The following is a 52830-nucleotide window of genomic DNA, read 5'->3' as shown; positions in this document are numbered from 1 at the left end:
CAGTCCGCCTACGGGGGTGGTGTGATCGCTGCCGATGTGGTGCTCTCCGGCTTCTTCGGATCCGTGGGCATCGGCCGCAGCCAGCAGCCCACCGCCGCGATGCAGGCGCGGGTGCGGGCATTGATGGAGGAGCTGGGGCTGGCCGCTCTCGCCCGTCGACCCTATGCCCAGCTTTCTGATGGTCAGCGCCGCCGCCTGCTGCTGGCCCGGGCCCTTGTGCACGACCCTGAACTGCTGGTTCTGGATGAACCCACCAACGGCCTTGATCTCCAGGCGAAGCACCAGTTGCTGGCGATCCTGCGGAAGCTGGCCGGCTCCGGCACCACCCTGCTGCTGGCCACCCACCAGATCGAGGCGATCATTCCCGAGATCAGCCGCGCCGTGCTGCTGTCCCAGGGCCAGGTGGTGGGCGATGGTCCCACCGCCGAACTGCTCCAGGATGGCCCCCTCAGCAGCCTGTTCGGCACCCCCCTGCAGGTGCTGATGGCGAACGGCTATCGCCAGGTGCTGCCGGCCCAGGCAGTGGGACCCGCCGGGTGCACCCACGTACATTGACCACCGACTCCACGGCCAGCCATGCGCCCCTTGCCGCTGAACTTCGGACCCGGCAGCGACCTTCGCCGCAGCCTTGAGCAGTTGGCGATCGCCCAGCAGGCTCCCGGATTCGTGCTCGGTGTGGTGGGCAACCTCTCCAGGGCGGCCTTCCAGTGCCCCGGTGGTGGCGAGCCCACGGTGCTCCTCGGCGACCTGGAGATCATCACCCTCCAGGGCACCCTGTCTCCCCAGGGTGTCCACCTGCACCTGAGCCTCTCCGATTCCGACTGCCAGGTCTGGGGGGGGCACCTCGAGCCCGGCACCCTGGTGCTGAAGGGGGCCGAGCTGCTGGTGGGTTTTCTGGAGGCTCCCCTTCCATCGGCACCGCTTCCTGTTTCGGCCACCACCCCCCAGCACAAGCACCCCCGAGTCGAGGTGGCTGTTCTGAGTGGATGCCCCTGGTCGGCCAGCGCCCTGCGGATCCTGCGCACCCTTGGAATCCCCCATCAGGTGCACTGGGTCAACGGCGATGCCCAGCGCCGGGAGCTGGAGCTGCGCAGCGGCAGCAGCTCCCTGCCGCAACTGTTCATCGACGGGGAACCGATCGGCGGCTATGACCAGCTGGCCGAGCGACATGGCCGTGGAGAGCTGGCACAGTTGCGCTGACACCGATCAGGAGCCAGCCGGCGAGGCCAGCAGGGTGCGAAACCCCTGGAGTCGTGTTTCCACCAGCTCTTCACTGCGCTCCCAGAGGCTTTCGAAGGAGAAGAACGCCACCCCGAGACCCCGTTGTCTTGCCGCCTGAGCCTGGGCAAAAATTCGCTCCATCGGCACTGGAGACTGGCGTTGACCGGCCATGATCCCGATTGCCGTGGGCAGCAGGGTGCGGCTCTCCTCCAGCTCAGGGCGGTTCAGTTCGGAGGCGAAACTCTCCAGGTCTGGCCGGTAGACCTGCACCACCACTTCATCAATCAGCCCCCGCCGCACCCAGACCAGCCAGTTCTGCAGTTGAAGCTTGAAGGCAAAGTCGTGGTAATTGGGTGAAATCGAAACCAGAACCTGGGGCTTCTGGCTGCGGATCACCTGTCGCAGTTCAGCCAGAAAGGCGGTGATCCGGTCGGCCCGCCACTGGACCCAGGCGGGGTTCGTTGCCTCGGCCGGTGGCGGCTTCTTCGTTTCGAGGCGGACCTGCTCCACGGTGAATGGGTCATAGCCGAAGGCGTTCGGCAAGCTGAAGTGGTCATCGAACTGAAGGCCATCGGCGTCGTACCCCGAGACAACCTCCAGCACGAGCTCGCTCAGGAAGGTCTTCACTTCCGGGTGGAAGGGATTCAGCCAGGCCACCTCTCCTGCCGCGCTGATCGAGGTGGTGCCGCCTGTGCGGGTTCGGGACAACCAATCCGGATGCAGCCTTGCGATCTCCGACCCAGGCGGCACCATGAAGCCGAATTCGAACCAGGGGATCACCCGTAGACCCCTGGCATGGCCCTGGCTGACCAGCTCTTCCAGCAGGTCCTGGCCCTGCAGCCCCCGGAAGGTGAATGACTGAAAGCCCCGGCGTTGCATCGCCACACTCGGGTAGTACGTCATGCCGCTGTTCCACATCACCGGATAGATCGTGTTGAAGCCCGATCGGCTCAGTTGATCGAGGGCGATTCCGAGCCGCTGGCGATCCCGCAGGATGGGCATGTCGTTGGCGGTCATCCAAACGCCGCGAACCTCCACCGCTCTGGGCTCGGCCACGCCTGGCAGCCAGAACGCCGAAAGCTGCACGAGCAGGACAGTGAGCAGAAGCAGTAACGGCAGCTGCAAGGGTTGATGTTTCATCGGTTGATCCCGGTGTCGCTTCCCGGCAGGGGGACTCCACCCATCGTGCCCTCGGAGGCCTAGCTTTTTGCCCATGCCGATCATTCGTGCGGAGGGCCTCTCCAAGACCTATCGGGTCGCTGACAAGCAGCCTGGGCTGCTGGGCACCCTGCGCCATTTCGTCGCCCGTCGCCATCGCGATGTGGTGGCGGTGAGCGGGGTGAGCTTCACGATCGAGCCTGGCGAGATCGTGGGATTTCTGGGCCCCAACGGCGCCGGCAAGACCACCACCCTGAAGATGCTCAGCGGCCTGATCCACCCCAGTGCCGGCACGGTGGAGGTGGCCGGCTGTGTCCCCTTTCGTCGCCAGGGTCGCTTTCTGCATCAGATCTCCCTGGTGATGGGCCAGAAGCAGCAGCTGATCTGGGACCTGCCACCACTCGATTCATTGCGGGTCAATGCCGCCGTCTACGGCATCGATGACGCCGAGGCCCAGCGCCGCATCGCCGAGCTGGCTGAGATGCTCGAGCTCGGCGTCGAGCTCACCCGCCCGGTGCGCAAGCTCTCGCTCGGGGAACGGATGAAGGCGGAGCTGCTGGCGGCCCTGCTGCATCGTCCGTCGGTGTTGTTTCTGGATGAACCCACCCTGGGGCTGGATGTGAATGCCCAGGCCCGGGTGCGCCGCTTCCTCGCGGACATCAACCGCCGCACCGGCACCACCGTGTTGCTCACCAGCCATTACATGGGCGATATCACCGCCCTCTGCCCTCGGGTGCTGTTGATCCACCAGGGTCAGCTCTTCTTCGACGGCCGTCTTGATGCGCTCACCGAGCGGCTCACCCCCTGCCGTGAGGTGCGGCTTGAGCTGGCCGAACCGCCACAGGCCGCCGCCTTCGCCTCCTTCGGTGCACTTGAATCCCTGGAGGGACGCAAGGTGCGTCTGCTGATCCCCCAGGAGCAGCTCACCGATGCCGTCGCCCGTCTGCTGGCCAGATTTACGGTGCTGGACCTGGAAGTGAGCGAACCGCCGATTGAAGAGTTGATCGGCCGGTTGTTCCAGCTGGGAGTCGTGGGATGAGCCGTCACCATCTCCCGCTCCGCTCCATTCGGCATGTCCTGCGTCTCACTCGGGTGCTGCTCTCCAGCCAGTACGCCCTGATGCTGGAGTTCCGAGCCGAGATCGTGCTCTGGGCTCTCTCCGGGGTGTCGCCCTTGATCATGCTCGGCCTCTGGAGCGGCTCCGGTGTGGTGCCGATCGCGGGTTTCACCTCCCAGCGGTTGGTGCACTATTTTCTGGCCGCCTTCGTGGTCCGTCAGTTCACGATCGTCTGGGTCATCCATGCTTTCGAGGAAGACGCTCTGCAGGGTCGCCTGTCGCCGGCCTTGCTTCAGCCGCTGCACCCTTTCTGGCGCTACCTGGCGGCCCATGTCTCCGAGCAGGTCACCAGGCTGCCGTTCGTGCTGGCGATTGTGGGGATGGTGGCCCTGCTGCATCAGGCGGCCCTGTGGTGGCCGCCGCCAGCCGCTTTGCTGCTGGCGTTTCTGGCCACCCAGCTGGCCTTCCTGGTGCGTTTCGCCATCCAGAGTGCCCTCACCATGCTCTGTTTCTGGAGCGAGCGGGCCGCGGCCCTGGAGCGCCTGCTGTTGATTCCCTATCTCTTTCTCTCCGGCCTGGTGGCTCCCCTTGAGGCTTTCCCCGAGCCGATTCGCGATTTCGCCCTGCACACCCCTTTCCCCTGGATGGTCTGGTTCCCGGCCCAGCTGCTCAGCGGCGGTGCCGTACCCGTGCTCCAGGGCTTCGGTGTTCTGGCCGGCTGGGGACTGGTGTTCGTGCCGATCGCCGCCCTGCTCTGGCGTGCCGGCCTGCGTCGCTATTCGGCGATGGGAGCCTGATGGCCGCCTCCCTCGTCGTCCGGGCACGTCGCTACCTGCTGATTCTGGGGCGATTCTGGACGGCCTCCCTGGCGGCGGAGCTGGAGTATCAGGCCAACGTGGTGATCGAGCTGCTGGCGGTGATCGCCAACCTGGCAGGCAGCCTTTTCACCCTCTCGCTCTTTTACGGCCACGGCCACGATCTGGGGGGCTGGAGCTGGGACGCCGCCCTGGTGGTGCTCGGCCTTTACACCCTGCTGGATGGACTGACCACCACCCTGCTGCAGCCCAACCTCAGCACGATCGTCACCCACGTGCGCACCGGCACCCTGGATTTCGTGCTGCTCAAGCCCGTCGACAGCCAGTTCTGGCTCTCGACTCGCACCATCTCCCCCTGGGGTCTGCCGGGACTGATCGCCGGGGCGGTGCTGGCGATGGTGGCCGCCGTGCGTGCCGGTGCCCCCCTTGATCCACTCAGCCTGAGCACCGCCGCCCTGTTGCTGATCGCCAGTGCCCTGATCCTCTACAGCCTCTGGTTCGTGCTGGCGGCCACCAGCATCTGGTTCGTCAAGGTCTGGAACGCCACCGAGGTGTTGCGCTCAGCCCTGGTGGCCGGTCGCTATCCAGTCAGCGCCTACCCTGCCGGCCTGCGGCTGTTTTTCACGGTGGTGTTGCCGGTGGCATTCCTCACCACCGTGCCCGCCGAAGCCATCCTGGGGCGCGCTTCGCTGGCTTGGCTTCTGCTCAGCCTGGCGGTGGCGGCCCTCAGCCTGCTGATCAGCCGCCGCTTCTGGAGCTTCGCCCTGCGGTTCTACACATCGGCGTCGAGCTGAGCCGGACGGGCAGGGCAGATTTCGATCACGCCATTCTTCTCGAGATAAGCGATCACCTGAGCCACGGATTCCTCCAGGCTCTGCCGTCCGGTCGGCACCTCGAGCTCGGCTGCTTCCGGAGCTTCATAGGGGCTGGAGATGCCTGTGAAATCCTTGATCAGTCCGGCACGGGCCTTGGCATAGAGGCCCTTGGGGTCGCGGCCCTCACAGACATCGAGATCGGCGGAGCAGTGAATTTCGATGAAATCCTCCGGCTCCACCAGGGAGCGGGCCTTGCGGCGATCAGCCCGAAACGGGGAGACGAAAGCGGTGAGCACGATCACGCCCGCATCGAGAAACAGCTTGGCCACTTCGCCGATCCGGCGGATGTTCTCCTCCCGGTCGGCATCGGAGAAGCCGAGGTCGTGGCACAGCCCGTGGCGCACGTTGTCGCCATCGAGCACATAGGTGGCCAGGCCGCGGGCGAAAAGCTCGGCGTTGAGGGCATTGGCAAGGGTGCTCTTGCCGCTGCCGGACAGGCCCGTGAGCCAGAGGATGGCGCTGCGGTGGCCCCGTTGTCCGGCCCGGCTGGCCCGGTCGATCGAGGCCTGATGCCAGACGATGTTGGTTGCGGCTCCGGAGTTGGAGGCGGCTCCGGTGGGAAGGGCGGTCATCAGAGGGGGAAAAAGGGATCGATGCCTGCCATCGCGGCAGCCGCTGCCTGGCAGAGGTCCTGGTGGGCAGCACCATGGCTGGCGATCAGGCAACCGGCCTGCCTGGAGTCGCCGGTGTTGTAAAGCAAGGGGCGGCCATCCGCATGGGTGAAGAATCCCCCCGCTGCCAGCAGCACCGCTTCCGGTGCGGCCATGTCCCAGTCCTTCGGTGCGGTGCGCCCTGACAGGGAGATGTAGAGATCGGTTTCGCCGCGCAGGATGGCGCCGATCTTGCCGCCGACGCTGCCGCGGGCGATGCCGTCTGCCACCCCCAGGCTGCTCAGCAACTGATCGAGGCGATCGTCGCGGTGGCTGCGGCTGGTGACCGGGATCAGCTCAGCCATGGCCCGGCGTGGGCTGAAGCGCACCGGTCGGCGATCGCCCGACGGGGATTCACACCAGGCCTTTGAGGATTCCCCGTCCACCAGCCCGAACCAGAGCTCGTCGAGCTCCGGCAGCACCACAACGCCGATCACCGGACGCTGCTGATGGATCAGGGCCAGGTGAACCGCATACTCGCCGGTGCCCTGTAGAAAATCCTTGGTTCCATCCAGCGGATCGAGGATCCAGAGCCAGTCGGCACAGATCGGCTCACCCTCGGTCCACTGGCAGGCCGTTTCCTCGCTCAGCAGGGTCCAGGCGGCGGCGGGGAAGGCTCGGCCGAGGCCGGCAAGCAGGTGATCGTTCACCGCCAGATCAGCAGCTGAAACAGGACCTTTGGGATCATTCTCGACAGAGAGCACGGCCGGATAGCCGAAGGGGGGCTGTTGGCCGCGGGCGTAGGCCCGCAGAATCGCCGCAGCTTCCCAGGCCAGCTGCCGCACGACGGCCAGGACCGCTTCGATCTCGAGGCCGGCCGGCAGCAGATCAGCCGGCTTCACGCAACACCTCCACCACGCTACGGAAGGCGAACCATTCCGGGATGTCCTCACCACCGCGCAGCATCTTGCGGAACTGGGTACCGCTCAGTTTGCGGATGTGCAGGCCGCGTGCTTCGGCATGCTCGGCGGTGACATAGCCCTCCTCCTCGGTGTACACGAGGTTGAGCGACGGCACCGTTTCCATCCCCAGCTCACTGGCGTGGTCGCGAGCGAAATCCTGGGCCTGGTAAGGGCCATAGAAATCATCTCCAGTGAGAGACGATTTGCAGCCGGCCATGTCTCGGCCGATGATGAAGTGTGTGCAGCCGTAGTTCTTGCGAATGATCATGTGCTGGAGGGCCTCTCGCGGGCCGGCCATGTGCATCGCATAAGGGAGGTACGCCCAGCGGATGCGCGGATTGGCCACTTCAGCGGCCAGGCGCTCGTAGGTCTGGAAGCGGACGGGTCCGGCGATGTCATCTTCCTGGGTGGGTCCGCAGGTGGGATGAACCAGCACCACCGCTTCGGAGCTCACGTTGGTGGCGTGGAGGGCGCGGGTGAACAGTTCGTAGTGGGCCCGGTGGATCGGGTTGCGGCACTGGAACGCCACCACGTCCTGGTTGTCGGGCAGATCGGCTCTCACCTGGGCCGGGGTCCGGCAGGGGAAGGGGCGACTGGGCAGCTCGAGGCCCTGTAAGGCGCCGCCGAGATAGAAGCGGCCTCGCTCCGAGCAGATCATCCGCACGGCGGGATGTTCGATCGAGGTTGTGCCATAGCAGCCTGCCGCCTCCCGCACCTTGTCGGGCTCCCAGCGACTCTCCACGGTCAGCACCGCCAGATCCTGGCCCTTGTAGGTGAGCAGCAGCCGATCGCCGATGGCGATGCTCCCGTCGTCGGTGTCCATCACGATCGGCAGACCGAACAACAGGCCGGAGCTGGTGCGGTGCCCGGCCACCACAGCTTCGTAGTCGTCTTCGTGCATGAAGCCGAGCAGGGGGGAGAAACCCCCCACCATCAGCAGTTCCACATCGCAGGCATTGCGGTCGGAGCACTCCAGCGGTCGATCGACCGCGGCCTTGACGGCATCGCGCTGGCCTGAGGGAACCTGCAGATCAACCAGCCTGCCTCCGTGGGCGGCAATCAGACCGCGCCTGGACCGATCGGCAATGGGAGGGTCGGAGAGCATCAAGTCCTGGCAGGGGAAAGGCGCCATTCAGCTCAATGGCCAGGTGATGCTACGGCGATGGATGGAGATATTCAATCCAGCCGAGCGCATTTTTGTAGTGGGTCCTCTCTGTTCTGGATCCGTCGCAGCCAGTCCAGGTGGGCAAGGCTCCACGCCACCGTGGCGGCCAGGCCTGCCTCAAACGGATGGCGTGGCCGCCAGCCGAGTTCCCGCTGGATCCTGCCGGCGTCGATGGCATAGCGGCGGTCGTGGCCGGGCCGGTCGGTGACCGGCGTGATCAGGCGGGAGTGGGGCAGGCCAGCTGGCTGGAGCTCGTCCATCAAGCCGCAGATCGCTTCCACCACCTGGGTGTTGCTGCGTTCAGCATGGCCGCCGACGCAATAGCTTTCGCCAACGGCTCCCTGGCATGCCGCCAGCAGCAGGGCCTCGACATGGTCGTCGACATACAGCCAGTCACGCACATTGGCCCCATCGCCATAGAGCGGGATCGGCTGCCCAGAGGCTGCTTTGAGGATCACCACGGGGATCAGTTTCTCCGGGAACTGCCACGGCCCGTAGTTGTTGCTGCAGTTGGTGAGCACCACCGGCAGGCCGTAGGTGTGGTGCCAGGCCTTCACCAGGTGATCACTGGCGGCCTTGCTGGCGGAATAGGGCGAGCGTGGGTCGTAGGCGGAGGCCTCCGAAAACAGCCCATCCGGCCCGAGCGAACCGAAGACCTCATCGGTGCTGATGTGATGCAAGCGGAACTGGTTCCTGCGTTCCCCTGAGAGCCCCTCCCAGTGGGAACGCACCGCCTGGAGCAGATGAAACGTGCCTTGCACGTTGCTGGCGATGAAGGCGCCGGGCCCCTCGATCGAACGATCCACGTGGCTTTCGGCCGCCAGATGGAGGATCAGATCAGGATCGGCCAGGCTCACCGCCTCCTTCACTGCAGCGGCATCGGTGAGATCTACGGCCAGCAATCGATGCCGGCCTTCCCCGGCCTCTCCCAGCTGAGACAAGGTGGCCTCGATGCTGGTGAGATCACTGGCGTAGCCCATCTTGTCGAGATTGAACACCGTGACACTGGATGCCTGCAGCAGCCGGCGCACCACGGCGCCACCGATGAAGCCGGCGCCCCCCGTGACCAGAATCCGGCTTCGGCCGGCCAGAAGGGTGGTCAGATCCATTGGTTCATTCAGTGGCAATGTCATCGCAGGAGGTGGTGGGAGGACGCTCTAGGCAGCGACCTGGTGATCGCTGGCAGCAGCGGTGATCTGCTCCAGCACCTCCGCCAGGGCGTCGCCCCAGTGGTGAGGTTGCTGATCGAGCGCTGCGCGGCTGGTCACGCAGTCGAGCAGGGAATAGCTCGGGCGCTTCGCTGGTGTGGGGTAGTCGGTGCCACTCAGGGGCCTCACCTCAGCGGCTTGTTCCAGCAGCCCGGCTGATGTCCCCAGAGATCCGATAGCGATCGCGAAGTCATACCAGCTGGCGGCACCGGCATCACTCCAGTGCAGCCAGCCCCCCACCTCCCGGTGGATCACAGCCCAGCAGGCGGCCGCCAGGCCGATCGTGCTGGTGGGACAGCCCACCTGATCGGCGACAACGCCAAGGGGCTGGCCCGCGGCCGCCTGGCGGCGGTGCAGCTCAAGCATCGTCCGGCAGAAATTCTTCCCGACCGGCCCGTACACCCAGCTGGTGCGCAGGATCGTGGCGCGCTCAGGTCCGAGTCGGTCGATCACAGCCCTTTCCCCCGCGGCCTTGCTGCGGCCATACGCCCCGAGAGGATTGGTGGGCTGCTCGGGGCGATAGGGATGGCCCTGGGCGCCATCGAAGACGAAGTCGGTGCTGATCTGCAGCAGGCGGCCTCCGCTCTGGGCAAGGGACTGGGCAAAGGCCTCGGGGGCGAGGGCATTCACCGCATGGGCCCGTTCCGGTTCGCTTTCGGCCTGATCCACCGCCGTGTAGGCGCCGGCATTGAGCACCCAGTCGGGCCTGTGCTGGTCGACGAATCGACGACAGGCATCGGAATCGGCCAAGTCGAGCTGATCCCGGCCGGTGGCGATCAACTGCCAGTTTCCGGGGGCAGCCCTCAGCAGCGCCTGGCCAAGCTGGCCATCTTTGCCGGTGACCACCACCTTCATGGAAACAGCTCGGCGGCGGCGAATCCAGCTGCATTAGCATCTTTCTCCGATTGAATCGGGCTGGCCAGATCCAGGGCTGCCAGGGGCCAGTCAATCGCCAGGGTTGCGTCGTTCCAGAGGATCGAGCGCTCGCAGCTGCGGTTCCAGAGGCCACTGGCCTTGTAGAGAACTTCGGCTGATTCACTCAGGGCGAGGAAGCCGTGGGCAAAGCCGGGCGGCACCCAGAGGATGCGCCGATTCTCCGCACTCAGGCGTTCCCCGATCGATTGCCCGAAGCTGGGTGAGGAGCGACGAAGATCAACGATCACATCATGGATTTCACCAGCAACGCAGCGCACCAGTTTTCCCTGCGGTGCCGGCGGAAGCTGGTAGTGGAGCCCCCGCAGAACGCCACGGCGGGAGAGGGAGTGATTGTCCTGGAGGAAAATTGGCGCCTCCGCTTCGCTGACGCCAAGGGCTGCCGCGAAAGCCCTGGCATTCCAGCTTTCGAAAAAGAATCCCCGTTGATCGCTGAATAGGCTCGGGGTGAGCAGCAGGGGGCCTTCGATCGAAAACGACTGAACCTCCATCACTGGATTCCTGCTGCCACCGAGTGATCGATCAATTCCGCTGATCGTTCCGCCAGCAGGCGGAGCAGGTAATGGCCGTAGCCACTCTTCTTGAGCGGCTGGGACAGCCTCTCCAGTTGTTGGTCGTCGATCCAGCCCTGACGCCAGGCCACCTCTTCCGGGCAACCAACCTTCAGACCCTGACGATGCTCAAGGGTGCGGATGTAACTGGCAGCGTCATGGAGTGAATCCGGGGTTCCGGTATCCAGCCAGGCCATGCCGCGGCCCATCAGCTCCACGTGAAGCAACCCTTCACTGAGGAATTGTTGATTCAGATCCGTGATTTCGAGTTCGCCGCGGGCCGAGGGGATCACCTGTCTGGCCCGCTCGACGACGGTTTCGTCATAGAAATAAAGGCCGGTGACGGCATAGTGGGACCTGGGTCTGGCGGGCTTCTCTTCAAGGCTCAGCACCTTCCCATTGCCAGAAAATTCAACGACTCCGTACCGCTGAGGGTCGCTGACTCTGTAGGCGAACACAGTGGCTCCTATGTCTTTGGCATTTGAGGCCTGCAGTTGCTGGGCCAGCTCATGGCCATGGAAGAGGTTGTCCCCCAGCACCAGGGCGGCCGAGGCCTGATTCAGAAACGATTCACCGATCAGAAAGGACTGGGCCAGTCCATCCGGGCTGGGCTGGATGGCGTACTGAATCTCAATGCCCCAGCAGCTTCCATCGCCAAGCAGGCGCTCGAAGGCCTCTCGATCCACTGGCGTGGTGATGATCAGAACCTCGCGAATCCCGGCCAGCATCAAGGTGCAGAGCGGGTAGTAGATCATCGGCTTGTCATACACCGGCATCAGCTGCTTGCTGACGGCGGTGGTGAGCGGGGCAAGCCTCGTTCCACTTCCCCCCGCCAGGATCAATCCCTTGCGCCTGCTGGTCGGTCCGGGTTGCAGCCCCATCGCAGCAATCGATCAAGCTTGGTTGGCGATGACCTTAAGCTATGCCCATGGCAGCTCGTCTGGCGATCGGTCCGGTGGATGTGGATCCCAGCGTTCGTGAACGGGTCGACACCGAAACCCTGCAGCGGCTGGTGGCTCGCCATCGCAGGGGCGACTGGGGTCAGGTGGATGCTCGCGATGCCCGCGCCAATGTGCGCGCCGCCTACCTGCAGCAGGGCCGCTTGCGCAGTGTCTACCGGGTCGGTCGGGATCTGCTGGTCTGGGTGATCACCACCAACCTCGGCTCCGACAGTCTTCACACCCTGGTGCTGATCCCGCAAGACGACTGACCGGCTGCTTCGCCCCATGCTTTCGCCTTCTCCGTTCCATCCCTTGACGAGCTCCCAACCGATCCAGAGCGTCTCCGGCAAAGCCGCAGCAGCAGCTCTGAAGCCTTCTTCAGGGCAGGATCCTCTCGCCCGGATCGTTGGCCAGTTCGATCTGGACGGACAGATCCTCTCGATCGAGACGCTCGGCAACGGCAATGTGAATGACACCTACCGCGTCAGGCTGCAGGCTGCCCAAGCGTCGTCCTATGTGCTGCAGCGGCTCAACACCCAGGTCTTCCCCGAGCCCAGGCTCGTCATCGGCAACATGCTGGCCTTCAGTGAGCATGTGGTCGCTCAGCTGCAGAAGGGCTGCCCCCTTCTAGGCGGTCGCCGTTGGGAGGTGCCCATTCTGGTGCCCTCCCGTGTATCCGGTCGGCACTGGGTGGAGCTGGATGGCTGTTTCTGGCGAATGATCAGCTTCCTCGAAGCAGCCACCTGCCTTGAAACCGTCTCTGATTGTGCCCAGGCCAGGGAGGTGGGCCATGGACTGGGCCTTTTCCACGCCTTGATCAGTGACCTGCCGGTTACGGCCCTGGCCGACACCCTGGTGGGATTTCATATCACCCCCGAGTACCTGGAGCAGTTTCACCAGGTCCTGGGTCGTCATCGGATGCCGCTCTGTCCGGACCTGGCGTACTGCCTGTCCTTCGTGCAGGAACGGGAAGGTTCTGTGACAGTGCTGGAAGACGCCAAGGCGGCAAACATCCTTCCCCTTCGTCCAATCCATGGGGATCCGAAGATCAACAACGTGATGCTGGATGGCCAGACCGGCCATGCCATGGCGCTGGTTGATCTCGATACGATCAAGCCAGGCCTTGTTCATTACGACATTGGTGATTGCCTGCGCTCCTGTTGCAACCCGCTAGGAGAAGAAACCACTGACTGGCAGTCGGTTCATTTTGACTGCCTGCTCTGCGAAGCGGTACTCCAGGGTTATGGAGCTGTAGCAAAAAGCTTTCTGACCGACTCGGACTACGACTATCTGTTTGCAGCGATTCGGTTGATTGCATTTGAGCTGGGTCTTCGCTTTCTCACTGACTATCTCGCCGGCGATCAGTATTTCAAAACCACCCATCCGCGCCACAATCTCGATCGCGCTCTGGTCCAGTTCCGGCTCACCGAGAGCATCGAAGCCCAGGAGGCTGTGATCAGCTCGATCATCGAGGCGATGCGATGAGCAGCGCTGCGGGCAGGCTGAGGCCATTCGAGGCTGATGCTGCTCTGCAGGCCTTCACCCTGCAGTTCGACCTGGGGCGCCGGGGCGCTCAGCTGGACATTCACTACCAGCTTCTCGGCCCGATCGAGGCGTTGGTTCTGCCGGCTGTGGCGTCGCCGCCGAGGCGCCTGGATGATCTCTGGCAACAGACCTGCTTCGAGTGTTTTGTTGCGATCGAAGCTCAGCCTGCCTACTGGGAGATGAACCTCTCTCCCTCAGGTGACTGGAATCTGTATCGCCTCTCCGCCTATCGCCAGGAACTGGAGCCGGAGAAGGCCTGCCATGCGTTGACCCCTTCAAGCCTCAGGTCTGACAACGCCTACTCGCTTGATGTCAGCCTTGATCTGGCTCCTTTCATCCCCGGTGATCAGACTCTTGAGATCGCAGTGGCGGCTGTCATCATGCAGCGCAGCGGCGAGCTGAGTCACTGGTCGCTGGCCCATCCAGCTCCGGCTCCCGATTTCCACCACCGCAATGGTTTTCTGCTGCGGCTTTGAAGCGATTGGATCAGGATTTCCCCTGTCAGCTGGCACCCAGGCCGAGCAACACAGCCCGGGCGGCATTGATGGCCTGCATGGTCCCGTGCTGACCGCCACGGTCAGGGTGGTGCTCTGCGGCCGCCTGTTTCCAGGCGCGGCTCACGTCAGTGGCGCTCAATCGCCCGGCCAGGGCCAGTCCCAGATGCTGGCGGGCCTTGAGGGCCTCCAGGTCCGGGCTTCTTCCAAGGGGTGAGCGGTCTGAGGCACCCAGGCCCGTCCCCCGCCGCTTGCGGCCCTTGCTGCCTGGTTTCGCAGCCGCTGAGCTGACGCCGAATCCAACCGATGGCCGCTCCGGAGCACCCGCTTCGGCGGAATCGTCAGGGGGTTGGGCAGGCGGCCGCTGCAAGACCAGTTGATCGGGGCGGGTCTGAAGTGCTTGGGGCATCGGCCGTAGCGCGGGGAAAGGAGTTGCTTCTCCAGCAATCGGGGGGAAACAGCCAGTGGAAAGGCCCCGGGTGAACCACCACCCAGGGCCCTTGCCCGAAGGCACCATCACCGTGAAATGCTGGTCCACTGTCAGTATGAATGCTGGCCTACCCCCAGCTGTCGGTGCTTTCTCGCTTTCCACGCCTGCTGGTCGGTTCAGCCTGGCTTGCCATGGGCCTGGCCACTGTTCTTCCGGTTGGCTCCGCCCGCGCCGCTGAGTCGGCCAAGCGGGTCACTCCAGAAGCCCTCGCTGCCGCCCTGACGCGCCTCGATGGCCTGGCCGGATCGATGCAGCGCAGCACCGGCGTGCCGGGCATGGCGATCGCGGTGGTGCACAACGATCAACTGGTGTTTCTGCGCGGCTATGGCGTGCGCACGGCCGGGCAGGCAGGCGTGATCGATCCCGACACGATGTTCCAGTTGGCCTCCCTCTCCAAGCCAGTGGCCAGCACCGTGGTGGCGGCTCTGGTGGGGGATGGGGTGGTGGGCTGGGACGACCCCGTGCAGCGCAGCCTGCCTGAGGCCCGCATCGGTTCTGCCGGCACGGCGCCGGATGTGACCCTGCGCGATCTGCTCTCGCACCGCAGCGGCCTGCCCGACCATGCCGGCGACGACCTGGAGGATCTCGGCTTCGATCGCACCACGATCCTGTCGCGCTTGCGCTTTCTGCCCACGGCCAATCGCTTCCGCGCCGCTTACGCCTACACCAACTTCGGCTTCACCGCCGCAGCGGAGGCGGCGGCCCGTGCCAGCGGCAACGCCTGGGAGGTGCTCTCCCGTGAGCGGCTCTACAAGCCCCTGGGCATGACGCGCACCACCTCAAGCCATGCCGCGTTGATCGCCGAGCCCAACCGCGCCCGGCTGCACGTGCCCACTCCCCAGGGCTGGGTGGCGCGCTTCGATCGCGATGCCGATGCGGAATCTCCCGCCGGCGGGGTGAGCGCCTCGGCGCGTGACATGGGCAGCTGGCTGCGGTTGCAGCTCAACAGCGGCCGCTTCGAAGCCAAGCCCGTGCTCCAGGCTGCTGCCCTGGCCGAAACCCATCGCCCGCAGGTGATCAGCATTCCGCCGGTGGATCCCGCCACGGATGCGGCCAGCCTCTATGGCCTCGGCTGGAATGTGGGCCGGCACGGGGCTGGGCTGGTGCAGCTTTCCCACTCCGGCGCCTTCTTCCTCGGTGCCGCCACCGCCGTGTATCTGCTGCCGGCCGAGCGGCTCGGCATCGTGGTGCTCACCAACGGTCAACCGGTGGGGCTGCCGGAAGCGGTGGCGCTCAGCTTTCTGGATCTGGCGGTGGAAGGAGAGGTCAGCCGTGACTACCTCCCGCTGCTGCAGGGGGTCTTCAAGGGCATGCTCGAGCAGGACTACCCCGCTGTGGTGGCTCCCGCCGTGGCTGAACCATCCCTGCCCCTGGAGCGCTACGAGGGCCGTTACGCCAACGCCTACTTCGGGCCGCTCGAGATCCGCCGCCGCGGTGACGCGCTCGAACTGCTGATCGGTCCAGAGCCCCAGCGCTTCGCGCTCACGCCGGTGAGCGGCAACACCTTCTCGTACCAGCCGCGCGGCGAGAACGCCTTCGGCCCGGCGGCGGTCAGTTTTGAAGCCGGGGCCGGCGGAACGCTCACACGCGTGCGCGTCGGCAATCTCGATCGCAACGGGCTGGGCCTGTTCACGCGGCGCTGAAGCTCCACTGTTGACCCATGGCGTTCGCCGGCGTGTGCCTGAGTGGAGGGGGTCAGCGGCTGGCTTCCGCTCAGAGCGCGCCGGCCAGCAACTGGCGGATCAGAACCGGATCCACGTCGTTGCGGATCACCACCTGGCCGATGCCGGTGGGCAGCACGAAGCGCAGCTGGCCCTGGTTCACCTTCTTGTCGCTCTGCAGGGTCTGCAGGGCCGCCTCCACATCCAGCGGTGGCAGGGCCAGCGGCAGGCCGGCCTTGGCGATCACCGCCCGCTGGCGCTCCTGGTCGGCTGGCTGCCACAGGCCCATGGCCAGAGCCAGGCGCCCGACAGCCTCCATGCCCAGCGCCACCGCCTCGCCGTGGATCACGGTGCCGTAGCCGCAGAGGGTTTCCACCACATGGCCCAGGGTGTGGCCATAGTTGAGGATCGCCCGCAGGCCGCCCTCCCGTTCATCGGCCGCCACCACCCGGGCCTTGGCCGCCGCTGAGCGCTGCAGCAGGCGCTGCAGCCGGGCCGGGCCGATCGCTTCGAGGCTGGAGAGATCCGCCGCCGCTTCCAGATCGGCGAACAGGATCGGATCACCGATCACCCCGTACTTGATCACTTCCGCCATGCCGGCGCGGAACTCCCGCTCCGGCAGCGTGTCAAGTGTGGTGGGATCCACCAGCACCAGCTCCGGTTGATGAAAGGCGCCGATCAGGTTCTTGCCGCCGGGATGGTTCACGCCGGTCTTGCCGCCGATCGCCGCATCTACCATCGCCAGCAGCGTGGTGGGCACCTGCACCACCGGAATCCCCCGCAGCCAGGTGGCGGCGGCGAAGCCGGCCATGTCGCCCACCACGCCGCCACCGAGGGCCACCAGCAGCGACCGCCGCTCCAGCCGCTGCGCGAAGGCTGCGTCATGGATCTGGGCCACGGTGGCGGGGGTCTTGTGCTCTTCTCCTGCGGCGATCACCAGGCGGGTGGAGCGGAAACCCTGCCGCTGCAGGCTGGCCAGTGCCCGCTCGCCGTAGTGGCGATCCACTTCCGGGTTGGTGACCAGCAGCACCTGGGTGCCGGCCGCGAAGCCCCGTTCCTCCAGCAGGGCGCCCAGCGCCTCCAGTGCCCCGTCGCCGATCCGCACCGTGTAGGGGTTGCTGGCCAGGGCCACCTCGATCGTGCTCAACGGCGGCTGTTCCACGGCGGCCTGGCCGGCGGGGTGCTCGGGTCTGTAGCTGGTGGGCTGGCTGGGTGTCATCGCAATCACCCGTGCACGGGAGTGGGTCGGATCGAGCTGAAGGTAAGGCGCGGCTCTCTGCGGCCGTGCTCAGGTGTCGCTGTTCAGCAGGCTCAGCAGGGCACTGCCGTAGCGCTCCAGCTTGGCAGCGCCGATGCCGCTGATCGCCGCCAGTTCTGCGATCTGGTGCGGCCGCCGCGCGGCCAACTCCACCAGGGTGCGGTCATGGAACACCACGTAGGGAGGCACCGCCTGCTCGCGCGCCTGCTCCCGCCGCCAGTCCTTGAGCCGTTGCAGCAGCTCAGGATCGGCGTTCTGCCCGTCTGCTCCTGCCCCGGCAGCGCCTGCGGCCCCGCCCATTGCGCCGCTGCGCGCCCTTGAGCGCCTCTCCTGGCGCGGCGGCGGCAGCGGCAGCTCGAGGCGCTGCTCGCCACGCAGCAACGGCCGCACCAGCTCCTCGGCCCCCCAGCGCAGCCCTCCGTGCCCATCGGGCACCGGCTCCAGCAGGCCGCCAGCGGTGAGTTGGCGCAGCAGGGTGCGCCACTGGCCGCGGTCGAGCTCCTTGCCGATGCCGTACACACTCAGTTCGTGGTGCCCCAGGGCCCGCAGGCGCGCCGTGTCGGCCCCCAGCAGCACATCCACCACATGGGCGGCGCCGAAGCGCTGACCGGTGCGGTACACCGCCGAGAGGGCCTTCTGGGCCTGGATCGTCACATCGGTGTGCTCCTGGGGCTCCAGGCAGCGGTCGCAGTTGCCGCAGGGCTGCTCCAGGCTTTCGCCGAAATGGGCCAGCAGCACCTGACGGCGGCAGCCGGGCGCCTCGCTGAAGCCGATCAGGGCCTCCAGTTTTCCGTGCTCGATCCGCTTCTGGGCCGGCTCGGCCTCGGAATCGTCGATGAAACGCCGCAGCTGCGGCAGATCGCCGGCGCCGTGAACCATCCAGGCGGTGGCCGCCAGGCCGTCACGGCCGGCCCGGCCGGTTTCCTGGTAATAGGCCTCCAGGCTCTTGGGCAGATCCACGTGGGCCACGAAGCGCACGTCCGGCTTGTCGATGCCCATGCCGAAGGCGATCGTGGCCACCACGATCACGCCGCTGTCCCGCCGGAAACGGCTCAGGGCGGCGCTGCGCTGCTGCGCCTCCAGACCGGCGTGATAGGCGATGGCGTCATGGCCGGCGGCACGCAGGTCGGCGGCGAAGCGATCCACCCGGGCGCGGGAGCGGGCGTACACGATGCCGGCATCGCCGCGGTGCGCTTCGAGGAAGGTCAGCAGCTGGGCCTTGGCGTCGTCTTTGTCGTGCAGCAGATAGCGGATGTTGGGGCGATCGAAGCTGGCGGTGAACACCCGCCCCTGCTCCAGCGCCAGCCGCGCCACGATCTCGTCGCGGGTGCGCGGGTCGGCGGTGGCGGTGAGCGCCAGCCGCGGCACCTGGGGAAAGCGGGCCGCCAGTTCCGCCAGCTGCAGGTATTCCGGCCGGAAATCATGCCCCCACTGCGACACGCAATGGGCTTCGTCGATGGCGAACAGGGCCAGGGGGCGCTCCGCCAGCTGATCGAGCAGATCGCCGGCCAGCAGCCGCTCCGGCGACACATACAGCAGATCCAGGCTCTGGGCCTGCAGGGCGCGCCAGATCGCGCTGCTCTCCTGGGCTGCCAGCGCCGAATGCAACGCCGCCGCCCGCACCCCCGATTGCCGCAGGGCTTCCACCTGGTCTTCCATCAGGGCGATCAGCGGCGAGATCACCACTGCCAGCCCAGGGCGGCACAGCGCCGGGATCTGATAGCAAAGCGATTTACCGCCGCCGGTGGGCATCAGCACCAGGGCTGAGCCGCCGTCGATCACATGCTCCACGATCGCCTGCTGCGGGCCGCGGAAGGCGGAGTAGCCGAACACCCGACGAAGCAGGTCGAGTGGATCAGGCCATGGCTTGTCAGCGGTCACGGTCAACGGGTGCGTCGGCCTGGGCTCGAGCTGCTGCGGCCCCCCCACAATGGCCTGATGCTGAGAGCTTCCAATTCCTCCCCGAGCCGCACTGCCTGGGGGTTTCTGCTGCCTGCCCTCACCCTGCTGGGGGTTTCGGTGCTGCTGCCGGCGATCATGGCTCTGGTGATCAGCTTCACAGAAACGGGCCTTGACATGGCGGAGCCGCTGCGGTTCGTCGGGCTTGCCAACATCCGGCGACTTCTGGCCGATCCGATGTTCTTCCAGGTTCTCGGCACCACCTTCCTCTATCTCATCGGTGTCGTGCCGCCGATCGTGCTCGGTTCGCTGGCCCTGGCCGTGCTGGTGAACCGGAGCCTGCCCGGTATCCATTGGTTGCGGGCGGCCTTCTACACGCCGGTGCTGGTTTCGATCGTGGTGGCGGCGATCGCCTTCCGCTGGCTCTATGCGGAGAACGGGCTGATCAACGGCTGGCTCTCGGCGCTGCTGGGCCCCTCCTTCCTGCCGATCGGCTTCCTCACCAATCCCCTTCTGGCCCTGCCCGCCGTGATGCTCGTGACGCTCTGGAAGGGGCTCGGTTATTACATGGTGATTTTTCTGGCCGGTCTGCAGGGCATTTCTCCCGAGCTCTATGAGGCTGCAGCCCTCGATGGCAGCGTGGGGTGGCGGCGTCATCTCGACATCACCCTGCCCCTGCTGCGTCCCTATCTCACCTTGGTGGCCGTGATCTCGTCGATCGCGGCCACCAAGGTGTTCGAGGAGGTGTTCCTGATGACCCAGGGTGGTCCCGCCGAGTCGACCCGCACCCTCGTCTATTACGTCTACGACCAGGCCTTCTCCGAGCTTGACATCAGTTATGCCTGCACGGTGGGTCTGGCGTTGTTCCTGATCGTGCTGTTGTTCTCCCTGGTGCGCTTCCTGGCGGCCGGCGAGCGCGGCCTGGGCTGAAGGGCCCCGCCGGTGAGCCGGGCAGGGAGAATGTCAAGCTTCTCTGCTGCCCCTGGTGTTGATTGGCATGGGGTTGGATCGGGCGATCGGCGGCAGCATCGGCGTTGTGGGAGGTGGCCAGCTGGCCTTGATGCTGGCTGAGGCGGCCAGCCAGGCCAACGTGCAGCTGCACGTGCAGACCCCCCTGGCCGATGATCCGGCCACCAGGCTCGCCACCAGCGTGGTGCTCGCTCCCCTCGATGACCTGGCTGCCACCCGGGAGCTGGCGCAGCGCAGCGAAGCAATCAGCTTTGAGAACGAGTGGGTGGATCTTGATGCCCTCAAGGTCCTCGAGACCGAAGGGGTCGTGTTTCTGCCGAAGATCGAGGCGCTCAGGCCGCTGGTGTGCAAACGGGCTCAGCGGGAGTTGCTCTATCGGCTCAACCTGCCCTCCCCTCAGTGGATTGCCCTTGAGGAACTGTTGCCGCCGCCCCTTCTGCCGAGTGGATCTCCGCTGGTCGGGGTGGCCTCTCCTGGGCCAGCCACCCAGCCGGCCAGCAGCCTTCCCGATGGCTTCAGCTTTCCTGTGATGGCGAAAGCCTCCACCGGCGGCTACGACGGGCGGGGAACGCGGCTGATTCACGACCAGGAGGAGCTGAACGACCTGTTGGAGAGGGTCAGACCGACCGACTGGTTGCTGGAGGAATTCGTTCGTTTCGAGCAGGAGCTGGCGATGGTGGCCTGTCGGGACCGCCATGGTTCAGTTGCCTGCTTCCCCCTGGTTCAGACCCATCAGCACCAGCAGATCTGCGACTGGGTCATCGCCCCCGCCGCCGTCAGCCAGGCGGTGGAAGCCAGGGCCCGCAATGTGGCTGCTTCGTTGCTCACCTCCCTCGACTACGTCGGGGTGCTCTCGATCGAGTTTTTCTTCGGGCCCGCCGGCCTGCAGATCAATGAGCTCGCCCCCCGTACCCACAACTCCGGCCACTACACGATCGAAGCGACCCACACCAGTCAGTTCGCCCAGCAACTGAGGATCGTCTGCGGGCAGCCGCTCGGTGAAACCGGCCTGAAGCGACCCGGTGCCCTGATGGTGAATCTGCTCGGCTACGGGGGCTCGGATCACACCTATGAGGAACAGCGTCAGGTGCTCGCCGCCTTGCCTGGTGCCACCTTGCACTGGTACGGCAAGTCAGCCTCGCTGCCGGGCCGCAAGCTGGGCCATCTCACCATTCCCCTCAACGAAACCGACCCGCAACGCCGGGCCGCCGAAGCCCGGTCTCTGTTGGAGGAGGTGCGACGGGTCTGGCCGTTGCCGCTGGAAAGTGGTTTAAGCTGATCTCGAGCAGCTGTGTTGGTGACTGCCTTTCACAGTTTTCTGATCTGACTCCCTCTTCGACGTGGGAGATCTGTCGCCACGGTGACGTATACCGGCCCTGTTGCCGGAAATGAAGCCCGGCTTTGATCTCTCCTCTGGTTTATCCAGGTCGAAACCTGGGGCAAGACGGCATGGCGGTTCACCCTTTTCCATTCACTGCAACGCCTTTCACTGCAAGGCCAGTTTCTGCAAGGCCTGTCACTGCAAGGCCTGTCACTGCAAGGCCTGTCACTGCAAGGCCTGGACGATCCGCTGGTTGATCAGCACAGACTGGGTCAGGCCAGTAAGTTGTCCAGTTCGCTCTGGAGGCGATCCCGCCCCCAGCAGGTGATCACGAACACCTCCTGGGCCGAACTGCCACGTCTGGCCAGCATTTTGAAGCCGCCTGTGATCGGTGTGGAGATCTTCAGGCGCAACTGCGGACTTCGCCCCTTCACCCGGCAGATCACCGCCGGTGTGACTGTATCGATCCCTTCCAGGTTGGCGAGGGCCCTGAGCAGTGGGATCAGGCCTTCCAGGTAGGTGCTGTGGGTGATCACCACACGGCCCATCACCACACTCCATCCAGATCGAAGTTTAGGCAGATCTGCTCAGGCCCGCTCCAGGGGCGCCATGGTGAGCCCGCCGCCGCCCAGTTGCTGGTGATACAGCTCGGCCTGCTCCTGAGGACCGGACCAGACCACCGCCGATCCCGAGCCATCAATCTGGTGGGCCAGCTCCCAGGCACGATCGGAGCCCATGCCCGGCAGAACCTTCACCAGCATCGCGACCACGTGCTGGAAGGTGTTGAAGTCGTCGTCAAGAACCACCACCTTGAAATGGGGGTAGGCAAGCCGCTGTCGCAGGCGTTCCTGGGTTGGCGAAGGGCGGGTGGGGCTGGCTGTTGCCATGGGCGATTCGCAGCTCTCCAAGCCTAGGTAAGCTCAGAAAGTCAGAGCTGCTGAAGCCGTCATGTTGATCACCCTGGGTTGGGCCTCTCTGGCCGCGCTGTTCAGTTTCTCGATCGCCATGGTGGTGTGGGGCCGCAACGGTGACGGCAGCATCAATTTCTGAGCGGTTTCGCCTTCGCGTTGGTCATTCTGAGCTGCCCGCATGCCTGAGACCTTGATCAGCGGCACCTCGGTTCTTGCTGTGGTGGCCTCTGCTCTGCTGGTGTTCGTCAGTGGAGGTGTCGTGTATCTCTCCGCGATCGAGTGGCGTGATCGCCGCCGCCGTGCCAAACCAGCCCCGAAGCGCCGTTGAGCTTTCCCTTGACCGCCCTGGCCGGGAAATGGAACTGGCGGTGGCCGTTCTCCTGGCAGTCCCTGTTGCCGGTCACCACCATCGTGGTGGCGTCGTTGATCCTGGTGCCAGCCGTTCAGCTGCGCCGCTTCCCCCGCTCCAATGCCGCGGGCCTGGAGCGGCTGCTGACCGCATCGGCCCTGATTCAGAGTTTCGCCGCCGATCCAGGCCGCGAAGCTCCCCCCCTCTGGCAGCGCCGACTCGGCCGTGAAAGCGCCGCCCGGCTCTGGATCCGCCAGCGCGGTTCCTGGTGGCAGTTCTGGGGTCGTCATGGCGATGGGGCCGAAGCCTTTCTGGCCCTTCCGGCTCGCGCTTTCGGCCTAGGCGATTCGGGTGCCCTGCCGCCCAACGGCCTGCGCCTTGATGATCTGGTGGTGATCGCCCCTGATCCCCTGTCCCGCCAGCTGCTGCAGGAGGATCTGCGCCGCAACCTGCGGACGCCCAGGGGACTGCAGGAACGCTGTGTCCAGCGCCTGCGCAGTGGCCAGTCGGTGGCCTGGAGCCGGACGGCCCTCGCCCAGCTGGCAGGCCCCCTCTCGCCCTTGTTGCAGCGCTATCAGCAGGGATGCCTGGAGCTGGGCAGTGATGGAGCCGGCCTGGTCTGGCAGGGTGAGTCGAGTTCCACCGAAGACCTGGCTGGACCTTCGCCGGCCCTGCCGCCGCCGCCGCTGCTGCCGAGCCGGCGGCCTGCCTTGCCCGCTTCCCTGTTGCTGGAGGTGAAGGGTGAAAGGCTCGATCTGTTGTTCCAGACACTGTTCACCCGCCAGTTGATCCGCCAGCCCCTGGTTGAGCGCTACGGCCTGATGCCACCGCTGTCGGATCGGCTGGGGAGCCTGCCGTTCGAGCTGCGCCTGCGCCGCCTGGCCAGCGGGCCGTTTCAGGCCTCTCTGGAGCTCCAGCTCGCCGTGGGCAAGGATCGCCCCGCCTGGGACGCCTGGCTGCTGTCGCTGCGGACCAACCTCGAAGGCCAGGGCCTGACGCTTCAGGCGCCTGGTGCCGGCGTTTCGTCAGTGCCGGGCAGCAGCACCTGGCAGCGTCAGGACGGCAGTGTCGTCGGGGGCTGGCGCTGGATCCGCCCGGTGGCAGGGTTGCCCGCCGAGCTTCAGTTCTTCCTCGGGCCTGTCCCCGTCGGGACAGTCGGATCAGCGGCCGGCGTGCGTTCACCGGATGGGGTTGCGATCAGCCTTCAGGCCCGGCCTGCCGACCTGGCAGCCATCTCGCTGCTGCCTCCCGGACTGCCGGTGGTGGTCAGACAGGCCGAGCAACTGGAATGGCTCAGCGTTTCGCCCGCCTCCAAGCCAGCCGGTCTTTCGCCCCTGTCCTGGCTGACGGGCTCCTTGAAGCTGGCCCAGCCGTCAGCTGGTGGCGGTGGGCGCCGATGACGGCTTGCTGGAGTCGCCACCGGGGGCTGCTTCCGGCGCCGGTGCCGTTGACCTGCTGACCTCCAGGCTGGCGGCGGCCTCCTCTTTCTGGCGCTCACGACGCCGACGATCAGCGGCCACGGTTTCTTCCATCAGCTCAACGGCCTGGGCCATTTTGGCCAGATTGCTGACATAAAGGCTGAGGTCTTTGTCGAGCCTTTCCTTGAGCAGCCCCATCGAGGCGCCGATCTCGTGGGAGGCCTGCTGAAGGGCCTGGGGTTCGAGCGCCTCGGCGCCCTGGGCCTGCTGCAGCAGGCTCAGCAGGCCAACGGCGAAGAGCCTGGAGTAGTGGAAATCGGCCCGTTTCACCTGGGCCAGCACGCCGGCAATCGGCTCTGGGGCGCCTTCACCCTGGGACTCCAGCCAGTGCCTGACCTCCTCCAGGCTGTGGCTGCCTACGGCGTGCAGGGCCTGTTCCCGTTCGCTGCGAATCCCGGCGGCATCGAAGCCTGAGGAGGCGCAGAGTGCCACGAACAACGGCTCCTTCTGCTGCTCGGGACGGTAGCCCCTGGCAAAACTGTCGAACACCTGGGTGAGGCCCACGGCGAAGAGCGGATCGCTGCGGAAGCCCTTCTGGTGGCTGAGCAGATGGAGCTCCACCAGCAACTCATCCACCAGGCGCCGATAGAGGGGGCCGATCACATGGGGGAAGGACTGGTGGAAGGCGCGCTTGCTGTCAGCGACGGTGAGACTGACGCCCACTCTTGTTTCTCATGGTTCCTGGACCATAGCGCCGACCCCTGCCTGCCGTTCCGGCAGATTCCCCCCCCTCACGGACAGGCTCTGGCCGACCACTCTGCTCGGTAGGATGGCTGAACTGCTGAAGGTCTGCCGATGATCCCGATCGTGATTGAGGATTCCGGCCGGGGAGAACGTGCCTTCGATATCTATTCGCGTCTGTTGCGCGAGCGGATCATTTTCCTTGGCGAACCCGTCACCTCGGAGTCGGCCAATCGGGTTGTGGCTCAGCTGCTTTTTCTGGAGGCAGAGGATCCTGAAAAGGACATCTTTCTGTACGTCAACTCGCCCGGTGGCTCCGTCTACGACGGCCTCGGCATCTTCGACACGATGCAGCACATCAAACCGGATGTGCAGACGGTCTGCGTGGGTCTGGCGGCCAGCATGGGGGCCTTTCTGCTCACGGCGGGGGCCAAAGGCAAGCGCAGCAGCCTGCATCACTCCCGGATCATGATCCACCAGCCACTCGGCGGAGCACGCGGGCAGGCCAGCGATATCCGCATTCAGGCGGATGAAATTCTTTTCCTCAAAGACAAGCTCAACCATGAGCTTGCCGATCGGACCGGTCAGCCTCTGGAGCGGATCCAGCAGGACACGGACCGGGATTTCTTCATGTCACCGGCGGAAGCTGTGGCCTATGGCCTGATCGACAAGGTGATTGAAAAACGGCCGATCCGCCCAGTGGATTGAATCCATGGGGCCAGAAGGATTCTTAAAACTTCAATTCAGGCTTTTGAATTGGGATCGAGCAGGTTGCCCTTGCTGCCTTTGAGTTCCTTCCAGAGTTGGCGGATCTCAGCGTAGGCATTGTCCTGGCTGATCTTGCCGTTTCCCTGGAGGGCCACGATCAATCCAACCCGCTCAGCGAACTGCTCAAGGTTCTGATGGAAGGCCACCCGTTCGGGTGACCAGTCATCGCCGTGATAGCGGCTGAATGACTCCATCGGAGACTGGATATTGCTCAAGACCGTGCCACTGTGAAATGGAATGCTAAATGAAGCGGAATCAAAAATGGTTTGGCTTTGGTTAAGGGCAGCCACTCCTGCTTCGGGCAGGCTGCTGAAAACGGTCTTCCCAGCTCAGCTCGCTTCAACCAGCGGAGAGTAGCGTTCCTTGTCGGGGATTTCGGTGAATTCAGACACCACCCGGCGGAACTCATCGCCATCGAGGGATTCTTTCTCGATCAGCAACTCAACCAACCGGTCCATGCAGGCACGGTTGCTGGCCACCAGGTCGATGGTGTCGCGATAGCAGGTGTCCACGATCGAGCGGATCTGTTCGTCGATTCGTTTTGAAATAGCATCGGAGACATCGCTGCGCGTCATCAGATCCCGGCCCAGGAACACTTCCTGGCTGCCGCCTTCCAGGGAAACGGGCCCAAGTTCGCTCATTCCGAAACGGGTGACCATCTGGCGTGCCATGCCAGCCACCTGTTGGATATCGCCGCCTGCTCCTGTTGTCACCTCGGCATGGCCGAACACGACGGCTTCGGCTGCTCTGCCGCCGAGCGCACCCATGATGCGGGAGCGGAGCTGGACCCGGCTGACCAGCATCTGCTCTTCATCTGGAGCAAACCAGGTGAGCCCCTGGGCCTGGCCGCGAGGAATCAGGGTGACCTTCTGAACGGGGTCATGGTGCTTGACAAGGGTGCCGACCAGGGCATGGCCCACTTCGTGGTAGGCGATCAGGCGCTTGCTGCGGCCATCGGTGAGGGGCTTGCCTTCCATGCCGGCGATCACCCGATCGACGGCATCATCAATCTCGGCAAGGCTGGTGGCTTCCTTGCGGCGACGGGCCGTGAGAATGGCGGCCTCATTCAGCAGGTTGGCCAGATCAGCGCCTGTGAAGCCAGGTGTGCGTCGGGCAATCGCTTCAAGCGAAACGTCTTCGGCGAGCTTCTTGTTTCGGGCATGGACATTGAGAATGGACAGCCGGCCCCGGATATCGGGTGGATCGACTGAGACCTGACGATCGAACCGTCCCGGCCGCAGCAGCGCGGAATCGAGCACGTCAGCCCGGTTCGTGGCGGCAATGATGATGATGCCTGTGTTTCCCTCAAAGCCGTCCATCTCGGTGAGCAACTGATTGAGAGTCTGCTCACGCTCATCATTGCCACCACCGATTCCAGCTCCCCGTTGACGTCCGACGGCATCGATTTCATCGATGAAGATCAGGCAAGGGCTGTTCTCCTTGGCCCGCTTGAACAGATCGCGGACTCTTGAGGCGCCCACACCCACGAACATCTCAACAAACTCCGAGCCTGAGAGAGAGAAGAAGGGAACACCCGCTTCGCCGGCGATCGCCTTGGCCAGCAGGGTTTTGCCGGTTCCGGGAGGACCGATCAGCAGAACACCACGGGGAATCTTGGCCCCAACGGATGTGAATCGCTCCGGTTGCTTGAGGAAGGTGACCACCTCCTCAAGATCTTCCTTGGCCTCCTCGACACCAGCCACATCATCGAACTTGACACCGGTTTCGGCTTCCATGGCGAAGCGTGCCTTGGTTTTGCCGAACTGCATCGCCTGGCCAGGGCCACCGGGCATCGAAGAGGAACGGCGGGCCAGAAAGATCAGTGAACCGATCAGCAGGAGGGGGAACAGCAGATTGCCGAGAATTCCCAGTGCTGGGCCAGTTGTGCGGGGGGGATGAATGTCGAAGCTGATGCCGCGCTCCTTGAGATTGTTGATCAGTTCAGGGGCCAGGCCGGGCAGATCGACCCTGAGCCGCTGGACGCGGTTGTCGAGATCAGGATCCACGGCTTCGACCACGGCTGTGCGGCCTCCGTCGTAAACGTCAACGGCGGTGACGCGACCGGCTTCCACGTAGTCAAGGAAGCGGCCGTAACTCATCCGCGCCACGGCTGTGTTGCGGGGACCAGCAGCGCTGGAGCTGGCTGGCTGCGGAGAGAAGCGCGCTCCCCCTCCGTTGCCAAGCACCTGCCAGGCGAGAAACAGAGCCACGCCGATCGGCAAAAACCAGAGAGCGATCAGCCGCCAGCGCTGCTTCATGGTGCCTCTAAATGTTTAAGAACTGTAAAGGGCCGGCCGCTCACTCGTGGCTGGGCCAGACGAGGGCATCGGTCTTTCAGTCTCCCACGGGCGCCGCTGTCTCAGGAAGAGCTGTCGCCGCTCAGGCAGGGCTCGCGATCGTCTGACTCCACCAGGAGATCGCTGCTGGCGAGGGTCTCGATCAGCTCCGGGCCGCCGAGACCATGGGTCCAGACTTCCACCACGGAGCCGAGTGGTGCTTCGAAACTGAGCATTTCAAAGGGGAAGACCACCCGCTCCAGATAAAACTCCTTGGGGCCGCAACAACGCACGATCACCATGCGGTCGCTGGTATTGCGGAAACCGCAGGGGAGCCTCGCCACGGGTCACATCACTTCAGGGAACTCTCATAAAGCCACCCCTGAGGCTTGAAGTTGGTCTCCGTTACCACCAATCAGCCGATTTAAGGTTTTCTTGGGTGTTCAGAGGCTGCGCAGGGCCACGATCGGATCCAGCCGAGAGGCACGGCGGGCCGGCACCACGCCAAAGAACAGGCCGATTCCGCCCGAGAGCCCCACGGTGAAGGCCACACTGCTGAATTCGATCGCCGCAGGCAGCGGTGTGAAGCGGGCCACGGCAGCCACGGCCCCCAGCCCCACGGCACTGCCGATCAGGCCACCCAGGCTGGCCAGCACCAGCGATTCCACCAGGAACTGGAGCAGCACGTCGCCACTGCGGGCTCCCAGGGCCTTGCGCAGGCCGATTTCCTGGGTGCGCTCGCTGACCGACACCAACATGATGTTCATGATGCCGATGCCACCCACCAGCAGGGACACACCACCGATGGCCGCGAGCATCAAGGTGAGTCCGCCGGTGATCGTGCCCACGATCGAAAGGGCATCCTGCTGGGAACGCACCGCGAAGTCGTCTTCGCGAAGGATCCGATGCCGTTGGCGCAGCAGGTTGGTGATCTGGAACTTGGCGGCTCCGGTGCTGGCCTCATCAAGCGCCTCGACGCTGATGAAGGTGAGGCTGATGCCGAAGCTGGTTCGCCCTCCCAGGCGACTCACCATCGTGGAGAGCGGGATGTAAGCGGCTTCATCCTGGTTGCTGCCGAACGCGGCACCTTTCGGGGCGGTGATGCCGATCACCTCGAAAGACTGGTCCCTGATCCGCAGCGTCTGCCCGATCGCGGCGCCAGTCGGAATCAGCTTGTCGCGCAGATCCGGTCCGATCACGGCCACGTTGCGGGCGGAGTCGAGGTCCTGCTGGCTGAAGAACCGGCCCTGGGCGATCTCGAACCGCCGGACGGGAAGAAACTCCGGTGTGATGCCGGAAACAGAGGAATTGGCGCTGTTCGCCCCCACCTGAACCACTTCATTGAGGGTGATCTGGGGAGCCACGCGCCGCACACTCGGGACCTGTTCGGCGATCGCCTCGGCATCGCTCAGCACCAGGGTGCGGGGACTGTTGATTCCCTGGCGCCGGGTGTCGTTGTTGCCGGGCACCACGAACAGGACGTTGGCACCGAGCGTGTTGAGCTGACCTTCCGCCAGGTTCTGGGCTCCCCTGCCGACCCCCACCAGGGTGATTACGGAGGCATTGCCGATCACGATGCCAAGCATGGTGAGCAGGCTGCGCAGCCGGTTGGCCCTCAGGGTGCTGAGGGCCATGGTGACCGTTTCACTGAGCGGAAGCTTGGAGGCCACGGTGCGGGTTCAGAGCAGGGTGCCCAGCCGTTTGGACTGGGTGTGGTTGCGGGCGCCGCGATGGACCAGGCCCTCCCGCAGCTCCAGGGTGACGAACTCACCATGGCGCAGATCGGTGGTGGCGTTGGAGACCCCCACGATCACCGGAACCCCGAGCCGCTGGGAAATCACCGCCGCATGGCTCTCACTGCCGTCTTCTTCGGCGATCACCCCCCTGGCCTTGCGGATCGCGCTGAGATAAGCGGCTGTGGTTTCCCGGACCACCAGGATCTCACCGCTCACCAGGCGGGCGGCCTCTTCCGGGTTGGTGGCCACGCGCACCCTGCCGCTGACCGAACCACTGCCGATTCCCAGCCCCCGGCCGAGCACCGCTGAGACGATTCCCACCTTGACAAGATCGGTGGAGCCGCTGACCCCGGCGAGCGTGCCGGCGGTCTGGACCACCAGATCCCCCTCCTTGAGCAGCCCCTGTTCCTGGGCGATGCCCATCGCCAGGGTGAAGGTGCTGGAGGTGGAGTCCTGGTCATCGATCAGCAGGGGATTGACGCCCCAGACCATCTGGAGCTGGCGGGCCACCTTCACGTCACTGGTGATCGCCAGGATGGTGGTGGAAGGCCTGAACTTGCTGACGTTCCTGGCCGTGGCTCCGCTCTTGGTGAGCGGCAGGATCGCCGCGGCCTGCAGTTGCCTGGCAATCGTGCTCACGGCCTGGCTGATGGCATTGGGGATCGTGGAGGCCATGTGGCTGTCCACGGCGCGACGAGGGTAATCGCGCTCGATGCGGCAGGCGATCCTGGCCATCGTGGCCACGGCTTCCACGGGGAAGTCCCCTACGGCGGTTTCGTTGGAGAGCATCACCGCATCGGTGCCATCGAGAATGGCGTTGGCCACGTCGCTCACCTCGGCGCGGGTGGGGCGCGGACAGCTGGCCATGCTGTCGAGCATCTGGGTGGCCGTGATGATCGGGATGCCGAGCGTGTTGGCCTTGCGGATCAGTTCCTTCTGGAGCAGCGGCACCTCTTCGGCCGGCATCTCGACGCCGAGATCGCCCCGGGCCACCATGACCCCGTCACAGAGGGGGAGAATCGCATCGATCTGATCGATTGCCTCGAATTTCTCGATCTTGGCGATCACCGGGGTGGTGTGGCCATGGCCGCTGATCAGCTCGCGGATCTCCTCCATGTCGGAGGGGTTGCGAACAAAGCTGAGGGCAACCCAGTCGACCCCCTGCTGGAGGCCGAAGATCAGGTCCTGGCGGTCCTTGTCGGTGAGGGCGCGGATCGAGAGCTGCACATCGGGGAAATTCACCCCTTTGTTATTGGAGAGCACGCCTCCCACCACAACCGTGCAGTGCAGAGTCTGCTGGGGTCCATCAACCCGGTCGACGACCATCTCCACGCGGCCGTCATCGAGCAGGATGCGGTTCCCGGCCAGCACCTCGTCAGCGAGCTTGTCGTAAGTGACCGTGGCGATCGACCGGTCACAGGGCACGTCGCGGGAGGTCAGCTGGAAGCTGTCACCGTTGGCCAGGGTGATCGGACCACCGATGAATCGGCCCAGGCGGATCTTGGGCCCCTGCAGATCCTGAAGGATCCCGACGTGGATGCCGAGCTCGTGGGCGACCTGCCGAATCGTGGCGATCCGGGCGGCGTGCTCGGAGTGATCGCCATGGGAGAAGTTGAGGCGGAAGGTGGTGGCACCGGCGCGGATCAACTGGCGCAGCCGCTCCGGTGATTCGGTGGCAGGACCGATGGTGGCCACGATCTTGGTGCGACGCGAGAGATCGGGCTTGGCCATCGAAGCAGCCGAGGGTTGAGCGGAAACTACCATCCGGTCCTGCCTTCGCGCCGCCACAACGGACCCGATGAACCTGAACGACTATCAGCTCAAGGCCCGTTCAACCGCCCGCTATCCCCAGGTGGGAGCCAATCCGATCTATCCCACCCTTGGACTGTGTGGTGAAGCCGGTGAGGTGGCGGACAAGGTCAAGAAAGTTCTGAGGGATCGCGGCGGTCACTTCGATGCGGAGGTGGGGGAGGCGATCAAGCTCGAACTCGGCGATGTGCTCTGGTACGTCGCCCAGTTGGCCAGTGAGCTCGGCTTTGATCTCGAGACGATCGCCACGGCCAATCTCGCCAAGCTGGCGAGCCGCGCCGAGCGGGATGTGATCGGGGGCAGTGGCGACCGCCGCTGAACTGCCAGCATGGTTGCATGGGCCGTCATTTTCTTGCCGCCGTTCTGCTCGGCCTGCTGATCCTGCTGCTGCCGGCGGCCCCGGCTGGGGCCACTGATCTGGTTGTCAGCGAGGTGAGCCTTGAGCCCTGTCCCACGGGGGATGCCGGAGCCCAGCCGGAGCTGCGCCGTCCCACCGGTGCCAGTTGCTACGCCCTGCGCGGGGTGGTGATCAACGCCGGCTCACGCCCGGTTGTCGACACCGATGTATTCGCCGTGATCCTCGACGCGAGCGGCGAACCGGTGCTGCAGAACCGCTCCCGGGTGGGCTCGATCGGTGATGTGCCCCCAGGACGTTCCAGCTTTGCCCTGAGGCTGGCGGTGCCGGCCGGAACCCCTGGCCCGTTCAGCGTCAGCAAAGCGAAGGCGAGGGGCTTCAACGCTCCGGTGCGGGTGCGGGCCGGCTTGGATGACGAGCTGCTGCCGCTGGAGCAACAGCTGGCCGAAGCCGGCTGAGGCTTCGGGGACCTGCCCGCCGAAGCCCCACTCAGTAGCCGAAGCTTCCCCCCATCAGTGAACCGCTCAGGCTGCCGAGCAGCCCCTGGGCGAGGCTGAGCGCCAGGAAGGCGATGATCGCCGAGAGGTCAATCCCACCCAGCGGTGGGATCAGACCGCGGAAGGCATTGAGATAGGGATCGGTGATCGAGCTGACCGTGGAGAGCACCGGGTTGCTCCAGTCCAGGTTCGGGAACCAGCTCAACAGCACCCTCACCAGCAGGACCAGGCTGTAGATGCTGAGGGTCTGGGCCAGAACGGCAAGGATCGAGCTGAGGATGGTCACGGGTCTGCCGGAAATCTGAATCGATTCCCGACTCTATGCAGCCTGGCTCCCTTTGCCACCAGCCAGGGCCCGCTCCGCCAGCTCCGCCTTGACGGCAAAGGTGCGATGGAACTTTTCGCTCAGGCTGATCCAGTAGGAGCGTCCCTCACTCTGGCGGCGACGTTCGATGAAGTTCTGGGCCAGCAATTCCTTGATGTGGTCATAGGCCCCGGAGCCGCGCAGCTCAACGAGCTCCGACTGAAGCAGGCGTTTCTTCAGGGCGATGGTGGCCAGGGTGCGCAGGGTGGCGGTGGAAAGTTCAACCGGCAGCAGGTTCTGCACGAGATCGCCGAGGCTCTCACGCAGCTGCAGGCTGTAGCGCAGACCGTCCTGACGAATTTCCAGGGCCGTGTCGCGGTGCGCGTAGTCGGCCATCAGGGTGATCAGAGCCAGTTCCACGTCTTCTCGGCCGACCTGCCCTGGTTGATCGCGGGCGGCGATCTCGGTCAGTTCGCCCAGATCCAGCGGCCGACCCTTGAGATAGAGGATCGCCTCCAGCCGCGCCGCGAGGGAAACGCTGCCGCCCGACGTTCCAGCGCCGGTTCGATCGGGCCAGGAGGGCGGCTCAGGCGAGGCGGGAGCAGGAGCATGGCTCGACATGGCCGGTGACCCCATGGCTTCCCGGCAAGGTACCGCAGCCGTTCCGGCTCAGGCCAGAGCGGGCAGTGGGCTGTGGGCCGCCCCGAGGAACAGCCGGTAGGCGGGGTTGGCGGATTCATCCCAGTGGCGATAGCCCAGGCCGTCGAGAAAGTCCTGCCAGGCCTGGCGATCCTCGGCCGCGACCTGCACCCCGACCACGATCCGCCCCACGTCACCACCCTGGTTGCGGTAGTGGAAGATGCTGATCGTCCAGTTGGGATGCAGGGCGGTCAGGAAGGTCATCAGGGCGCCGGGTCGTTCTGGAAACTCGAAGCGATAGAGCAACTCCAGGCCGCTGCCGGTCTTCTGCGGTGCCGCGCCAAGGGGCAGCCGGCCCCCCACCATGTGGCGCAGGTGGAGCTTGGCCAGTTCGTTGCCGCTGAGGTCGAGGCAGGGAAAACCCGCGGCCCTGAGCTGCTCGATCAGGCTTTCCGTGTCGTCGCGACCACTGATCTGCACCCCTAAAAAGATATGGGCCACGTTGGGGTCGGCCATCCGGTAGCTGAACTCGGTGAGGCTGCGCTGGCCCAGCTGCTCGCAGAGCCGGCGCAGGCTGCCGGTGCGCTCGGGAATCTCCACGGCGAGCATCGCTTCGCGCTCCTCGCCCAGTTCGGCCCGTTCAGCCACGAACCGCAGACGGGCGAAGTTCATGTTGGCGCCGCAGGCCACCGCCACCAGGGTGCGCCCCTTCAGGCCGCGCCGCTGCACGTCGACTTTCATTCCGGCCACAGCGAGGGCACCGGCCGGCTCCAGGATCGAACGGGTGTCCTCGAAAACGTCCTTGATCGCCGCGCAGATCTCATCGGTGCCCACGGTCACCATGGCATCGACATAGCGCTGGGCCAGGGCGAACGTGTGCACCCCCACCTGGCGGACGGCCACGCCATCGGCGAACAATCCCACTTCCGGCAGGCTGACCCGCTCCCCCGCAGCCAGGGAGCGGGTCATCGCGTCAGCGTCCACCGGCTCCACCCCGATGATCTCCACCTCGGGCCAGACATTCTTGACGTAGGCGGCGATGCCGGCGATCAGACCGCCACCACCGACGGCCACATAGATCGCGTCAGGCGGCGGCGAGGCCTGGCGCAGGATCTCCAGACCGATCGTGCCCTGGCCGGCGATCACGTCCGGATCGTCGAAGGGGTGGATGAAGGTCATGCCGCCGCTGGCTTCAAGGCGGCGGGCCTCGTCGTGGGCCTCGTCATAGGTGTCACCGTGCAGCACCACCTCGGCGCCGCGGGCCGCCACGGCCCGCACCTTCATCTCCGGGGTGGTGAGTGGCATCACGATCACCGCCCGGCAGCCGAGCTTGCCGGCGGCCAGGGCAACGCCCTGGGCATGGTTGCCGGCACTGGCAGCGATCACGCCCCGGGCCAGTTCGGCGGGCGAGAGCTGCACCATGCGGTTGTAGGCCCCCCGCAGCTTGAACGAGAACACCGACTGCAGATCCTCCCGTTTGAGCAACACAGAGTTGCCCAGACGCTGCGAGAGGTTGGGGGCGAGTTCAAGCGGCGACTCGATCGCCACGTCGTAGACCCTGGCCCGCAGGATGCGCTGCAGATAATCGTCCATCGGATCAGTGTGGCAACAGGTGCAGCGGCTCAGTCTTGGCCGGGCCCGCACCTTTTGATGGAAGCCGTAGATTGATCATCAAAGAACGGGGAGGGGCATGCACCTCAGTGAGCTGAGCCATCCCAACCAATTGCATGGCTTGAGCATCGGCGAACTCGAGGTCGTCGCCCGCGAGATCCGTGAAAAGCATCTGGAGGTGGTTTCCACCAGTGGCGGTCACCTGGGTCCGGGTCTGGGGGTGGTGGAGCTCACCCTGGCTCTCTATCAGACCCTCGACCTCGACACCGACCGGGTTGTCTGGGACGTCGGCCATCAGGCCTACCCCCACAAGCTGATCACCGGCCGCTACAGCCAGTTCCATACGCTTCGTCAGCAGGGCGGGGTGGCTGGTTACCTGAAGCGCAGCGAGAGCCGCTTCGACCATTTCGGCGCCGGCCATGCCTCCACCAGCATTTCGGCGGCCCTCGGCATGGCTCTGGCCCGCGACCGCCGCGGTGAAGACTTCCGCTGCGTGGCGGTGATCGGCGACGGTGCCCTCACCGGTGGAATGGCCCTGGAGGCGATCAATCACGCCGGCCACCTGCCGAAAACCCGCTTGCTGGTGGTGTTGAACGACAACGACATGTCGATCTCACCCCCTGTGGGAGCCCTGTCCACCTACCTCAACCGCATGCGGTTGAGCCCCCCCCTCCAGTTCCTCTCCGGCAGTGCCGAAGAGGCCGTCAAGCATCTGCCATTCCTGCACGGTGAGCTTCCGGCGGAACTCAAAACCCTCAAGGAGAGCATGAAACGTCTCTCGGTGCCCAAGGTGGGTGCGGTGTTCGAGGAGCTGGGCTTCACGTACATGGGTCCGGTGGACGGCCATGACATCGCCGACATGGTGCGCATCTTCCAGGCGGCCCATCGCTGTGAGGGCCCTGTGCTCGTGCATGTGGCCACCACAAAGGGTAAGGGTTATCCCTATGCCGAAGCGGATCAGGTGGGTTACCACGCCCAGTCGGCCTTTGACCTCAAGACCGGCAAGGCCTTCCCCTCCAGCAAGCCGAAACCACCCAGTTACAGCAAGGTGTTCGGCCAGACCCTGGTGAAGCTCTGTGAGCACGATCCCACCGTGGTCGGGATCACGGCGGCCATGGCCACCGGCACCGGCCTGGATCTGCTCGAAAAGGCCCTGCCGCACCAGTATTTCGATGTGGGCATCGCTGAGCAGCACGCCGTCACGATGGCGGCGGGCATGGCCACGGCTGGGCTCAAGCCTGTGGTGGCGATCTACAGCACCTTTCTGCAGCGTGCCTTCGATCAGCTCATTCACGATGTGGGCATCCAGAATCTTGCCGTCACCTTCGTGCTTGACCGGGCCGGCATCGTCGGTGCCGATGGCCCCACCCACCAGGGCCAGTACGACATCAGCTACCTCAGGGCCATTCCCAATTTCACGGTGATGGCTCCCAAGGACGAGGCCGAGCTCCAGAGGATGCTGGTCACCTCGATCGGCCACAGCGGACCTTGTGCGATTCGTTTCCCCCGTGGCGAAGGCGAAGGCGTGCCCCTGGCCGAGGAAGGCTGGGAACCTCTTGAGATCGGTCGGGGAGAGCAGCTCGCCGACGGCGATGACGTGTTGATCGTGGCCTATGGGGCCATGGTGTCTCCGGCGATGGCCACGGCCGGCCTGCTGCAGGAAGAGGGTGTCAGGGCGGCGGTGGTGAACGCCCGCTTCCTGCGGCCACTGGATGAGTCACTGATCGTGCCCCTGGCCCGTCGCATCGGTCGGGTGGTGACGATGGAAGAGGGTGCCCTGCCGGGCGGCTTCGGCTCTGCTGTTGTCGAAGCCCTCAATGACCACGATGTTCTTGTTCCGGTGCTGCGGATCGGCATTCCCGATCAACTGGTGGATCACGCCAGCCCTGCCCAGAGCAAGCTCTCCCTGGCTCTCACCCCTGGTCAGATGGCAGACCGCATCCGTCAGCGTTTTGCCCTTGGCCTCCAGCGCCAGCCGCTGGTCGTCTGATCGGCGCCTGGTGGGATTCGACCCACAGAGCAACCGCCCATAAAAATGGACCGAGGCGCGTGCCCCGGTCCAGTCCAACAGGTTGCGGAGATTCAGAGCACGCCGCGGGAGGCGAGGCCCTGGATGGCACCGATGCCGAAAATGTGACCAAGGCTGGTGGTGCCCAGCACCGCGCCGATGCCGAAGCCCCCGAAGAAGGAAGGATTGGGCATGGCGGCACCCTCGGATGGGTATTTGATGGTGGCCTTACCGATCGCGATGGCAATCACGTTGCAGACGATCATCACCAGGGCCACCTTCGGTGACCAGGCGATCGTGGCGGGGGCCAGAGCCAGAAGCGGAGCGATCATCATGGATCAGTAACCAACGACCCATCTTCCGGGGGAACATCCCTGCCATCACCACTCCTTAAGACTTGTTCACCGGAGGGCCGGCTTGCTCATCGGGCGCTGAGGGCGTTGCGACGCAGCTCCGCCACCACACCATTGCGCTTGAGTTCGCTGATGCGCAGATCGATCCGCTCAACGATCCCCTCCGGCAGCTCTGGCGCCAGGGCGAACGCCTGGGATTCGGTTCTGATGCCGCGCAGTACCCGATCGAGGCGGGCACCCGCCAACTGGCCGCTGAGGTACTCCAGCTGGAGTTCGTCGGCCAGCATCGCGTCGGCCTGATCGTTGAGCAGCAGGCGCCCCCCCTGCTCGATCGTCTGGAGGGGGAGGATTCGCACCGGTGGGCTGGCGCCTGCCCGGTTGAGCTTCTTGAGCAGTTCCTCGCTGACGCTGCCTCGTCTGGCCGCCACCCGCAGGCCGGCGAGATCGTCAATGGAGCGGATCGCCTCCTTGCCGCCGAACTGGGGCTGCCGCACCACATTGAGGGTCACGAAGCTGACCAACAGCGATGCCGAGACAATGCGGATCAGGTAACTCACCAGCACCAGGCTGTGGCCGCGGGTGGTCTGGGCGACGGTATTGGTGCCAGGCCCGGTCGCCAGGATCTGGAACAGCCTGGCGAACGAACGCCGTTGCCCGTCGCGTTCGGTGCTGGGCTGGCGGCCAAGGCCTTCGATTCGCCAGAGGGCGATGCTCACCACAGCTGTTGCCGCCAGGAAGCCGCCAAGCAGGCGAAGCAGATCGGGGCTGAACAGGGAGAGCAGGATGGCGCGGCCCACGTCGATCCGGCTGCGCTGCACCAGCACGGCCTGACCACCTTCCTGGAAGGGGAGCGTGAAGCGAACCCGCTGCAACCGCTCCGGCGAAACGTTCAGGCAGCCGACGGCAAGGTCGATCTCTCCGCTCTGCACAGCCTGAAGCAGGGCCCTGGTGTCCGGCTGGGCCTTGATCACATAGGGCAGGGCTTCCTCGGTGGCGATCCGGCTCCACAGATCCACCGCCAGGCCACGCCAGATGCCCCCCTCCCGAAAGCTGCAGGGCTGGGATCCATCGGTCACCCCCACCCGCAGCACAGGCAGGGATTCGGCCTGGGCAGGCAAGCCCATCGCCGCCATGGCCACGCTGAGCAGGAGATGGCTCAGCAGCGAGCGCAGAAAGAGGCTCATCGGCTCAGGGGTCCGGCTGGTCGGGAATGTCGGCGCCGTGGCCTGGGGGCTGACGGAAGCCGAGCAGGATCATCAGGTTGCCGATGGTCAGGAACGCTTCGGCGCCACCATGGAGGCCATCCACATCGGCGAGTTGTCGGCCGAACTGCTGCTGGGCGATCACCGCCGCCACGATCGTGACGGCGACGAACACCAAGGTGAACTGGAACCCCCGCAGGGCGAGCTTGGGCATCCGCCCGCTGCGGCCGGCCCAGCGCAGAAAGGCCAGGTAGGGCAGCAGCGAAAGCACGAACAACGGACCGGGGTCCAGGGTGGCCAGAGGCTCCAGCAGCCAACCACCGGTGCTGGCGATGATCCCGCTCATGCTCCTTTCTCCCCCTCTGCCGGCAGCAGATTCCAGGCGGCGGCGGCCAGGGCGCCGTTGCCGATCAGGGTGGTGAACGCCTGCAGCACCACCAGCCCCTTGAGCTGATCAGGGTTGTCGAACAGATGCCAGGTGCAGGCAGCCATCGCGCTGATCAGGGCAGGCAGCATCGCCAGGGCGATCCAGCGCCATTCCCTCTCCCGTTGCCGCTCCCCCCAGTGCACCACTGCCACGATCGCCAGGCTCCACTCGATCACCGAAGCGATGTGGATCCACCAGGTGGGCAGAGAGAGGGCGTGCATGGCTGGCGGTGCCCTGGGTGATCCGTAATGTACGGAGCCTGGGCCGGCAGCGCTGCCACTCCCCCCTCCTATGCAGCCCCTGCTCTGCGGCTACTACGGCGAGCACAACCTTGGCGATGACGCCCTGCTCGAGGCGCTGCTGCTGCAGTTGCCCGAGGGTGTCGATCCCCTGGTCACGGCTCATGACCAGGCCGAAGTGGAGCAGCGCTTCGGTGTCAGCACCTGTCCGCGGCGCCGGCTCAAGACGGTGTTGCAGGCCCTGGCCGGCTGCGATGCCCTGGTGCTCGGCGGAGGCAGCCTGCTGCAGGACGCCACCAGCTTCCGAAGCCTGCTGTACTACGCCGCCCTGATCGTGAGCGCAGGTCTGCAGGGCAAGCCAGTGCTGCTCTGGGGACAGGGTCTGGGCCCGTTGCAGCGCCGCTCCAGCCGCTGGCTCGTCTCGCGTCTGTTGCCCGTAGCGCGAGCGATCAGTTGGCGGGATCCACAGTCGGCTGCACTGGCGGCAGGTTGGGGCACCGAGGCACCGGTCGGAAGCGATCCGGTCTGGTCACTACCGCCAATGGCCTGGCAGGGGTCTGGAGGGGCGATCGTGCTGTGCTGGCGCTCCAGTTCCCTGTTGAAGCCGGCCGGTTGGAGGTTGCTGCTGGCCGCCATCGATGGGCTGGCCTCTCGCCTCGATCGCCCCGTGCTCTGGCTGCCGTTCCATCGCGAGCAGGACCATGGACTGCTTGCTGAGCTGATCCAGCAGGGGCTGCTGCCGCCATCGCTGGTCGCCCGCAGCCAGGAATGGCCGGTTGAGCGCCCTGAGCAGGCGATGGCCTGCTTTGCCAGGGCAGGGCTGGTGGTGGCGATGCGCCTGCATGGATTGATCCTGGCGGCCCTCTCCGGGGCTCCCTGTGCGGCCCTGAGCTACGACCCCAAGGTGAGTGTTGCCGCGCAATCGATCGGCTGCCCCTGCACAGATCTGGATGGGATCGAACGCCAGTGGCCTGATGCGGCCGATCTGGCGGCAAACTGGCACGATGCCGTCGATCGTCCGCCTCAGGCTGGAAGGATCGAGAAGATCCGTCAGCAGACCCAGGTGCACCGTGCCTTGCTGCAGACCCACCTCAGCTGACCACAACGCACCGACGGTGCTGCCTGCAAACCGATGAATCGCGTCAAGCTACAGATCCTGCTCAGCGTGCTGATCCCACTCGGAGCGATCGCCTGGTGGCTGGCCAGCCTGGGATTCTTCGATTCGCCTTAGCGGTTGTGAGTGGCCAACTGTTCAGTTGCTGGAAACATCGGCCATGGCAACGGGAATGCGGGGCACCGGGAAGCCGTTGCTGCCGAGCACCTCGACGATCATGCGGTTGGTGTCGAAATAAACCTGCCAGTAGTGGTCGGTGTGGGTGTACGGCCGCACGGCAAGTTTCGGGCCCCGTTCGGTGAATTCGAGCACTTCCACATCCCCGGTCATGCCCTCGTATTGATTCGGAATCCGCTGGAGGCCCTCCTTCAGCAGTGCCACAGCCCGCCCCACATCAGCGCTGTTGTCGAGCTGGGCGACAAGTTCGACCCGACGAAAGGGGTGAACGGAGTAATTCTGAATCGTTTCGCTGAAGGAGACCTCGAAAAATCCCCAATCACACTAAGAAGGCAACGCGAGAAGCATTGCAGGCACTTACTCACTCCTGCTGGCAAGGGCAAGTTGGGCAATTTTTCGAGGTGCCCTGAAGAGCTTTCCGTTCGGAATGATGTTGCGGACGTTGTCCGGGGCGAGAACGGAGCTCACAAACATGCCGATCTCCTCCACGGTGCCGGTCACCCCTGCGGCCGTGATGAAGTCCCCCACACTGAACGGCCTGAACACCTGCAGGAAGACGCCTGCGGCGAAGTTGCCGAGCATGCCGCTCCAGGCCGCGCCGATCGCCACACCGGCACCGGCCAGGAGTGCGGCGAAGCTGGCCGTTTCGATCCCGAAGAAACCGAGGATCGCCACCACCAGGATCACCCGCAACACCGCCGCGAGGATGTTGAGCAGATAGGAAACCACCGTGGCATCGAGGCTGCTGTGGCGCAGGGAGCTGCGTAGCAGACGCACGGCCAGGGAGATCAGCCAGCCACCCGCAATCCAGAGGGCGACAGCCCCGACGAGCTTGAACAGAAACGGAACGACGATGCTGGTGATCAGCGCGATGCTGGTGGGCACAAAAAACAAACCAGAAACTGCTGACACCCTGAAGGGTGCCAGGGGCAGGAGTCAACGAAATGTCGAGGTCTGTTGATGGTTCCCTGAAGGGCCCTGGCGGTCTGCCGACCCCCCGCTCAGCTGCTCTGGGACGGCTGCTGGAGGCTTTGCTGCCGCTTGAGCTCGCTCAGCAGCTCCTGGCTGTGGCCGTTGGGGCGCACTGCCACCCATCGGGCCCGCAGGATTCCATCGGGATCGATCAGAAAGCTGTGGCGCTGGGAGTAGGGCGGCAGCCAGGAGCCGTAGCGCTGGCTCACCGTCCCGTCGGGGTCGGAAAGGAGTGGATAGCTCAGACCTTCACTGTCGCAGAAGGAGGCATGGTCGCTGAGATCATCGGCGCTGATCCCGACCACGTCAGCGTTGAGGGCATGAAAGCGGGCCAGGTCGTTCTGGAAACCGCGTGCCTCGATCGTGCAGCCGCCGGTGAAATCCTTGGGGTAGAAGTAAAGTGCCAGCCAGCGACCCCGGAAGTCGGCGAGCGCAAGCTCTTTCGGGGCGTCTGCACCGGCTGTGAAGGCAGGCAGAAGAAAATCCGGGGCCGGTTGCTCCAGCTCTGGCAAAACCCCTCCGATGGCCAGGGCCTCAGAAGGTCGCCATATGACAGCAGCCACGAGAACCGTGGCACCTGTCAGCAGCGAACGACGATTCACGGCTACAGAAACGGCCGGATCAGATCTTGGCGAGGTTGATGCCCAGTTCGCGGGCGTAGGCGCCAAGACCTTTCTTCTGGATGGTGCGAAGCGTGCTGGTGGCCACACGCAGCTTCAGCCAGCGGTTGCCTTCGGCCCACCACAGGCGCCGCTCCTGCAGGTTCACCTGCTGGAGCTTTTTGGTGCGCACGTGGGAATGGCTGACGGCCATGCCGTTGTTGGCACGCTTACCGGTGAGTTGGCAGACCCGGGACATGACGTTCAGCCGTTGAAAATGACAAACGGGCTGAGCCCGAGGTAACGAACTTAGCAAACCGGAGGCGGGGCCTCAAAGCCCCCGCGCCATCAGCCGTCCCATCAGGTCGGAGCTGCGCTGCTGGAAGCCGGCCAGCTCACTGGGCTCCAGGCCCCCCACCGAGAGGCGGGCCAGCTCGTAGATGTGACGACCGAGGTCGTCGGCCAGCTGCTGGCTGGGGGAGCTGCCGGCCCCCGTGATCACCGAGCCGGCGGAGAGCTTCAGCAGGCCCTCAACCAGGGGATGGCGGCGGTTGATCAGCAGCACGTGGTGATCGGGCAGGCCAGGAAGCCGTTGCTCCATCAGCGCGCCCATGTCGTTGATGCGTCGCATCTGCTCCGGCAGCAGGATCAGCGCGGCCGGCGCGACATCCCCTTTGAGGGCCTGCACCTGGATGGTCACCTTGTCGTTGGCGAGGGCTGCTTTGAACAGGCTTCGCAACTGCTCGGAGCTGTCCTTCCCCTGAGCATCGATCAGCTCGCTCTCCTTCTCCTGGAGGCTGTCGTCGAGTTCGGCATCGACGCGGCGGAAGGTGAGCTCCTCGTGGCGCGCTTCCAGCCAGGGAATGAACTGGGCATCGATCAGCGAATCGGCCAGCAGCACCTCGGCGCCCTGGCCCCGCCAGAGCGAGAGAGCGCCAGCCTGACCAGCCTCATCGGTGCAATAAAGAATGCGCTTGTCGTTTTCGGCCGCCAGGCGATTGCGGTAGGCGGAGAGGGTGGTGAAGGTTTTCCCCTCAACGGCGATCGGCTCGGGCTCGGCGGCTGCGGCTGTGGTGCCGAACAGCACCAGATCGGCCACCTGCTCGGCGAACTTGTCATCTTCCATGGCGCCGATCTTGATGAAGGGGGCGATCCCCTCCCAGATCTCGGCATACCGTTGGGGGTCGTCTTTCTGGAGCTGCTTGAGCCGATCCCCCACCTTCTTGGCCACGAAGCCACCGATCGAGCGCACGCGCCGGTCGGTCTGGAGGGCTGAGCGGCTCACGTTGAGGGGGATATCGGGGGAGTCGATCACGCCACGCAGGGGCAGCAGGTAGCGGGGCACCACCTCCTTGATCGAATCAGAAACGAACACCTGATTGCAATAGAGGCGGATCTCGCCCTTCTCCCAGTCGCCCCGGCCGGTGAGCCTGGGGAAGTAGAGGATGCCCTGCAGGGTGTAGGGGTAGTCGGTGTTGAGGTGCACCCAGAGCAGCGGATCACCCTGGAACGGGTAGAGATAGCGGTAGAGCTCGATGTAGTCGTTGTCGGTGAGATCGCGGGCACTCTGGCGCCAGGGTGCCTGGCGTTTGTTCACCGTTTCGCCTTCCAGCTGCACGTCCACCGGCAGGAAGTCGCAGTAGGTGGTGATCAGCGAGCGGATGCGGGAGGGCTCGATATATTCCAGTTCCTCCTCCTGCAGGTGCAGGATCACATCGGTGCCGGGCTCGGCGCGCTCGCCCGATTCGAGGCTGAAGTTGGGGGAGCCGTCGCAGCTCCAGCGCACGGCCTCGGAGCCGGCGCGGGCACTGAGACTCACCAGCTCAACCTTGGCTGCCACCATGAAGCTGGAGTAGAAGCCAAGACCGAAGTGGCCGATGATGGCATCGTCTTCGCGTTTGTATTTCTCCAGAAATTCTTCAGCGCTGGAGAAGGCCACCTGGTTGATGTAGCGCTTCACTTCATCGGCCGTCATGCCGATGCCGTTGTCGCTGATGGTGAGCGTTTTTGCTTCCCTGTTGATGCGGATCTGAATCCTGCCTTCCTCACCCTCGCTGCAATCACCCGCCATCGCGGCCATGCGGCGCTTGCTGATCGCATCGACACCGTTGCTGACCAGCTCCCGCAGAAACACCTCATGGCCGGAATACACGGCCTTCTTGATGATCGGAAAAATATTTTCGGTGTGGATCTGAATCTGGCCTTGTTCCAGCACCGTCATGGCAAATGAAGGATGAATCTTGTCTTGCTGACCTTAGTGAAAGGCTGTGGAGCTGATCAAGGGCTCCGGAGGAGGGGTGACCGAACCACGGGCGCGCTGGCCTGAGCCAGGCTCGCTTCAGAGGCTGCTGCTGAGCAGCATCGGCCCGGTGGGCGAACGGCCGATCGGATCGGTTTCCAGGCTCACGCTCACGCTGGTGGCCAGGCTGGTGGGCATCGGTGGGATCAACATCGCCACATGGCCCTGCTCCGTGGGCACGAAGGAGACGCAGCCCATCAGCTCGCCATCAACCCTGGCCCAGAGTCGATAGAAGTGTCGGGGTGGGGCTGGCGGCAGATTGTTCAACATCAGCACGTTGTGGGTCGGGTTGCCCGTCACCATCACCTCCCCGTTCGTCGGGAGGCCGGCGGTGGTGGTTTCCAGCGGCAGGCGCCTCGGCGCGGTGGCGCTGCTTGGCCAGGCTGAGCGGATCTCACCTTGAGCCTGGCTGCTGAGTTGGTTCTGAAGCTGGGCAAGTTGCCGGCTGGTCTGCTGCTGCACGAGGCCAAGGCCGATCACGGCGACGCCCAGCAGGGCTGTGATCCCCCAGACGAAGGGCCTGGCCGGGCTTGGCTGCTGACCCCGCTGCTCCAGCAGCCGGTGGCGGAGGCGCAGCGGTGGCGTCGCCGCCGGCAAGGCCAGGGGGAGCAGTTCCAGGGTGGTCTGGAATTCGCCGAGGCGATCGCGCAACTCAGGCCTGCGAAGCAGCAATGACGAGAGCTGCTCCCGTTCGGCTGCATCCAGGTCACCGAGGGCATGGCCAGCCAGCAGGGCGTCGCTTGAGCTCTCCGGGTTGCTGTCGTGGGGGTGGGGGTTCATGGGGTGCTCCGGAAATCGATCAGCAGCTCCCGCAGGCGGATCAGGCCCTGTCGGGAGCGGGTCTTGACGGTGCCGAGGGGCTGTTGCAACCGCTCGGCGATGGCCGACTGGCTCAGGCCTTCGTAGTAAGCCATCTCCAGCACCTCGCGTTGATTGGTCGGAATCGCCGCGAGAGCCGTGCGAACCCTGCCGGCCAGATCTTCGGCCTCGGCACTGGCCTGGGGGCCGGGCCCAGCACGGGGGAACAACTGCTGTGACCAGCGTTGCAGCAGCTGCCAGCGGTTCTTGCGCTGGTTGATCCGGTTGATGGCCATCGAGCGGGTCAACAACAACAGATAGGCCAGCACCGGTCCGCGGGAAGGTTCGTAGCGGTCCTGTTGCCAGTAGCGCAGAAAGACGTCGTGACAGAGGTCTTCCGCCTCCTGGCTGGAGCAGCAAAGCCGCAGGGCCAGGCGATACACCGGCCCTGAGCAGGCGTCATAGAGGCCGGCCAGATCGTCGTGGGGTGGCTGGTGTGCCATCAGCGCCTTGTCCAACGCTGCCCGGATCGGAGAATCAGCCATCGATGGTCGGAGTCCCATGCAGGCCGTCGCGGCGGCACCGTCAGGAGATGTACCGGCGAAGGACCGGATCGGATCGGTTGGCACGGTGGCTGATCAGGATCCCGGCCAGCAGGATCACCACCCCCGCCATGGTTGCCATGCCGAGGGGCTCCCCCAGCAGCAGAGCCGCGCTGGCGATCGCCACCACGAGCGTCAGGGAACCCCAGATCGACACGGTCGCCACGCTGCAGTGGCGATAGGCCAGCGCCAGGGCCCGGCTGCTCCCGAGCGAGAGGGTGAGGCCGTAGATCAGGATCACTCCCACGACCCAGCGCAGGTTGAGCAGGTGGAAGTGGCCGGGTCCGAACAGCACCAGAGCGATGATTCCGAACAGCAGCGCCGAGATCGTTGAGGGAATGCCCACCGTGACCACGGCCGGCCAGTGCCGGGTGGCGATGCTGCGACCGGTCACGGCGGTGGAGCTGAAGGCCAGTACTCCAACCAGGGCCCAGCCGTAGCCGCTCAGCTGATCGCCGTGTCCACCCGCCGCCGCCATCGCCGCCCCTGGCAGCAACAGCCCAGTGGCGATCAGGCTGAGACTGAGCCAGAAGCCCTGTGGCAGCCTTTCGCCCAGAAACTGGCGCGCCAGCAGGGCTGAGACCGGCAGAACCAGTGCAAACAGCAGGGTCTGGCTGATCACCGACAGGGATTCGAGGGCGAAGTAGTAGGCGATCGGGCCGATGAACAGCCCCAGCCCGGCATCGATGAACAGCAGCTTTCGATCCGCCACGTTCAACAGGGCCATCCCAGGCCCGATGGAGGCCCTTCCCGGGATCAGGGAGGCCAGTCCGATCACCAGCTGGGCCACGAAAAACACGTTGCAGAAGCTGATCGGGTTTTCACCGTTCACCGTATGGGCGGCTCCATAGGTCTGCAGGGCTTTGAGCACCGTTGCATCAAGTCCCTTGAGCAACACGTACAGGCCGAGGGGCAGAACGCTCCGCCAGGCCGGATCCTTGAGCACCAATCCGATCGGTTCGTTCATCGGTAGAGGGAATGTTCTCAGTCTGCATTCGTCATGACGGCTCTCAAGACAACCCTGATCAGCGCCCTGGCTCTGGCCATGATCGGCGGCTCCGCAGTTCCCGTTCAGGCCCAGAGCATGATGAAGGACGACAAGATGATGGCCCCGGCTGGTGCCACCGCCAAGCACAGCTTCCGCAAGGCCGAAGCGCCGGTCAGCGGCAGCTTCATGGTCAAGAAGGAAGGCGGCAAGCAGCTGCTGGTGCTCAGCAGTGATTTCAAGACCAATGACATGGCTCCCGACCTGAAGGTGATCTTCAGTCCGTCGGCCACCCCCCTGGCGAGCACCAAGGCCCCCGGCTATCCACTCAAGGCCGGCACCTACACGATTCTGGCCTCGCTGAAGTCTGCCGCCGGCGCCCAGAGCTATGTGATTCCTGCCTCGATCGACCTGGGCAAGCAGGGATCGGTGCTGATCTGGTGCAAGAAGTTCAACGCCACGATGGCCTGGGCCCCGCTGAAGCCCTGAGCCATGCAATCCGTCGACTGGCTCTGGCTGCTCCACCCGGCCCTGGCGGTGGTGCTGGTTTACCCCTTGCTGGGAATGGTGCTGCGCCTGGCACAGCAGACCCGGGACCGCCGCCTCACCCAGGCCAAGCATCCGCCCACGGTGGGCCGGGATCACGCCGATCTGGGCAAGTGGCTGGCGGCTGCGGTGGTGGCGATCGTGCTGCTCGCCGAAGCTGTGGTGATCGTCACCAAGCATCCCCTCTCCTCCTTCGAGGGGGGAGCTTCCAGGCTGGCGCTGCTTCTTTTGGTGCTGATCGGATCCGGGGTCGCCCTGGCGGCCCTCTGGAGGGTGAAGCGAGCCGCCTATCGGACCAGTTTTGCCCTGCTCTGCTGGGCAGGTGTGATCGGTCTTGGCCTGCAGCCGGAGGTGTTCCGGCTCAGCGACAACCCCTTTGATCCCGCCTTCTGGCAATCGCACTTCTGGGGCGGTATCGGCCTCGCCGGCCTGATGCTGTTCTCGGTGGCCTGCCGGCCCGAGATCCACAAGCACCTGCGCTGGCGCCGGCTGCATATCAGTGCCAACGTCCTGGCCGCCTTGATCTTCCTGGCCCAGGGGATCAGCGGCCCCAGGGATCTGCTGGAAATCCCGCTCAGCTGGCAGAAGGCCACGATCTACGCCTGCGATTTCCAGGCAAAAACGTGCCCAGCCCCGGCACCGGGAACCCCGCCCCCCTGATCTCCCTCGCACCTCAACGCCATGGTGCTGCTGCTGCTGGCCTTCCTGGCCGGGGGGCTGACCATTCTCAGTCCCTGCATTCTTCCGGTCCTGCCGTTCGTCTTCAGCCGCGCCGGCCAGCCATTTCTCCGCAGCGGCCTGCCCCTGCTGGCGGGGATGGCCATCAGTTTCACCGCCGTGGCTTTGCTGGCAGTGCTCGGTGGCAGCTGGGCTTTGCGCGCCAACCTGCTCGGCCGAACGGCGGCACTCGTGCTTCTGGGCTGCTTCGGACTGGCCCTGGTGGCGCCAAGATTTGCCGAGCGAATCTGTCAACCCTTGGTGCGTCTGGGGGGCCGGCTTGCGCTTCGCCAGGAGCGGCGGGACGGATCCGGCACGGGGCCTGCCGCTTCGGTTCTGCTGGGCGTGGCGACCGGCCTGCTCTGGGCGCCCTGCGCCGGGCCGATTCTTGGCCTGGTTCTAACCGGCGCGGCACTGCAGGGAGCCACCCCCCAGACGGTTCTGCTGTTACTGGCCTACGCCCTTGGAGCCGTCACCTCCCTGGCGCTTGTCCTGCTGGCCGGCGGTCGTCTCGCTCTGGCCTTCAAGGGGGCCGTGCCTGCTGCCGTCTGGTGGCGCCGTGGCCTTGGTGGCGCCGTTTTGCTCAGCGTGGGGGCCATCGCCCTGGGGCTTGATCAGGCCTCCCTGGCCCGGTTCGCCCTGGCGGATACCAACGCCCTGGAGAAAACCCTGCTCCGGCATGGGCCAACCAGGCCACCGGGGGGTTCGGCTGTGATCGCAGCGAGCAACCTGCCTGTTCTGGGCACACTGCCCCCCTTCCCAAAGGGGGCGGTGTGGCTGCATTCTCCACCGCTCAGCCGTGATCAGCTCTGGGGCAAGGTGGTGCTGATTGATATCTGGACCTATTCCTGCATCAACTGCGTGCGCACTCTTCCCCATGTGCGGGCCTGGGCTCAGAAGTACAGGAACCACGGTCTGGTGGTGATCGGGGTGCATTCGCCGGAGTTTGCCTTCGAGCGTGACCTCGCCAATGTGCGCAAGGCCAGCGGCAGACTGGGGGTGACCTTCCCGGTGGTGATCGACAACGACTTCACGATCTGGAAGGCCTTCAACAACACCTACTGGCCGGCTTTTTACTTCATCGACCATCAGGGACGCATCCGCGCCAGCCACTTCGGAGAAGGTTCCTATGCCAAGTCGGAGCAGACGATTCAGCAGCTGCTGCGCGAAGCGGGCTTCCGCAATGTGCCCACCGGTCTGGTCAGGCCCTGAAGCACCATGAGCATCGCCCCGTTGCTTCCCCCGATCCTCCGGTCGATGGTCCGGCGGCATCGACTCAGTCTCGGAATCCAGCGCAGTCCGTGGAGGAGCCTCTGGCGCCAGCCGGTTTCGATGGCCTTACGGATGCCATGGCCGGTGTTCTTCCTCGCCATGACCTGCCTCTACATCGCCGAGGTGGTGATTTTTGCGCTGGCCTTTCAACTGGATGCCAGCCATCTCGATGGAGATGGGGCCATGGGCCTGCCTGCCAGCGCGGTGTTTTCGCTTCAGAACCTGTTCAGTGCCAGTTTTCAATCCGCCAGGGTCACCTCGATCTACACCCTGGCCCTGGCTGCGTTGCAGCGGATCGCCGGGTTGCTCACCAACGCCATGGTGACGGGACTGTTTTTTCTGCGCTTCACCAAGGTGGATGCCCCACTTCAGTTCAGCCGGAATCTGTGTCTGAGCTGGTTGCCGGGCGGCCATCTCAGCTGCCGTTTTGTGACCGCAGATCCCACCTATTGGTTGAAGGTTTCCTACGCGATGGTGTTGTTTCTCGATGAGGAAATAGAACCCGGAATCGTGCAGCGCCGCCTCCATCCGCTGCCCTTGCTCAACAGCAGCACACCACAGCTGCACCTCACCGCCGTGCTCAGCCACCCGCTCACGGTGGAAAGCCCGCTGGTTCGCTATGGAGTGGAGGCGATCCACCGCGCCAGCGGGGCGATTCTGGTGCTGGTGGAGGGAACCGATGAGGTAACCGGATCCCCCTTGCTGCAGCTTCACAACTACCGGATCGAGGACATTCTCGAAGGCCAGGTGTTCGCCGATCTGGTTTCAGAAGACGCCAGCGGGCTGCGCAGGGTGGATCTCGACGCCCTGCATCGCACCCGAGCGATCGCAACTTCTCAAGTCCCGGACGATCAGGAACCGTGAGCCGCAGCGGTGAGCAACACCGCTGCGGCTTCCCGGGCTTCTGTGGCGGCGCGGGGATCGCGCTCGAGGAACGACAGCACGAGTGCGCCTTCGAGCAGGAGATGCAGCTGACGGGCCAGACGAGAGGGATCAGCGATCCCGAGTTCGTTGCATTGCTCCTCCAACAGCGCTCGGCAACCTGCCTTGAACGTCTCCGCGGCCTGGCGGGGGCGATCGGTGGCCTCGGGGTACTCGCTGGCTGCCTTGATGAACAGACAACCGTGGAAATCGGGGGAGCGGACCCAGTCCGCCAGCCAGTCGAACACCGCCAGGATCCGGCCTTGGCTCCCTCCCGCGGCGTTCGCCAGCCGGGCGGTGAGCGCCGAGCTGATCTGTCCGGCCAGGCGCTCCAGCACGGCGGCGATCAGCTCCTCCTTTGAGCCGAACTGCTTGTAGAGCGTCATTTTGGCCACCCCGGCCTCGGCCAGCAGGGTGTCGATGCCCACGGCCCTGTAGCCCTGACGCGAGAAGAGATCCTGGGCCGTGCACAGCAGAGCCTCACGCTTGGCGGAAGCCCGGCTGGCGGTGGCGCTGGCGGTCATGGCGCTCCTGTCGTGAACGAAGCCTAGACAGTAGACAGAACAGTCTGCTGTCTATGAAGAGACAGACCGATCTGTCTGATTCCTGTCGTTCTGTGCGGTGGGCCCCCCTTTTCCTTTACGGGGGCTTCACCTGAGCCATTGCCCCCCTTCGCGCCTCACTGCCATGCTTCGTCTCCACGGCCACGAACTCTCCGGCAACAGCTACAAGGTGCGCCTGCTGCTCGAACTTCTCGGGGTTCCCTACGAATGGGTGCGCGTCGATCTGATGCAGGGCGAGCACAAGTCCGGACCCTTTCTCGCGCTGAACCCCTTCGGCCAGGTGCCCGTTCTGGAAAAGGACGACACCGTCCTTTCCGATGCCCAGGCGATCCTCTTCTACCTGGCGGCCCTCCAAGGCGACGGCCAATGGCTCCCCAGTGAGCCTCTTGCGCAGGCCAGGGTGGTGCGCTGGCTCTCCACGGCCGCCGGGGAGGTCAGACAGGGCCCCGAGAGCGCCCGTCTGCACCACCTCTTCGGGGTCACCAGCCTTCCGATCGAGCGCGCCAAGGAAAAGGCCGCCTTCATCCTCGACCAGCTGGAGCGCCACCTGAGCGATCGACTCTGGCTGGAGCTGGATCGCCCCACCATCGCCGACATCGCCGTTTTCCCCTACGTGGCCTTAGCGGGGGATGGGGGTATCGATCTGGCTCCCTATCCCAACGTTCGTGACTGGATCGGACGGATCAAAGCGTTGCCGGGCTACATCCCGATGGTGGGCCTGACGGCCTAAGCGGAGCATCCACCGATGACCCAGCACTACCTGCATCGCCATCTCACCCCCGCCGTGGGGGAGGCCCAGCGCCAGGCCTACGGGCAGAGCCAGGCGGTACCACCGGCCCCCGAGTCCGATCGGCTCGGGGCGAAGGAAACCGCCTTCATCCAAGCTCGCGACAGCTTCTACCTGGCCAGCCTCACGGAGACGGGCGCGCCCTACCTCCAGCACCGCGGTGGCCCGGTGGGCTTTCTGAAGGTGCTGGATGACCACACCCTTGGTTTCGCCGATTACGGCGGCAACCGGCAGCTGCTCACCACGGGACACCTCCGCCGCGATCCGCGAGTGGCTCTGTTCCTGATGGATTACGGCGCCAGGCGGAGACTGAAGATTGACGGCGAGGCCGCGGTCGTTTCACTCGACGGCGATTCATCTCTGCGGCAACGGCTGTGGCTGGATGAGTCAGAGGCCGGAGAACCTGAGCGCCTCTTCCGCATCAAGGTGGAGGCCTTCGACTGGAACTGCCCGCAATTCATCACCCCCCGTTACACGGCGGCGGAGCTGGAGGCACGGGAACGGCCGTTGAGGGAACGCATCGCGGTCCTTGAGCACGAACGGCTCCAGGCTCAGCATCCCGTTCGCGAACCTTCGTCGCAGCAACCCGAACGTTGAAGGAACCGCTGATGGGATTTCACGTCCCCCGCTGGATGTGTCGGCAGAATCCCTGGCCTGAGGCCCAGGCGCTCAACCGGGCATCCAGCCACCGAATTGCAGCTCCAGTGCTTTGAGCGGAGCCAGCAACTCCTGGAAGGACTGCTGCGAAACGGGATCAGGCAGCACCACCTCTTGACCGGTAAGGATCGCCTCCAGGGAGGCTTTGGCCACATCGATCGGGGCGACCTTCTCCACGGGCAGACCCTCGGCCATCGCGGTATCCACGGGCCCTGGGTAGACCCCGACCACCAGGGTGCCCTGGGCGGCCAGTTCAGCACGGATTCCCTGGGTCAACGAATGGAGGGCGGCCTTGGAGGCGCTATAGGAGCTGAACAGCGGTGCATTGGCGACAGCAACCACAGACATCATGTTGACGATCGCGCCGCCGCCGTTCGCCTTCAGGACCGGCGCGAAGGTTCTCACCATCGACAGCGTGCCGAAGTAGTTCGTTTCCATTTCCCAGCGGGCCGTCTGGACACTGGAGGGGGTGAACAAACCGCCGGAGCCGAGCACCCCAGCGTTGTTGATCAGTACGGAGATGTCTCCAGCGATGGCGGCGACGTTCTGAACCTGATCGATCTGAGTGATATCGAGGGCAAGCGGCAGGATGCGCTCCGGGGCAAGGGCCACAAGCTCCTGCAGGCTCTCCAGGGAGCGTGCTGTGGCATAGATGCGGCGCACGCCGCCCTGGAGCAGGGCCTCGACGAAGGCACGTCCGATGCCGCGGTTGGCACCGGTGACGAGGGCGCTGGTGTTCGAAAGCTCCATGGATCGCTTGGCTGAGTGGTCAGACCAAAGCGTGTTCCATTCCCATGGATTTGAGAAGAGGGCCAATGAGACTAGGATTAATTCCATTGGCGAATGATTGAACCGTGGATCGGCTGACCCTGCTCCAGGTCTTCGTTCGGGTGGTGGAGCTGGGGAGCTTTTCGGCCGCCTCCAGGGAGCTGGGCACGTCCCAGCCCACCGTGAGCAAGCAGATCGCCAGCTTGGAGCGCAACCTCGACGTGCAACTGCTGCGCCGCTCCACCCGTCGGTTGAGCCTGACCCCAGAAGGGGAGCGATTCTTCGCCCATTGCCAAC

At 65.0% G+C, this 52830-nt stretch carries 62 protein-coding genes and 1 other RNA gene (2 of these 63 only partly in view); 27 read left to right on the top strand and 36 right to left on the bottom strand.

From position 1 onward, the window contains the following. On the top strand, positions 1-555 hold the 3' portion of the coding sequence (locus tag KQ307_RS13775) for an ABC transporter ATP-binding protein (protein WP_399254089.1). The gene continues 336 nt to the left of window position 1, outside the view; 555 of the gene's 891 nt are visible here — the last part of the coding sequence; its start codon lies beyond the left edge, outside the window; it ends in the stop codon at positions 553-555. Positions 556-576: 21 nt separating this feature from the next. After that, complete coding sequence (locus KQ307_RS13770) at positions 577-1200, top strand: PCC domain-containing protein (protein WP_259728305.1); 624 nt, start codon at positions 577-579, stop codon at positions 1198-1200. Between the two features lie 6 nt (positions 1201-1206). Here the strand turns inward: KQ307_RS13770 and KQ307_RS13765 are convergent, their stop codons facing one another. After that, positions 1207-2361: a glycoside hydrolase family 10 protein gene (locus KQ307_RS13765; RefSeq protein ID WP_259728304.1), complete on the bottom strand. Its 1155-nt coding sequence runs from the start codon at positions 2359-2361 to the stop codon at positions 1207-1209. Positions 2362-2440: 79 nt separating this feature from the next. On the opposite strand from KQ307_RS13765, the gene KQ307_RS13760 reads away from it, so the two are divergent. Genes KQ307_RS13760 through KQ307_RS13750 form a run of 3 tightly spaced genes read left to right on the top strand, consistent with a single transcriptional unit; the run spans position 2441 to position 5045 of the window. Next, on the top strand, positions 2441-3418 hold the full coding sequence (locus KQ307_RS13760) for an ATP-binding cassette domain-containing protein (protein ID WP_259728314.1): 978 nt from the start codon (positions 2441-2443) through the stop codon (positions 3416-3418). Continuing rightward, a complete protein-coding gene (locus tag KQ307_RS13755) occupies positions 3415-4233 on the top strand; it encodes an ABC-2 family transporter protein (RefSeq protein ID WP_259728303.1) in 819 nt (272 codons plus the stop codon). Before KQ307_RS13760 ends, KQ307_RS13755 begins: the two co-directional genes overlap by 4 nt. Beyond that, positions 4233-5045: an ABC transporter permease gene (locus KQ307_RS13750; RefSeq protein WP_259728302.1), complete on the top strand. Its 813-nt coding sequence runs from the start codon at positions 4233-4235 to the stop codon at positions 5043-5045. Before KQ307_RS13755 ends, KQ307_RS13750 begins: the two co-directional genes overlap by 1 nt. On the opposite strand, the gene cysC is transcribed toward KQ307_RS13750, so the two are convergent. The 7 genes from cysC to rfbA all read right to left on the bottom strand — a co-directional run bounded on the left by cysC (position 5024) and on the right by rfbA (position 11416). Next, complete coding sequence (gene cysC / locus KQ307_RS13745; protein WP_259728301.1) at positions 5024-5698, bottom strand: adenylyl-sulfate kinase; 675 nt, start codon at positions 5696-5698, stop codon at positions 5024-5026. The genes KQ307_RS13750 and cysC overlap by 22 nt on opposite strands. Then, the gene (locus KQ307_RS13740; RefSeq protein ID WP_259728300.1) at positions 5698-6618 is read right to left on the bottom strand and encodes a 3'(2'),5'-bisphosphate nucleotidase CysQ; all 921 of its coding nucleotides are present in this window, start codon (positions 6616-6618) and stop codon (positions 5698-5700) included. The genes cysC and KQ307_RS13740 overlap by 1 nt, the downstream gene beginning before the upstream one ends. Continuing rightward, positions 6605-7783 (bottom strand): sulfate adenylyltransferase, encoded by a 1179-nt coding sequence (sat, locus tag KQ307_RS13735; RefSeq protein WP_259728299.1) that lies wholly within the window; start codon positions 7781-7783, stop codon positions 6605-6607. Before sat ends, KQ307_RS13740 begins: the two co-directional genes overlap by 14 nt. Before the next feature lie 71 nt (positions 7784-7854). Beyond that, a complete protein-coding gene (gene rfbB, locus KQ307_RS13730; RefSeq protein ID WP_259728298.1) occupies positions 7855-8952 on the bottom strand; it encodes a dTDP-glucose 4,6-dehydratase in 1098 nt (365 codons plus the stop codon). Between the two features lie 48 nt (positions 8953-9000). Beyond that, on the bottom strand, positions 9001-9906 hold the full coding sequence (rfbD, locus tag KQ307_RS13725) for a dTDP-4-dehydrorhamnose reductase (protein ID WP_259728297.1): 906 nt from the start codon (positions 9904-9906) through the stop codon (positions 9001-9003). Further along, positions 9903-10475 carry a dTDP-4-dehydrorhamnose 3,5-epimerase gene (gene rfbC / locus KQ307_RS13720; RefSeq protein ID WP_259728296.1) on the bottom strand — a complete coding sequence of 191 codons (573 nt, stop codon included), beginning with the start codon at positions 10473-10475 and terminating at the stop codon, positions 9903-9905. The genes rfbD and rfbC overlap by 4 nt, the downstream gene beginning before the upstream one ends. Continuing rightward, positions 10475-11416, bottom strand: coding sequence for a glucose-1-phosphate thymidylyltransferase RfbA (gene rfbA, locus KQ307_RS13715; protein WP_259728295.1), 942 nt, complete (start codon positions 11414-11416; stop codon positions 10475-10477). The genes rfbC and rfbA overlap by 1 nt, the downstream gene beginning before the upstream one ends. A 47-nt stretch (positions 11417-11463) precedes the next feature. Here rfbA and KQ307_RS13710 point away from each other — a divergent pair, with 47 nt between their 5' ends. Genes KQ307_RS13710 through KQ307_RS13700 form a run of 3 tightly spaced genes read left to right on the top strand, consistent with a single transcriptional unit; the run spans position 11464 to position 13497 of the window. Beyond that, positions 11464-11745, top strand: a complete 282-nt coding sequence (locus tag KQ307_RS13710; protein ID WP_259728294.1) for a hypothetical protein — start codon at positions 11464-11466, stop codon at positions 11743-11745. A 43-nt stretch (positions 11746-11788) separates the two neighbouring features. After that, the gene (locus tag KQ307_RS13705) at positions 11789-12961 is read left to right on the top strand and encodes a phosphotransferase enzyme family protein (RefSeq protein WP_259728293.1); all 1173 of its coding nucleotides are present in this window, start codon (positions 11789-11791) and stop codon (positions 12959-12961) included. Continuing rightward, positions 12958-13497, top strand: a complete 540-nt coding sequence (locus KQ307_RS13700; protein WP_259728292.1) for a DOMON-like domain-containing protein — start codon at positions 12958-12960, stop codon at positions 13495-13497. Before KQ307_RS13705 ends, KQ307_RS13700 begins: the two co-directional genes overlap by 4 nt. Positions 13498-13522: 25 nt before the next feature. Here the strand turns inward: KQ307_RS13700 and KQ307_RS13695 are convergent, their stop codons facing one another. After that, on the bottom strand, positions 13523-13924 hold the full coding sequence (locus KQ307_RS13695) for a molecular chaperone DnaJ (protein WP_259703174.1): 402 nt from the start codon (positions 13922-13924) through the stop codon (positions 13523-13525). 140 nt (positions 13925-14064) lie between these two features. On the opposite strand from KQ307_RS13695, the gene KQ307_RS13690 reads away from it, so the two are divergent. After that, complete coding sequence (locus tag KQ307_RS13690; RefSeq protein ID WP_259728291.1) at positions 14065-15648, top strand: serine hydrolase; 1584 nt, start codon at positions 14065-14067, stop codon at positions 15646-15648. A gap of 70 nt (positions 15649-15718) precedes the next feature. Here the strand turns inward: KQ307_RS13690 and aroB are convergent, their stop codons facing one another. Together aroB and recQ are read right to left on the bottom strand one after the other, a co-directional pair. Beyond that, the gene (gene aroB, locus KQ307_RS13685) at positions 15719-16885 is read right to left on the bottom strand and encodes a 3-dehydroquinate synthase (RefSeq protein ID WP_259728290.1); all 1167 of its coding nucleotides are present in this window, start codon (positions 16883-16885) and stop codon (positions 15719-15721) included. 69 nt (positions 16886-16954) lie between these two features. Continuing rightward, positions 16955-18805 carry a DNA helicase RecQ gene (gene recQ / locus KQ307_RS13680; protein ID WP_259728313.1) on the bottom strand — a complete coding sequence of 617 codons (1851 nt, stop codon included), beginning with the start codon at positions 18803-18805 and terminating at the stop codon, positions 16955-16957. A gap of 57 nt (positions 18806-18862) precedes the next feature. Between recQ and KQ307_RS13675 the strand changes: the two genes are divergently transcribed. From KQ307_RS13675 to ssrS, 3 genes are all read left to right on the top strand, one after another. After that, positions 18863-19753 (top strand): carbohydrate ABC transporter permease, encoded by an 891-nt coding sequence (locus tag KQ307_RS13675; RefSeq protein ID WP_259703176.1) that lies wholly within the window; start codon positions 18863-18865, stop codon positions 19751-19753. 67 nt (positions 19754-19820) lie between these two features. Beyond that, positions 19821-21071 (top strand): 5-(carboxyamino)imidazole ribonucleotide synthase, encoded by a 1251-nt coding sequence (locus tag KQ307_RS13670; protein WP_259728289.1) that lies wholly within the window; start codon positions 19821-19823, stop codon positions 21069-21071. Between the two features lies 1 nt (position 21072). Next, a non-coding RNA gene (ssrS, locus tag KQ307_RS13665) (6S RNA) lies at positions 21073-21255 on the top strand. Positions 21256-21385: 130 nt separating this feature from the next. On the opposite strand, the gene KQ307_RS13660 is transcribed toward ssrS, so the two are convergent. Continuing rightward, the gene (locus KQ307_RS13660; RefSeq protein ID WP_259703178.1) at positions 21386-21661 is read right to left on the bottom strand and encodes a DUF2103 domain-containing protein; all 276 of its coding nucleotides are present in this window, start codon (positions 21659-21661) and stop codon (positions 21386-21388) included. Positions 21662-21700: 39 nt separating this feature from the next. Then, positions 21701-22000: an ATP-dependent Clp protease adapter ClpS gene (clpS, locus tag KQ307_RS13655; RefSeq protein ID WP_259703179.1), complete on the bottom strand. Its 300-nt coding sequence runs from the start codon at positions 21998-22000 to the stop codon at positions 21701-21703. Positions 22001-22061: 61 nt separating this feature from the next. Here clpS and petN point away from each other — a divergent pair, with 61 nt between their 5' ends. Genes petN through KQ307_RS13640 form a run of 3 tightly spaced genes read left to right on the top strand, consistent with a single transcriptional unit; the run spans position 22062 to position 23773 of the window. Continuing rightward, positions 22062-22163, top strand: a complete 102-nt coding sequence (gene petN / locus KQ307_RS13650; RefSeq protein ID WP_071801536.1) for a cytochrome b6-f complex subunit PetN — start codon at positions 22062-22064, stop codon at positions 22161-22163. A 39-nt stretch (positions 22164-22202) separates the two neighbouring features. Then, on the top strand, positions 22203-22352 hold the full coding sequence (locus KQ307_RS13645) for a hypothetical protein (protein ID WP_259703180.1): 150 nt from the start codon (positions 22203-22205) through the stop codon (positions 22350-22352). After that, positions 22349-23773: a hypothetical protein gene (locus KQ307_RS13640; protein ID WP_259728288.1), complete on the top strand. Its 1425-nt coding sequence runs from the start codon at positions 22349-22351 to the stop codon at positions 23771-23773. Before KQ307_RS13645 ends, KQ307_RS13640 begins: the two co-directional genes overlap by 4 nt. Here the strand turns inward: KQ307_RS13640 and psb29 are convergent. Then, entirely contained in the window at positions 23747-24514 is a 768-nt protein-coding gene (gene psb29 / locus KQ307_RS13635; protein WP_259728287.1) for a photosystem II biogenesis protein Psp29, read from the bottom strand. The two genes, KQ307_RS13640 and psb29, sit on opposite strands and share 27 nt — an antisense overlap. Positions 24515-24646: 132 nt before the next feature. On the opposite strand from psb29, the gene clpP reads away from it, so the two are divergent. Beyond that, positions 24647-25240: an ATP-dependent Clp endopeptidase proteolytic subunit ClpP gene (gene clpP / locus KQ307_RS13630; RefSeq protein WP_259728286.1), complete on the top strand. Its 594-nt coding sequence runs from the start codon at positions 24647-24649 to the stop codon at positions 25238-25240. A 35-nt stretch (positions 25241-25275) separates the two neighbouring features. Here the strand turns inward: clpP and KQ307_RS13625 are convergent, their stop codons facing one another. The 5 genes from KQ307_RS13625 to pyk all read right to left on the bottom strand — a co-directional run bounded on the left by KQ307_RS13625 (position 25276) and on the right by pyk (position 31043). Further along, the gene (locus tag KQ307_RS13625; RefSeq protein WP_259728285.1) at positions 25276-25590 is read right to left on the bottom strand and encodes a hypothetical protein; all 315 of its coding nucleotides are present in this window, start codon (positions 25588-25590) and stop codon (positions 25276-25278) included. Positions 25591-25629: 39 nt separating this feature from the next. Further along, positions 25630-27558 (bottom strand): ATP-dependent zinc metalloprotease FtsH, encoded by a 1929-nt coding sequence (gene ftsH / locus KQ307_RS13620; protein ID WP_259728284.1) that lies wholly within the window; start codon positions 27556-27558, stop codon positions 25630-25632. A gap of 101 nt (positions 27559-27659) precedes the next feature. Beyond that, positions 27660-27920 (bottom strand): DUF1830 domain-containing protein, encoded by a 261-nt coding sequence (locus KQ307_RS13615; RefSeq protein ID WP_259703186.1) that lies wholly within the window; start codon positions 27918-27920, stop codon positions 27660-27662. A 99-nt stretch (positions 27921-28019) separates the two neighbouring features. After that, positions 28020-29246: an ABC transporter permease gene (locus KQ307_RS13610; protein ID WP_259703187.1), complete on the bottom strand. Its 1227-nt coding sequence runs from the start codon at positions 29244-29246 to the stop codon at positions 28020-28022. A gap of 9 nt (positions 29247-29255) precedes the next feature. Continuing rightward, a complete protein-coding gene (gene pyk / locus KQ307_RS13605; RefSeq protein ID WP_259728283.1) occupies positions 29256-31043 on the bottom strand; it encodes a pyruvate kinase in 1788 nt (595 codons plus the stop codon). A 67-nt stretch (positions 31044-31110) separates the two neighbouring features. On the opposite strand from pyk, the gene KQ307_RS13600 reads away from it, so the two are divergent. Further along, positions 31111-31440, top strand: coding sequence for a nucleoside triphosphate pyrophosphohydrolase family protein (locus KQ307_RS13600; protein ID WP_259703189.1), 330 nt, complete (start codon positions 31111-31113; stop codon positions 31438-31440). Between the two features lie 17 nt (positions 31441-31457). Then, positions 31458-31934 carry a hypothetical protein gene (locus KQ307_RS13595; protein WP_259728282.1) on the top strand — a complete coding sequence of 159 codons (477 nt, stop codon included), beginning with the start codon at positions 31458-31460 and terminating at the stop codon, positions 31932-31934. Between the two features lie 31 nt (positions 31935-31965). Here the strand turns inward: KQ307_RS13595 and KQ307_RS13590 are convergent, their stop codons facing one another. The 3 genes from KQ307_RS13590 to ilvA are packed head-to-tail and all read right to left on the bottom strand — an operon-like array spanning position 31966 to position 34509. Continuing rightward, on the bottom strand, positions 31966-32259 hold the full coding sequence (locus tag KQ307_RS13590; RefSeq protein ID WP_259728281.1) for a YggT family protein: 294 nt from the start codon (positions 32257-32259) through the stop codon (positions 31966-31968). A 33-nt stretch (positions 32260-32292) separates the two neighbouring features. Then, positions 32293-32898 (bottom strand): SMC-Scp complex subunit ScpB, encoded by a 606-nt coding sequence (gene scpB, locus KQ307_RS13585; RefSeq protein WP_259703192.1) that lies wholly within the window; start codon positions 32896-32898, stop codon positions 32293-32295. Between the two features lie 48 nt (positions 32899-32946). After that, positions 32947-34509: a threonine ammonia-lyase, biosynthetic gene (gene ilvA / locus KQ307_RS13580; protein ID WP_259728280.1), complete on the bottom strand. Its 1563-nt coding sequence runs from the start codon at positions 34507-34509 to the stop codon at positions 32947-32949. Between the two features lie 97 nt (positions 34510-34606). Between ilvA and dxs the strand changes: the two genes are divergently transcribed. Beyond that, positions 34607-36517 (top strand): 1-deoxy-D-xylulose-5-phosphate synthase, encoded by a 1911-nt coding sequence (gene dxs / locus KQ307_RS13575; protein ID WP_259728279.1) that lies wholly within the window; start codon positions 34607-34609, stop codon positions 36515-36517. A gap of 92 nt (positions 36518-36609) precedes the next feature. Here dxs and psaK read toward each other — a convergent pair whose 3' ends face one another. The 4 genes from psaK to KQ307_RS13555 form a co-directional block, all read right to left on the bottom strand. After that, entirely contained in the window at positions 36610-36867 is a 258-nt protein-coding gene (gene psaK / locus KQ307_RS13570; protein ID WP_259703316.1) for a photosystem I reaction center subunit PsaK, read from the bottom strand. Positions 36868-36956: 89 nt separating this feature from the next. Continuing rightward, positions 36957-38072: an ABC transporter substrate-binding protein gene (locus tag KQ307_RS13565; protein WP_259728278.1), complete on the bottom strand. Its 1116-nt coding sequence runs from the start codon at positions 38070-38072 to the stop codon at positions 36957-36959. 4 nt (positions 38073-38076) lie between these two features. Beyond that, the gene (locus KQ307_RS13560; RefSeq protein ID WP_259728277.1) at positions 38077-38436 is read right to left on the bottom strand and encodes a DUF3593 domain-containing protein; all 360 of its coding nucleotides are present in this window, start codon (positions 38434-38436) and stop codon (positions 38077-38079) included. Continuing rightward, on the bottom strand, positions 38433-38738 hold the full coding sequence (locus KQ307_RS13555) for a DUF2499 domain-containing protein (RefSeq protein WP_259728276.1): 306 nt from the start codon (positions 38736-38738) through the stop codon (positions 38433-38435). Before KQ307_RS13555 ends, KQ307_RS13560 begins: the two co-directional genes overlap by 4 nt. A gap of 70 nt (positions 38739-38808) precedes the next feature. Between KQ307_RS13555 and csaB the strand changes: the two genes are divergently transcribed. Further along, complete coding sequence (csaB, locus tag KQ307_RS13550) at positions 38809-39855, top strand: polysaccharide pyruvyl transferase CsaB (RefSeq protein WP_259728275.1); 1047 nt, start codon at positions 38809-38811, stop codon at positions 39853-39855. Positions 39856-40008: 153 nt separating this feature from the next. On the opposite strand, the gene KQ307_RS13545 is transcribed toward csaB, so the two are convergent. From KQ307_RS13545 to KQ307_RS13510, 8 genes are all read right to left on the bottom strand, one after another. After that, complete coding sequence (locus tag KQ307_RS13545; protein WP_259728274.1) at positions 40009-40251, bottom strand: hypothetical protein; 243 nt, start codon at positions 40249-40251, stop codon at positions 40009-40011. 153 nt (positions 40252-40404) lie between these two features. Continuing rightward, positions 40405-40932 (bottom strand): mechanosensitive ion channel family protein, encoded by a 528-nt coding sequence (locus KQ307_RS13540; protein ID WP_259728273.1) that lies wholly within the window; start codon positions 40930-40932, stop codon positions 40405-40407. A gap of 116 nt (positions 40933-41048) precedes the next feature. Further along, complete coding sequence (locus KQ307_RS13535) at positions 41049-41621, bottom strand: peroxiredoxin (RefSeq protein ID WP_259728272.1); 573 nt, start codon at positions 41619-41621, stop codon at positions 41049-41051. A gap of 19 nt (positions 41622-41640) precedes the next feature. Further along, the gene (gene rpmB, locus KQ307_RS13530) at positions 41641-41877 is read right to left on the bottom strand and encodes a 50S ribosomal protein L28 (RefSeq protein ID WP_259703201.1); all 237 of its coding nucleotides are present in this window, start codon (positions 41875-41877) and stop codon (positions 41641-41643) included. Between the two features lie 72 nt (positions 41878-41949). Further along, the gene (htpG, locus tag KQ307_RS13525) at positions 41950-43839 is read right to left on the bottom strand and encodes a molecular chaperone HtpG (RefSeq protein ID WP_259728271.1); all 1890 of its coding nucleotides are present in this window, start codon (positions 43837-43839) and stop codon (positions 41950-41952) included. A gap of 117 nt (positions 43840-43956) precedes the next feature. Then, positions 43957-44697 (bottom strand): anti-sigma factor, encoded by a 741-nt coding sequence (locus KQ307_RS13520; RefSeq protein WP_259728270.1) that lies wholly within the window; start codon positions 44695-44697, stop codon positions 43957-43959. Then, a complete protein-coding gene (locus tag KQ307_RS13515) occupies positions 44694-45218 on the bottom strand; it encodes a sigma-70 family RNA polymerase sigma factor (protein ID WP_259728269.1) in 525 nt (174 codons plus the stop codon). Before KQ307_RS13515 ends, KQ307_RS13520 begins: the two co-directional genes overlap by 4 nt. An 82-nt stretch (positions 45219-45300) precedes the next feature. Beyond that, positions 45301-46284: a DMT family transporter gene (locus tag KQ307_RS13510; protein ID WP_259728268.1), complete on the bottom strand. Its 984-nt coding sequence runs from the start codon at positions 46282-46284 to the stop codon at positions 45301-45303. 33 nt (positions 46285-46317) lie between these two features. Here KQ307_RS13510 and KQ307_RS13505 point away from each other — a divergent pair, with 33 nt between their 5' ends. Genes KQ307_RS13505 through KQ307_RS13490 form a run of 4 tightly spaced genes read left to right on the top strand, consistent with a single transcriptional unit; the run spans position 46318 to position 49701 of the window. Continuing rightward, positions 46318-46791: a DM13 domain-containing protein gene (locus tag KQ307_RS13505; protein WP_259728267.1), complete on the top strand. Its 474-nt coding sequence runs from the start codon at positions 46318-46320 to the stop codon at positions 46789-46791. A 3-nt stretch (positions 46792-46794) separates the two neighbouring features. Then, positions 46795-47508 carry a DUF4079 domain-containing protein gene (locus KQ307_RS13500; protein WP_259728266.1) on the top strand — a complete coding sequence of 238 codons (714 nt, stop codon included), beginning with the start codon at positions 46795-46797 and terminating at the stop codon, positions 47506-47508. A gap of 21 nt (positions 47509-47529) precedes the next feature. Next, entirely contained in the window at positions 47530-48777 is a 1248-nt protein-coding gene (locus KQ307_RS13495; RefSeq protein ID WP_259728265.1) for a cytochrome c biogenesis protein DipZ, read from the top strand. Positions 48778-48783: 6 nt separating this feature from the next. Continuing rightward, the gene (locus KQ307_RS13490) at positions 48784-49701 is read left to right on the top strand and encodes a hypothetical protein (RefSeq protein WP_259728264.1); all 918 of its coding nucleotides are present in this window, start codon (positions 48784-48786) and stop codon (positions 49699-49701) included. Here the strand turns inward: KQ307_RS13490 and KQ307_RS13485 are convergent. Further along, positions 49689-50282 carry a TetR/AcrR family transcriptional regulator gene (locus KQ307_RS13485; protein WP_259728263.1) on the bottom strand — a complete coding sequence of 198 codons (594 nt, stop codon included), beginning with the start codon at positions 50280-50282 and terminating at the stop codon, positions 49689-49691. The genes KQ307_RS13490 and KQ307_RS13485 overlap by 13 nt on opposite strands. Positions 50283-50445: 163 nt before the next feature. Between KQ307_RS13485 and KQ307_RS13480 the strand changes: the two genes are divergently transcribed. Further along, complete coding sequence (locus KQ307_RS13480) at positions 50446-51051, top strand: glutathione S-transferase family protein (protein ID WP_259728262.1); 606 nt, start codon at positions 50446-50448, stop codon at positions 51049-51051. A gap of 15 nt (positions 51052-51066) precedes the next feature. Then, complete coding sequence (locus KQ307_RS13475) at positions 51067-51705, top strand: pyridoxamine 5'-phosphate oxidase family protein (protein WP_259703212.1); 639 nt, start codon at positions 51067-51069, stop codon at positions 51703-51705. Between the two features lie 72 nt (positions 51706-51777). On the opposite strand, the gene KQ307_RS13470 is transcribed toward KQ307_RS13475, so the two are convergent. Then, a complete protein-coding gene (locus KQ307_RS13470) occupies positions 51778-52515 on the bottom strand; it encodes an SDR family oxidoreductase (RefSeq protein WP_259728261.1) in 738 nt (245 codons plus the stop codon). A gap of 104 nt (positions 52516-52619) precedes the next feature. On the opposite strand from KQ307_RS13470, the gene KQ307_RS13465 reads away from it, so the two are divergent. Next, on the top strand, positions 52620-52830 hold the 5' portion of the coding sequence (locus KQ307_RS13465) for a LysR family transcriptional regulator (RefSeq protein ID WP_259703214.1). It continues 773 nt past the right edge of the window; the window shows 211 of its 984 coding nt (coding positions 1-211); its start codon is at positions 52620-52622; its stop codon lies beyond the right edge, outside the window.

The sequence above is a fragment of the Synechococcus sp. CS-1326 genome (assembly GCF_025128115.1).
In the GTDB taxonomy this organism is placed as follows: domain Bacteria; phylum Cyanobacteriota; class Cyanobacteriia; order PCC-6307; family Cyanobiaceae; genus Regnicoccus.
Note: the sequence above shows the minus strand (reverse complement) of the source record. Positions and strands in the feature narration are given on the sequence as shown.

What these genes read in the sequence shown, in the direction of transcription:
- KQ307_RS13770 (WP_259728305.1), top strand. Translation starts at nt 577, where the DNA reads ATGCGCCCCTTGCCGCTGAACTTCGGACCCGGCAGCGACCTTCGCCGC.
- KQ307_RS13765 (WP_259728304.1), bottom strand. Translation starts at nt 2,361, where the DNA reads ATGAAACATCAACCCTTGCAGCTGCCGTTACTGCTTCTGCTCACTGTC.
- KQ307_RS13755 (WP_259728303.1), top strand. Translation starts at nt 3,415, where the DNA reads ATGAGCCGTCACCATCTCCCGCTCCGCTCCATTCGGCATGTCCTGCGT.
- KQ307_RS13750 (WP_259728302.1), top strand. Translation starts at nt 4,233, where the DNA reads ATGGCCGCCTCCCTCGTCGTCCGGGCACGTCGCTACCTGCTGATTCTG.
- cysC (WP_259728301.1), bottom strand. Translation starts at nt 5,698, where the DNA reads ATGACCGCCCTTCCCACCGGAGCCGCCTCCAACTCCGGAGCCGCAACC.
- sat (WP_259728299.1), bottom strand. Translation starts at nt 7,783, where the DNA reads ATGCTCTCCGACCCTCCCATTGCCGATCGGTCCAGGCGCGGTCTGATT.
- rfbB (WP_259728298.1), bottom strand. Translation starts at nt 8,952, where the DNA reads ATGGATCTGACCACCCTTCTGGCCGGCCGAAGCCGGATTCTGGTCACG.
- rfbD (WP_259728297.1), bottom strand. Translation starts at nt 9,906, where the DNA reads ATGAAGGTGGTGGTCACCGGCAAAGATGGCCAGCTTGGCCAGGCGCTG.
- rfbC (WP_259728296.1), bottom strand. Translation starts at nt 10,475, where the DNA reads ATGGAGGTTCAGTCGTTTTCGATCGAAGGCCCCCTGCTGCTCACCCCG.
- rfbA (WP_259728295.1), bottom strand. Translation starts at nt 11,416, where the DNA reads ATGGGGCTGCAACCCGGACCGACCAGCAGGCGCAAGGGATTGATCCTG.
- KQ307_RS13710 (WP_259728294.1), top strand. Translation starts at nt 11,464, where the DNA reads ATGGCAGCTCGTCTGGCGATCGGTCCGGTGGATGTGGATCCCAGCGTT.
- KQ307_RS13700 (WP_259728292.1), top strand. Translation starts at nt 12,958, where the DNA reads ATGAGCAGCGCTGCGGGCAGGCTGAGGCCATTCGAGGCTGATGCTGCT.
- KQ307_RS13695 (WP_259703174.1), bottom strand. Translation starts at nt 13,924, where the DNA reads ATGCCCCAAGCACTTCAGACCCGCCCCGATCAACTGGTCTTGCAGCGG.
- KQ307_RS13690 (WP_259728291.1), top strand. Translation starts at nt 14,065, where the DNA reads ATGCTGGCCTACCCCCAGCTGTCGGTGCTTTCTCGCTTTCCACGCCTG.
- aroB (WP_259728290.1), bottom strand. Translation starts at nt 16,885, where the DNA reads ATGACACCCAGCCAGCCCACCAGCTACAGACCCGAGCACCCCGCCGGC.
- KQ307_RS13675 (WP_259703176.1), top strand. Translation starts at nt 18,863, where the DNA reads ATGCTGAGAGCTTCCAATTCCTCCCCGAGCCGCACTGCCTGGGGGTTT.
- KQ307_RS13670 (WP_259728289.1), top strand. Translation starts at nt 19,821, where the DNA reads ATGGGGTTGGATCGGGCGATCGGCGGCAGCATCGGCGTTGTGGGAGGT.
- KQ307_RS13660 (WP_259703178.1), bottom strand. Translation starts at nt 21,661, where the DNA reads ATGGGCCGTGTGGTGATCACCCACAGCACCTACCTGGAAGGCCTGATC.
- clpS (WP_259703179.1), bottom strand. Translation starts at nt 22,000, where the DNA reads ATGGCAACAGCCAGCCCCACCCGCCCTTCGCCAACCCAGGAACGCCTG.
- petN (WP_071801536.1), top strand. Translation starts at nt 22,062, where the DNA reads ATGTTGATCACCCTGGGTTGGGCCTCTCTGGCCGCGCTGTTCAGTTTC.
- KQ307_RS13645 (WP_259703180.1), top strand. Translation starts at nt 22,203, where the DNA reads ATGCCTGAGACCTTGATCAGCGGCACCTCGGTTCTTGCTGTGGTGGCC.
- clpP (WP_259728286.1), top strand. Translation starts at nt 24,647, where the DNA reads ATGATCCCGATCGTGATTGAGGATTCCGGCCGGGGAGAACGTGCCTTC.
- ftsH (WP_259728284.1), bottom strand. Translation starts at nt 27,558, where the DNA reads ATGAAGCAGCGCTGGCGGCTGATCGCTCTCTGGTTTTTGCCGATCGGC.
- pyk (WP_259728283.1), bottom strand. Translation starts at nt 31,043, where the DNA reads ATGGCCAAGCCCGATCTCTCGCGTCGCACCAAGATCGTGGCCACCATC.
- KQ307_RS13600 (WP_259703189.1), top strand. Translation starts at nt 31,111, where the DNA reads ATGAACCTGAACGACTATCAGCTCAAGGCCCGTTCAACCGCCCGCTAT.
- KQ307_RS13595 (WP_259728282.1), top strand. Translation starts at nt 31,458, where the DNA reads ATGGGCCGTCATTTTCTTGCCGCCGTTCTGCTCGGCCTGCTGATCCTG.
- scpB (WP_259703192.1), bottom strand. Translation starts at nt 32,898, where the DNA reads ATGTCGAGCCATGCTCCTGCTCCCGCCTCGCCTGAGCCGCCCTCCTGG.
- ilvA (WP_259728280.1), bottom strand. Translation starts at nt 34,509, where the DNA reads ATGGACGATTATCTGCAGCGCATCCTGCGGGCCAGGGTCTACGACGTG.
- dxs (WP_259728279.1), top strand. Translation starts at nt 34,607, where the DNA reads ATGCACCTCAGTGAGCTGAGCCATCCCAACCAATTGCATGGCTTGAGC.
- psaK (WP_259703316.1), bottom strand. Translation starts at nt 36,867, where the DNA reads ATGATCGCTCCGCTTCTGGCTCTGGCCCCCGCCACGATCGCCTGGTCA.
- KQ307_RS13565 (WP_259728278.1), bottom strand. Translation starts at nt 38,072, where the DNA reads ATGAGCCTCTTTCTGCGCTCGCTGCTGAGCCATCTCCTGCTCAGCGTG.
- KQ307_RS13560 (WP_259728277.1), bottom strand. Translation starts at nt 38,436, where the DNA reads ATGAGCGGGATCATCGCCAGCACCGGTGGTTGGCTGCTGGAGCCTCTG.
- KQ307_RS13555 (WP_259728276.1), bottom strand. Translation starts at nt 38,738, where the DNA reads ATGCACGCCCTCTCTCTGCCCACCTGGTGGATCCACATCGCTTCGGTG.
- csaB (WP_259728275.1), top strand. Translation starts at nt 38,809, where the DNA reads ATGCAGCCCCTGCTCTGCGGCTACTACGGCGAGCACAACCTTGGCGAT.
- rpmB (WP_259703201.1), bottom strand. Translation starts at nt 41,877, where the DNA reads ATGTCCCGGGTCTGCCAACTCACCGGTAAGCGTGCCAACAACGGCATG.
- htpG (WP_259728271.1), bottom strand. Translation starts at nt 43,839, where the DNA reads ATGACGGTGCTGGAACAAGGCCAGATTCAGATCCACACCGAAAATATT.
- KQ307_RS13520 (WP_259728270.1), bottom strand. Translation starts at nt 44,697, where the DNA reads ATGAACCCCCACCCCCACGACAGCAACCCGGAGAGCTCAAGCGACGCC.
- KQ307_RS13515 (WP_259728269.1), bottom strand. Translation starts at nt 45,218, where the DNA reads ATGGCACACCAGCCACCCCACGACGATCTGGCCGGCCTCTATGACGCC.
- KQ307_RS13510 (WP_259728268.1), bottom strand. Translation starts at nt 46,284, where the DNA reads ATGAACGAACCGATCGGATTGGTGCTCAAGGATCCGGCCTGGCGGAGC.
- KQ307_RS13505 (WP_259728267.1), top strand. Translation starts at nt 46,318, where the DNA reads ATGACGGCTCTCAAGACAACCCTGATCAGCGCCCTGGCTCTGGCCATG.
- KQ307_RS13500 (WP_259728266.1), top strand. Translation starts at nt 46,795, where the DNA reads ATGCAATCCGTCGACTGGCTCTGGCTGCTCCACCCGGCCCTGGCGGTG.
- KQ307_RS13495 (WP_259728265.1), top strand. Translation starts at nt 47,530, where the DNA reads ATGGTGCTGCTGCTGCTGGCCTTCCTGGCCGGGGGGCTGACCATTCTC.
- KQ307_RS13490 (WP_259728264.1), top strand. Translation starts at nt 48,784, where the DNA reads ATGAGCATCGCCCCGTTGCTTCCCCCGATCCTCCGGTCGATGGTCCGG.
- KQ307_RS13485 (WP_259728263.1), bottom strand. Translation starts at nt 50,282, where the DNA reads ATGACCGCCAGCGCCACCGCCAGCCGGGCTTCCGCCAAGCGTGAGGCT.
- KQ307_RS13480 (WP_259728262.1), top strand. Translation starts at nt 50,446, where the DNA reads ATGCTTCGTCTCCACGGCCACGAACTCTCCGGCAACAGCTACAAGGTG.
- KQ307_RS13475 (WP_259703212.1), top strand. Translation starts at nt 51,067, where the DNA reads ATGACCCAGCACTACCTGCATCGCCATCTCACCCCCGCCGTGGGGGAG.
- KQ307_RS13470 (WP_259728261.1), bottom strand. Translation starts at nt 52,515, where the DNA reads ATGGAGCTTTCGAACACCAGCGCCCTCGTCACCGGTGCCAACCGCGGC.